The organism is Vibrio sp. 10N.247.310.98, from assembly GCF_041467395.1.
Classification (GTDB): Bacteria; Pseudomonadota; Gammaproteobacteria; order Enterobacterales; family Vibrionaceae; genus Vibrio; species Vibrio crassostreae_C.
Genome location: NZ_JBFSUL010000036.1, coordinates 1 through 48,077 on the forward strand (window position 1 = coordinate 1; position 48,077 = coordinate 48,077).

At 45.2% G+C, this 48,077-nt stretch carries 40 protein-coding genes and 3 pseudogenes; 26 read left to right on the forward strand and 17 right to left on the reverse strand.

Going from position 1 to position 48,077, the window contains the following annotated elements:
* Positions 1 to 230 precede the first annotated feature (230 nt).
* The 4 genes from folK (at position 231) to folM (ending at position 2,567) form a co-directional block, all read left to right on the forward strand.
* Positions 231 to 728, forward strand: coding sequence for a 2-amino-4-hydroxy-6-hydroxymethyldihydropteridine diphosphokinase (gene folK / locus AB6E78_RS14470; RefSeq protein ID WP_372112529.1), 498 nt, complete (start codon positions 231 to 233; stop codon positions 726 to 728).
* 97 nt (positions 729 to 825) lie between these two features.
* Positions 826 to 1,197 carry a dihydroneopterin triphosphate 2'-epimerase gene (gene folX, locus AB6E78_RS14475; protein WP_017067658.1) on the forward strand — a complete coding sequence of 124 codons (372 nt, stop codon included), beginning with the start codon at positions 826 to 828 and terminating at the stop codon, positions 1,195 to 1,197.
* An 18-nt stretch (positions 1,198 to 1,215) separates the two neighbouring features.
* Positions 1,216 to 1,854, forward strand: coding sequence for a GTP cyclohydrolase I FolE (gene folE, locus AB6E78_RS14480; RefSeq protein ID WP_048611743.1), 639 nt, complete (start codon positions 1,216 to 1,218; stop codon positions 1,852 to 1,854).
* Complete coding sequence (gene folM, locus AB6E78_RS14485) at positions 1,851 to 2,567, forward strand: dihydromonapterin reductase (RefSeq protein ID WP_017061643.1); 717 nt, start codon at positions 1,851 to 1,853, stop codon at positions 2,565 to 2,567. The genes folE and folM overlap by 4 nt, the downstream gene beginning before the upstream one ends.
* A gap of 104 nt (positions 2,568 to 2,671) precedes the next feature.
* Here folM and AB6E78_RS14490 read toward each other — a convergent pair.
* Positions 2,672 to 3,593: pseudogene (locus AB6E78_RS14490) on the reverse strand (helix-turn-helix domain-containing protein).
* Between the two features lie 200 nt (positions 3,594 to 3,793).
* Here AB6E78_RS14490 and AB6E78_RS14495 point away from each other — a divergent pair.
* The 3 genes from AB6E78_RS14495 to eat are packed head-to-tail and all read left to right on the forward strand — an operon-like array spanning position 3,794 to position 7,490.
* Entirely contained in the window at positions 3,794 to 5,206 is a 1,413-nt protein-coding gene (locus AB6E78_RS14495; protein ID WP_372112533.1) for an ethanolamine ammonia-lyase subunit EutB, read from the forward strand.
* The gene (gene eutC, locus AB6E78_RS14500) at positions 5,199 to 6,068 is read left to right on the forward strand and encodes an ethanolamine ammonia-lyase subunit EutC (protein WP_017067008.1); all 870 of its coding nucleotides are present in this window, start codon (positions 5,199 to 5,201) and stop codon (positions 6,066 to 6,068) included. Before AB6E78_RS14495 ends, eutC begins: the two co-directional genes overlap by 8 nt.
* 24 nt (positions 6,069 to 6,092) lie before the next feature.
* On the forward strand, positions 6,093 to 7,490 hold the full coding sequence (gene eat, locus AB6E78_RS14505; protein WP_017061647.1) for an ethanolamine permease: 1,398 nt from the start codon (positions 6,093 to 6,095) through the stop codon (positions 7,488 to 7,490).
* Between the two features lie 408 nt (positions 7,491 to 7,898).
* Here eat and mpaA read toward each other — a convergent pair whose 3' ends face one another.
* Positions 7,899 to 8,606, reverse strand: a complete 708-nt coding sequence (gene mpaA, locus AB6E78_RS14510) for a murein tripeptide amidase MpaA (RefSeq protein WP_372131090.1) — start codon at positions 8,604 to 8,606, stop codon at positions 7,899 to 7,901.
* Between the two features lie 325 nt (positions 8,607 to 8,931).
* Here mpaA and AB6E78_RS14515 point away from each other — a divergent pair, with 325 nt between their 5' ends.
* From AB6E78_RS14515 to AB6E78_RS14530, 4 genes and pseudogenes are all read left to right on the forward strand, one after another.
* On the forward strand, positions 8,932 to 10,557 hold the full coding sequence (locus AB6E78_RS14515) for an ABC transporter substrate-binding protein (RefSeq protein WP_372133868.1): 1,626 nt from the start codon (positions 8,932 to 8,934) through the stop codon (positions 10,555 to 10,557).
* A gap of 160 nt (positions 10,558 to 10,717) precedes the next feature.
* Positions 10,718 to 11,203 (forward strand): annotated as a pseudogene (locus tag AB6E78_RS14520) (LysR family transcriptional regulator); the annotation flags it as partial.
* A 10-nt stretch (positions 11,204 to 11,213) separates the two neighbouring features.
* Positions 11,214 to 11,437 (forward strand): annotated as a pseudogene (locus AB6E78_RS14525) (GGDEF domain-containing protein); the annotation flags it as partial.
* 208 nt (positions 11,438 to 11,645) lie between these two features.
* The gene (locus tag AB6E78_RS14530; protein WP_372111411.1) at positions 11,646 to 13,151 is read left to right on the forward strand and encodes a putative bifunctional diguanylate cyclase/phosphodiesterase; all 1,506 of its coding nucleotides are present in this window, start codon (positions 11,646 to 11,648) and stop codon (positions 13,149 to 13,151) included.
* Positions 13,152 to 13,308: 157 nt separating this feature from the next.
* On the opposite strand, the gene AB6E78_RS14535 is transcribed toward AB6E78_RS14530, so the two are convergent.
* The 4 genes from AB6E78_RS14535 to AB6E78_RS14550 form a co-directional block, all read right to left on the reverse strand.
* Positions 13,309 to 14,721 (reverse strand): fructose-specific PTS transporter subunit EIIC, encoded by a 1,413-nt coding sequence (locus AB6E78_RS14535; protein WP_372111413.1) that lies wholly within the window; start codon positions 14,719 to 14,721, stop codon positions 13,309 to 13,311.
* Positions 14,722 to 14,734: 13 nt separating this feature from the next.
* On the reverse strand, positions 14,735 to 15,175 hold the full coding sequence (locus AB6E78_RS14540) for a PTS sugar transporter subunit IIA (RefSeq protein WP_372111415.1): 441 nt from the start codon (positions 15,173 to 15,175) through the stop codon (positions 14,735 to 14,737).
* Positions 15,176 to 15,434: 259 nt separating this feature from the next.
* Entirely contained in the window at positions 15,435 to 16,652 is a 1,218-nt protein-coding gene (gene manA / locus AB6E78_RS14545) for a mannose-6-phosphate isomerase, class I (protein WP_102393943.1), read from the reverse strand.
* Between the two features lie 94 nt (positions 16,653 to 16,746).
* The gene (locus AB6E78_RS14550) at positions 16,747 to 18,651 is read right to left on the reverse strand and encodes a fructose-specific PTS transporter subunit EIIC (protein WP_372133867.1); all 1,905 of its coding nucleotides are present in this window, start codon (positions 18,649 to 18,651) and stop codon (positions 16,747 to 16,749) included.
* A 379-nt stretch (positions 18,652 to 19,030) separates the two neighbouring features.
* Between AB6E78_RS14550 and AB6E78_RS14555 the strand changes: the two genes are divergently transcribed.
* On the forward strand, positions 19,031 to 19,870 hold the full coding sequence (locus AB6E78_RS14555) for a helix-turn-helix transcriptional regulator (RefSeq protein ID WP_017061655.1): 840 nt from the start codon (positions 19,031 to 19,033) through the stop codon (positions 19,868 to 19,870).
* Between the two features lie 564 nt (positions 19,871 to 20,434).
* On the forward strand, positions 20,435 to 22,213 hold the full coding sequence (locus tag AB6E78_RS14560) for a sodium:solute symporter family transporter (protein ID WP_372133866.1): 1,779 nt from the start codon (positions 20,435 to 20,437) through the stop codon (positions 22,211 to 22,213).
* 155 nt (positions 22,214 to 22,368) lie between these two features.
* On the opposite strand, the gene AB6E78_RS14565 is transcribed toward AB6E78_RS14560, so the two are convergent.
* Positions 22,369 to 23,142 (reverse strand): PTS sugar transporter subunit IIA, encoded by a 774-nt coding sequence (locus tag AB6E78_RS14565; protein ID WP_372133869.1) that lies wholly within the window; start codon positions 23,140 to 23,142, stop codon positions 22,369 to 22,371.
* Positions 23,143 to 23,149: 7 nt separating this feature from the next.
* Positions 23,150 to 23,452: a PTS fructose transporter subunit IIB gene (locus AB6E78_RS14570; RefSeq protein ID WP_017070485.1), complete on the reverse strand. Its 303-nt coding sequence runs from the start codon at positions 23,450 to 23,452 to the stop codon at positions 23,150 to 23,152.
* Positions 23,453 to 23,790: 338 nt separating this feature from the next.
* On the opposite strand from AB6E78_RS14570, the gene AB6E78_RS14575 reads away from it, so the two are divergent.
* On the forward strand, positions 23,791 to 25,656 hold the full coding sequence (locus AB6E78_RS14575) for a fructose-specific PTS transporter subunit EIIC (protein WP_372133865.1): 1,866 nt from the start codon (positions 23,791 to 23,793) through the stop codon (positions 25,654 to 25,656).
* A gap of 120 nt (positions 25,657 to 25,776) precedes the next feature.
* On the opposite strand, the gene AB6E78_RS14580 is transcribed toward AB6E78_RS14575, so the two are convergent.
* A complete protein-coding gene (locus tag AB6E78_RS14580) occupies positions 25,777 to 26,361 on the reverse strand; it encodes a TetR/AcrR family transcriptional regulator (RefSeq protein WP_372133864.1) in 585 nt (194 codons plus the stop codon).
* Between the two features lie 139 nt (positions 26,362 to 26,500).
* Complete coding sequence (locus AB6E78_RS14585) at positions 26,501 to 26,674, reverse strand: hypothetical protein (RefSeq protein WP_017061661.1); 174 nt, start codon at positions 26,672 to 26,674, stop codon at positions 26,501 to 26,503.
* Positions 26,675 to 27,169: 495 nt separating this feature from the next.
* Between AB6E78_RS14585 and AB6E78_RS14590 the strand changes: the two genes are divergently transcribed.
* A complete protein-coding gene (locus AB6E78_RS14590) occupies positions 27,170 to 29,149 on the forward strand; it encodes a methyl-accepting chemotaxis protein (protein ID WP_372133863.1) in 1,980 nt (659 codons plus the stop codon).
* Between the two features lie 121 nt (positions 29,150 to 29,270).
* On the opposite strand, the gene AB6E78_RS14595 is transcribed toward AB6E78_RS14590, so the two are convergent.
* Entirely contained in the window at positions 29,271 to 30,434 is a 1,164-nt protein-coding gene (locus AB6E78_RS14595) for an amino acid permease (RefSeq protein WP_017061663.1), read from the reverse strand.
* A 490-nt stretch (positions 30,435 to 30,924) separates the two neighbouring features.
* Here AB6E78_RS14595 and AB6E78_RS14600 point away from each other — a divergent pair, with 490 nt between their 5' ends.
* The 3 genes from AB6E78_RS14600 (at position 30,925) to AB6E78_RS14610 (ending at position 33,515) form a co-directional block, all read left to right on the forward strand.
* Positions 30,925 to 32,160: a MerR family transcriptional regulator gene (locus tag AB6E78_RS14600; protein ID WP_372112845.1), complete on the forward strand. Its 1,236-nt coding sequence runs from the start codon at positions 30,925 to 30,927 to the stop codon at positions 32,158 to 32,160.
* On the forward strand, positions 32,161 to 32,730 hold the full coding sequence (locus tag AB6E78_RS14605; RefSeq protein ID WP_372112843.1) for a GNAT family N-acetyltransferase: 570 nt from the start codon (positions 32,161 to 32,163) through the stop codon (positions 32,728 to 32,730).
* A 236-nt stretch (positions 32,731 to 32,966) separates the two neighbouring features.
* On the forward strand, positions 32,967 to 33,515 hold the full coding sequence (locus AB6E78_RS14610; protein ID WP_333911867.1) for a carboxymuconolactone decarboxylase family protein: 549 nt from the start codon (positions 32,967 to 32,969) through the stop codon (positions 33,513 to 33,515).
* 114 nt (positions 33,516 to 33,629) lie between these two features.
* On the opposite strand, the gene AB6E78_RS14615 is transcribed toward AB6E78_RS14610, so the two are convergent.
* Complete coding sequence (locus AB6E78_RS14615; protein WP_372133862.1) at positions 33,630 to 35,057, reverse strand: PLP-dependent aminotransferase family protein; 1,428 nt, start codon at positions 35,055 to 35,057, stop codon at positions 33,630 to 33,632.
* A 124-nt stretch (positions 35,058 to 35,181) separates the two neighbouring features.
* Here AB6E78_RS14615 and AB6E78_RS14620 point away from each other — a divergent pair, with 124 nt between their 5' ends.
* Positions 35,182 to 36,081 carry a DMT family transporter gene (locus AB6E78_RS14620; RefSeq protein WP_372133861.1) on the forward strand — a complete coding sequence of 300 codons (900 nt, stop codon included), beginning with the start codon at positions 35,182 to 35,184 and terminating at the stop codon, positions 36,079 to 36,081.
* A 105-nt stretch (positions 36,082 to 36,186) separates the two neighbouring features.
* On the opposite strand, the gene AB6E78_RS14625 is transcribed toward AB6E78_RS14620, so the two are convergent.
* Complete coding sequence (locus AB6E78_RS14625) at positions 36,187 to 36,612, reverse strand: DUF3010 family protein (protein WP_017071370.1); 426 nt, start codon at positions 36,610 to 36,612, stop codon at positions 36,187 to 36,189.
* 259 nt (positions 36,613 to 36,871) lie between these two features.
* On the opposite strand from AB6E78_RS14625, the gene AB6E78_RS14630 reads away from it, so the two are divergent.
* Positions 36,872 to 38,509 (forward strand): methyl-accepting chemotaxis protein, encoded by a 1,638-nt coding sequence (locus AB6E78_RS14630; protein ID WP_372133860.1) that lies wholly within the window; start codon positions 36,872 to 36,874, stop codon positions 38,507 to 38,509.
* 175 nt (positions 38,510 to 38,684) lie between these two features.
* Here the strand turns inward: AB6E78_RS14630 and AB6E78_RS14635 are convergent, their stop codons facing one another.
* Positions 38,685 to 39,032 carry a DUF3316 domain-containing protein gene (locus tag AB6E78_RS14635; RefSeq protein WP_017069799.1) on the reverse strand — a complete coding sequence of 116 codons (348 nt, stop codon included), beginning with the start codon at positions 39,030 to 39,032 and terminating at the stop codon, positions 38,685 to 38,687.
* A 209-nt stretch (positions 39,033 to 39,241) separates the two neighbouring features.
* Between AB6E78_RS14635 and AB6E78_RS14640 the strand changes: the two genes are divergently transcribed.
* Positions 39,242 to 40,111 carry a LysR family transcriptional regulator gene (locus AB6E78_RS14640; protein ID WP_017064933.1) on the forward strand — a complete coding sequence of 290 codons (870 nt, stop codon included), beginning with the start codon at positions 39,242 to 39,244 and terminating at the stop codon, positions 40,109 to 40,111.
* A 114-nt stretch (positions 40,112 to 40,225) separates the two neighbouring features.
* On the opposite strand, the gene AB6E78_RS14645 is transcribed toward AB6E78_RS14640, so the two are convergent.
* Positions 40,226 to 41,887: a methyl-accepting chemotaxis protein gene (locus tag AB6E78_RS14645; protein ID WP_372133859.1), complete on the reverse strand. Its 1,662-nt coding sequence runs from the start codon at positions 41,885 to 41,887 to the stop codon at positions 40,226 to 40,228.
* 275 nt (positions 41,888 to 42,162) lie between these two features.
* On the opposite strand from AB6E78_RS14645, the gene AB6E78_RS14650 reads away from it, so the two are divergent.
* From AB6E78_RS14650 to dgcA, 5 genes are all read left to right on the forward strand, one after another.
* Positions 42,163 to 42,675 carry an RNA methyltransferase gene (locus tag AB6E78_RS14650; RefSeq protein ID WP_017061674.1) on the forward strand — a complete coding sequence of 171 codons (513 nt, stop codon included), beginning with the start codon at positions 42,163 to 42,165 and terminating at the stop codon, positions 42,673 to 42,675.
* Positions 42,676 to 42,762: 87 nt separating this feature from the next.
* Positions 42,763 to 43,599 carry an SGNH/GDSL hydrolase family protein gene (locus AB6E78_RS14655; protein ID WP_372112832.1) on the forward strand — a complete coding sequence of 279 codons (837 nt, stop codon included), beginning with the start codon at positions 42,763 to 42,765 and terminating at the stop codon, positions 43,597 to 43,599.
* Between the two features lie 95 nt (positions 43,600 to 43,694).
* Positions 43,695 to 44,585 (forward strand): LysR family transcriptional regulator, encoded by an 891-nt coding sequence (locus AB6E78_RS14660; protein ID WP_017066887.1) that lies wholly within the window; start codon positions 43,695 to 43,697, stop codon positions 44,583 to 44,585.
* Positions 44,586 to 44,676: 91 nt separating this feature from the next.
* A complete protein-coding gene (gene dgcN / locus AB6E78_RS14665) occupies positions 44,677 to 45,684 on the forward strand; it encodes an N-acetyltransferase DgcN (RefSeq protein WP_017061677.1) in 1,008 nt (335 codons plus the stop codon).
* A gap of 57 nt (positions 45,685 to 45,741) precedes the next feature.
* Entirely contained in the window at positions 45,742 to 46,728 is a 987-nt protein-coding gene (gene dgcA / locus AB6E78_RS14670) for an N-acetyl-D-Glu racemase DgcA (RefSeq protein ID WP_017066889.1), read from the forward strand.
* A 94-nt stretch (positions 46,729 to 46,822) separates the two neighbouring features.
* Here the strand turns inward: dgcA and AB6E78_RS14675 are convergent, their stop codons facing one another.
* The gene (locus AB6E78_RS14675) at positions 46,823 to 47,611 is read right to left on the reverse strand and encodes an HAD-IIB family hydrolase (protein ID WP_102393449.1); all 789 of its coding nucleotides are present in this window, start codon (positions 47,609 to 47,611) and stop codon (positions 46,823 to 46,825) included.
* 78 nt (positions 47,612 to 47,689) lie between these two features.
* Entirely contained in the window at positions 47,690 to 47,845 is a 156-nt protein-coding gene (locus tag AB6E78_RS14680; protein WP_017061679.1) for a DUF3012 domain-containing protein, read from the reverse strand.
* Positions 47,846 to 48,077 lie beyond the last annotated feature (232 nt).

Here is a 48,077-nt window from a genome sequence, read left to right on the forward strand (position 1 = left end):
AGACTGTGACAGAGTCCTTCGGTAATTAGACCGTCAACCTCCCTCGGTAATCACACTGAATTTTCGCCCGTGGCATTTTCTAGTTCAAAAGTCCTCCTTTCCGACTCAGAACCGAACTCTATATGAGTTGTCGGGAGATTTTCTTTTACCCTCCCTACATCAAACGGATCCATAGCTGATCTTCCTAGCGACTTACAACGTAAGAGGCCGATTAAAAGGGAGAAAAAATTATGGCCACCGTTTATGTCAGCATCGGAAGCAACATTAACCGCGAATATCACGTCACAGAATCTCTCAAAGCATTGAATAGCCGCTTTGCACCTCTACACATCTCTAATTTTTACGATTGTGAGCCTGTTGGTTTTGAAGGAGACAACTTCCTAAACCTAGTCGTTGGGTTTGAATGTGACCTTTCTATCGCTGAACTGGCTAAGGTTCTGCATCAAATCGAATTAGAGAATGACCGCAAGCGTGAAACTAAAGAATACGCTTCGCGCACGATGGATATCGATATCCTTCTTTACGGTAACGAAGTGGGCACTATCGATGGAGTAGAGCTGCCTCGAGGTGAAATCACCGAGTACGCTTTTGTGCTTCGACCGTTAGTTGATGTTGCCGCGCAAGAACTTCATCCCACTCTAGATATCTCTTTTCAGCATCTCTGGAACAACTTCGATCAGCTGAGTCAGAAAACCGAACTTATACCGTTCGAGGTCAGCTTCACTTAGTCCCTGTAACTGCTTTAAACAGAACGCTTGAGCTTTATTGATCTTTTCCTCTAATAGGCACGTAACTCACTCTACCTTCTAAGGATCGGAAACTGTTATGAATCACAATGCGATTATCACCATCACAAATCTCAGATTAAGAACCTTCATCGGCTTCAACGAAGAAGAAAAAACCAAGCAGCAAGACATCGTCATAAATGCGGAGATCCATTATCCCGCGAACAACCTTTGCCTCTCTGATGATGTGGAGAACGCACTTAACTACAAAAATATCTGCAAAAAAATTATTGAACATGTTGAATCTGGACGGTTTCTGCTTTTAGAAAAGTTAACCAGCGACGTACTCGGTATTTGTATCGACCATTCATGGGTCCGATACGCTCAGGTGAGAATTGACAAGCCTCATGCTCTACGTTTCGCCGATTCCGTCTCGCTCACCCTGAGCTATGAAGCAGAACTTGAAGATTAACTCATAAGGAGCGACTCAATGCTAACCACAGAAGCTGAAAAAGTAAGAGAAGCTTTGCTCGAAAAGGGGCTTGAAACCCCGATGACATCGAGCGAAATGAACCCCGACCAGAAGTACAACCGCATCAAAGGGCTTTTGACGGAAGTTGTCAGTACGCTCGGGCTGGATTTAACCGATGACAGTCTCGCTGAAACACCTCATCGCATTGCAAAGATGTACGTTCACGAGATATTTTCAGGGCTCGACTACAATAACTTCCCCAAAATTAGTGTTATCGACAACAAAATGTCAGTTGATGAAATGGTTAAGGTATCGGATATAGATTTAACTTCGACGTGCGAACATCACTTCATCACCATCGATGGTTTAGCACAAGTGGCTTATATCCCAGAATCCAAGATTCTTGGGCTATCTAAAATAAACCGTATTGTTCGATTCTTTGCTCAGCGTCCGCAGGTTCAAGAACGCCTTACTCAACAAATCCTGGTCGCGATACAGGCTCTGGTTGAAACAGAAAATGTGGCTGTGACGATTAAAGCAACTCACTACTGCGTTAAATCGAGAGGCGTTATGGACGCTAACTCTGAAACCACCACAACCGCGCTTGGTGGCAGTTTCAAAACTAACCCTCAAACTAGAGCTGAGTTTTTACGATGAGTGAAACGATTCTAATAACTGGAGTGGGGAAGCGTTTAGGATTCGCTCTGGCGCAGCAACTTATATCTGACGGATACAAAGTCGTTGGCACTTACCGAAGCGACTATCCCCAGCTGAAAATACTGCGCGACAGTGGAGCCGACTTGCAACAGGTAGATTTTTATCAACAAAGTAGCTTAGAGGGTTTTTTGCATTATGTTGGTCAAGAATATAAGGCGATTCGAGCCATCATCCATAACGCTTCCGACTGGCAACCGGAGAACAAAAAAAATCCCAGTGAAAACGCATTACAAATCATGAACCAGATGATGACGGTTCACGCTACCGTGCCTTATCTGGTTAACTTAACGCTCAAAGACCAATTAATGTCTGGCGATAAAACGTCGGACATCATCCACATCAGTGATTACGTTGCGGAAAAAGGCAGTAAAAAACACATCGCTTACGCGGCCAGTAAAGCTGCACTCAACAACCTGACGCTGTCGTTCTCAGCGATGTTGGCTCCCAAGGTGAAAGTCAATACTGTCTCTCCTGCCATGATAAAATTCAATGAACATGATGACGAGGCGTACAAAACCAAAGCTCTGAAAAAAGCACTGATTCCCGCAGAGGCAGGCTTTGAAGAAGTGATAGATGGCATTAAGTTTGTTTTGGCTAGTCACTATATGACAGGAAGGACTTTGCACCTTGATGGCGGCAGGCACTTGAAGTGAAGTTCATGCGTTGTGATCTTGAGGCAGGATAGTCAACTAATCTATTCGTCTTTCATATCGTCTAACTACATTTTTTTAAGTTGTCCCTCGACACTTTTTGGGTTTTAGACATTAGAACGTGTTTGCATGGGCGACTCACCAAACAACTGCTTGTAGCTTTGGCAAAAATATCCCAGATGAAAAAAACCAAAGTCAAAGGCGATTTCATTGATGCACCGTTGTTCGCTCGGATTTTGCAGAATGCGCCGTACCTGGTTGAGACGTACATTTTGTATAAATTGTTTTGGTGATATGCCACAACAGGACTCAAAGGTGTATTGCAGCGTACGGCGACTGACATAAACCGCATCGCACAGTTCAGACACGGTGACGGGTTTACGGTACTGCGAGTTATCTAGGTACTGCCTAATTCGACGCATGGTGTTCTCACGCTGTGAGGCATTGGTTTTTTGCATATTTTGATTAGACGATTGAGCGAACAATTCGACCAACATATCTTGAACAATGGATTGATGAGTTTGAAAAGACCAGCGAGATTGACTCGGGGGAGAGTAGTAAGCTCAAGTAAGCTTTTATTTGTTGGGTGTAGTGTTGAGAGCAACCAAGAAAGTGGCTCTTGCTGTTTAATGATTCAATCTCTAGCTGTTGCTGAATCATTTCAACCAGTGAAGGGCTTATGACTAACCCATAAATAGAAAAGGTTTCTGGCGTAAGTAGCTCAAAATCCGCCCCAGCCTCACGGATCAAAATACTATCAGGATTACCTTGTGCGTAATTGATGTGTAAAGGTCTATCGTTAGCACTGATCCCTAACCAAATCCCTTCATTAATACGACATTGCTGCTTGAGTTTTCGGTTGCTGTCTTCTCGAAATAGGTGCACGTGAGAAAATTTTCGTTCACGGATCTGACCTAGAAAACTTCCTTGACTCAGTTGGTCATATTCTTGCTGCCAGTTAAAGAGGCTGGCTGCCTGCTGATTTGCATCAAATGTGTTGAATGTGCACAAATTAGGTGCATAACGCATCAATTCTTCATCCTTTCTCATCATTCCATGACCTACCCATGTGACCCATATTAGTACAGTGTGTCTTTAAGTTTATGTTTATTAATGCTTTTTTATGTTTGCCGATTCTTGATATTCATTCGGTTCAAAAATCGCTTAATTACTCATATATACAAAAGGTTATTGAGCAAGAACTGAACCAGTTTATGAAGAGGGAATTTATGACAGCAGCTTATCGCCGACAACAAGGGCACCTGGTTTTTAACTTTGAGTCGTTAGCAGATCTGATGGCAAAGGCTACGCCAGAGCGTTCAGGGGATGTTTTGGCTGGTGTATCTGCGACTTCTGCTGCAGAGCGTGTTGTAGCTCAGATGACACTGGCAGACTTGCCCCTAAAGACGTTTTTAAATGAAGCGGTGATCCCTTATGAAAGTGATGAAGTTACTCGTTTAATCATTGATAGCCATGATAGAGAGGCGTTTAAAGCGATTGATCACCTTACAGTGGGAGACTTTCGGAACTGGCTGCTAAGTGATGAAGCCGATAGTCTCACGCTTGCAAAGCTGCGTCCTGGTTTAACTCCAGAAATGGTGGCTGCAGTGAGTAAGATCATGCGTAATCAGGATTTGATCCAAGTCGCCAAAAAATGTCGGGTAGTGACTGCGTTTCGTAACACCATTGGCTTGCCTAGTCGTTTATCCACCCGTTTACAGCCCAATCATCCAACCGATTCTCTCAATGGCATTGCCGCCAGTATTTTTGATGGTTTGATGTATGGCAATGGTGATGCTGTGATCGGCATTAATCCCGCAACAGATAATGTACCACAGGCAATTAAGTTGATGAATCTGATGGAAGAGGTCATTCAACACTACCAGATCCCGACCCAATCTTGCGTATTAACCCATGTTACAAACACGATTGAAGCGATTGAGATGGGCGCTCCGGTGGATCTCGTCTTTCAATCTATTGGTGGTACTCAAGGTACGAACGACACCTTTGGTATTAACCTTTCGATCCTTAAAGAAGCAAACGAAGCGGCGCTTTCGCTGAACCGAGGCACCGTTGGAAGTAACGTCATGTACTTTGAGACAGGGCAAGGAACATCTCTCTCTGCCAATGCTTTTCATGGTGTGGACCAACAAACTTGTGAGACACGGGCTTATGCCGTAGCGCGTCATTTTAATCCATTGTTGGTTAATACCGTGGTCGGCTTTATCGGCCCTGAATATCTCTTTGATGGAAAACAGATTATTCGAGCAGGGCTTGAGGACCATTTTTGTGGCAAATTGCTTGGCCTGCCGATGGGGTGTGATATCTGCTATACCAACCATGCCTATGCCGATCAAAATGATATGGATAACTTACTGACATTGCTCGGTGTCGCTGAGTGCTCGTTCATTATGGGGATTCCGGGTTCCGATGACATCATGCTCAATTATCAAACAACCTCGTTTCATGATGCACTTTATGCACGCAAGGTGTTGGGTTTAAAACCTGCGCCGGAGTTTGAGGAGTGGCTAACTCAGATGCAGATTTTTGATGATGTAAAAGATGTGCGCCTAAATGAACGACTCTCCGGCTCATTTTCTGGCGCTCTAGCACAACTTAATGGAGGCCCCGCACATGGGTAAGGTGGTCTCTATGGCAAAACATTCTGCTTCTAAGTTGGTAACTCAAAACCCTTGGCACGAGCTTAAAGGTTTTACATCGGCACGTATTGCACTGGGTCGAAGTGGAAATAGCGTTCCAACTAAAGAGTTGCTTTCATTTCAACTCGACCATGCACAGGCGATGGATGCCGTTCATTGTGCTTTAGATGTGGATTCATTGGTTGAGCTCATCGCTCAATCAAACTCGGTCATTCAACACACTTCTCAGGCACCAATTAAGGCGCACAGCAAAGCGACAGACAGATTCATGTATTTGCAAAGGCCGGATCTTGGTCGTGAGCTTGATGACGTCTGTTGGAATCAGTTGCAAGCCGTTCTTCATTCAGAGTCTCCCCCGTTTGATCTCGCGATAGTAGTGGCTGATGGCTTGTCTTCAATTGCCATTCAAAATCATGCAAATCCAGTCATTGAGCATCTGCTTTCTTTATTAGGGGAAGACGAAGTGCCGTGGCATGTTGCTCCTATTACTGTTGTGAGGCAGGGCCGAGTGGCAATAGGAGATGATGTTTGCGAGTGCTTACAAGCCAAGATGGTGGTGGTTTTGATTGGTGAACGCCCGGGACTGACCTCTCCAGATAGCATGGGTATGTACCTGACTTGGCAGGCAAGAAGAGGAGCAAAAGACTCTGATAGGAACTGCATTTCTAATATTCGCCCACAGGGGTTGGCTTATGAAGATGCGTGTAAGCGAGCGGTATACCTATTGAAGGAAGCTCGTCGGCTAGAGCTTTCTGGGGTCAACCTTAAAGACCGTTCGAGTATCGAGGAAGAAGGTGGTGAGCAGTTAGAAGACAAGCACACAGGCAATTTTTTAATTGGATAAAAGACAAAAATAGAGGGATTTACAATGTCAGAACATCAGGAATATTTGGCGCAAAGACAACTTAAAAGGGGTACTGCTGGGTGGATTTTGCTAGCAGGGTTAGGCGTTTCATACGTGATCTCTGGTGACTTTGCAGGCTGGAACTTTGGTATCGGTCAAGCTGGTTGGGGAGGCTTTCTTATTGCTGCAATTGCTATGGCGGTGATGTACTTTACCCTTGTCCTTTCTTTGGCGGAGATGTCTGCGGCTATTCCCGCAGCAGGAGGTGGCTATAGTTTTGCTCGACAAGCCATGGGACCAACGGGGGGATTTTTTACCGGCTTATCCGTCTTAATTGAGTATGCCCTTGCACCTGCCGCGATTGTCATTTTTATTGGCTCAGCGGTGAATGAACTAATGGGTATCGATGGTCCTCTTGTTTACGCGATCTTTTATGCCATCTTTATCGGTATTCATATGGCAGGGGTAGGAGAAGCTCTGAAAGTCATGATGGTCATCAGTGGGTTAGCCGTACTAGCAATTCTTATGACAGCAGGCGTATTGGTTAGTGAGTTTGATGCTAATAATCTGTTTGATATCGCTCCGGCAACCGCACAAGCCACAGAACTACTTCCTTTTGGTTGGTATGGTGTATGGGCGGCACTACCGTTTGCAATGTGGCTTTTTCTTGCGGTAGAAGGGGTTCCATTGGCTGCTGAAGAGGCGAAAAACCCGGCCAAGGATGTACCCAAAGGCATTATCGGCGCAATGTTATTCTTACTGGTCACCGCTACCTTAGTCGTTCTGCTGCTTGCGGGCGCTGTGGGTTCTGAAGCGATTGCGAATAGTGCCGTTCCTCTAGTCGATGCCTTGAAGTTGACCGGTAATCCAACCGTTGCAACGGCTGTTAATATACTAGGACTTGCAGGACTTATTGCTTCATTCTTCTCGATTATCTACGGTTATAGCCGCTTAGTGTTTGCATTGTCTCGTGCGGGTTACTTGCCTCAAAGCTTGTCGCTTACAAACAAAAACAAAGTGCCTGCTCGTGCTTTAGTGGTGCCGGGTGTGTTTGGTTTTGCTGTGTCATTGACCGGAGAAGGCGACCTGATCTTGGCGATGGCGGTAGTGGGGGCGACAGTGTCTTATGCATTAATGTCGCTTAGTCATATATTGTTGCGTATCAAGCAACCAGAGCTTCACCGTCCATACAAAACACCGGGTGGCATGCTGACTTCCGGCACTTCACTAGTGCTGTCGCTTATTGCAATGACGGGTGTTTATGCTTTTGACCCATCTGCATTCTTTATGACTATGGGACTCTTTGTGATTGGTGGTGCTTATTATGGCCTATATAGCCGTAATAAATTGGTCGCATCGACCGCTGAGGAAGAGTTTGAGATGCTGTCGGTTGCAGAGAAAGAGCTTGAGGCTACTAACTAGATTCAATTTCTAATGGTATTTAAGGCTCTAGTGCTTTGCTGGAGCCTTTATTACACTACTTGTAGTAACTTGCGTGTAAACCCCAATCGCCATCACCTCTAACGATAAATATTAATTTAGAAATAGTGCCGTTTTAGGATCATTTTCTTGGAACGTTTTTGTCCAGACACTTGTCATGATTTTTTATAACGAGTTAGATTCATAGCGACGAGCCCCGAAGTTCATTGATAGTGAAGTTTTCATCGCGCTAATCATGTCGATTGCCTTTCTCTAAAGATAAGTTGAAATGATGCAAAGGAAGAATTCGGCATAGATTATGAATGGGATTGATTCAGTAGACGGAATATATGATTCACTAGTAATTAGGATGAATTACTGTTCGTATGTGTATATGTAGCCTACTCCAGACTAATTTCCCTCACACCCCAACACTGCCACAAACGCATCCAAATACTTCTCTATAGTTAAATCCGCAGAAACGGGCGGTAGTTCTACAGTAATGCACGGTAGGTTTCTTTCCTGACACCATGTGCCGAATGAGCCTGGGGTTTCGTAATCCACGTCTTCAACGAGCGGTAGGTTGAATTGTTTGCTTAGCCAAGTGGCAAGCTCCGATTGGGTTGGGTCATCGACCATGGCGAGAGGTTCGTGGAAAGAGATGACGAATTTTGGCTTACGCTGTTCAATGAGTGTGATGAGGGACTGCACTTCAGGTTCGAGCTGGTTGGCTTGGCCGGTTTTCACTTTTACATCTCTGACTGGTGTGTGGGAGCTCCAGCGATAGACAGTGCCGTTTTCTGTCCAGTTTTGAGTTGGGAAGGCGCGGTTCAGATCGACTTGGTTGGCGTTGGCGCGAGTGCCTAATTGATTGCCATCTGGGTTCATCGACAGGATCACATCGTGTCTCAAGTTGGCGGCTGGCAAGCTTCTCAGCGCACAAGATAATCCTGCAATAGAAGCGGTTTCATCACCGTGTGTGCCTGCTAAAATCAGCCCGCGAGATTCGCTTTCTATTTGCGCGGGGAAGTAGAGCAAGGGTGCGCCCAACACCGATTTTCCATATGACAGCGGCTTTATCGAAAACGCAGCTCTTTCCGTTCTTGGAATTAAACTCACCTTAATCTCCTGATTGATCAAGTACTATCAAATAGTAAAACCAATCGTAGTAAATAACTGTTCACCCTAGCTTGTTAAAAATCTCGATAACGTCGTTAGATTTTTTGATTGTAGAATAACTACTTATCGAAACTATTTATTGAAAAGAGCAGCCTTGTTCTCTAGCTTTTTTCCTGCGCTATTTTTGAACACTTACTTACTGTGATTGGTATAACTACTATTTAGATGACCTCTATTAAATAAACCATAGCGTCAAAACTCGTCAACCGTCGCATTGTTAATTTTATTACTTTGCTTCAAAGATAGGCTAGGAGAGCAAAAAAACATGGATTTTAAAAAACATTCAACGGCTTTACTCATTTCATCTCTATTGACCCCTTTTATATCAGTAACTGCCGTTGCTGACACATTGCCTGCCGGAACTTCTCTGGCGAAAGAGCAACATCTGGTGCGTGCCAATGATGCAGAAGCTGCGACACTCGATCCGGCAAAGGCAGAAGGCTTGCCCGAAATGCACATTCTACGCGACCTATTTGAAGGTTTAGTGATTCAAGATCGCGATGGCAACATCACCCCAGGTGTCGCGGAGTCTTGGGAAACCGAAGACAACCAGACGTTTGTATTCCATCTGCGTAAAGACGCGCAGTGGTCGAATGGCGATCCGGTGACGGCCGATGATTTCGTGTATGCGATAAGACGCGCGGTAGACCCTAAAACGGCATCGCCAAATGTGTGGTACCTAAAGCTTACTCAAATCAACAATATCGCTGACGTAGCAGAAGGTAAGAAGCCAGTTGAAGAACTCGGTATTTCCGCTGTCGACAAGCACACGGTGAAGTTCGAACTTGATAGCAAAGTGCCATACTTTGTTGCGATGACGGGCCACACATCCATGATGCCAGTGCACAAAGCAACCCTAGAAAGTAGTGACAAGCCGTGGAGCGATCCTAAGCAATTTGTTGGTAATGGTGCATTCGTACTAGATGAGTGGGTGGTGAACGAGCGCATTGAGCTTAAGAAGAACCCGACGTACTGGGACAGTTCAGATACCCACTTAACCGAAGTAACTTATATTCCGTTTGAGAATCAGAATGCCTCGATTAACCGTTATGCGGTGGGCGAGGTCGATATTACTTCGGACGTGCCTACACACATGGCGCAGCAGCTTAAAAGCAAATATCAAGATGCGTTTACCACAGTGCCTCTGTTGTGTACTTACTACTACGCATTCAATACTACGCGACCACCTTTTGATGATGCGCGAGTACGTAAAGCTGTCTCTTATTCTATGATGCGTGACGTTATCACCAATGGTGTGACTCAGGTGGGCAACTTACCGGCTTATACCTTTGCTCATGAGTACACGGCTGGTTTTGATGCAACACAACCTGAATACAGCACGTGGACTCAGAAAGAACGCGATCAAAAGGCCAAAGAACTATTGCAAGAATCGGGCTACGATGCGTCTAACCCGTTGGATTTCAAACTGCTTTACAATACCAGTGAATCGAACAAGTCGATTGCAGTGGCGATTGCATCAATGCTGAAAGGCAACTTAGGCGCACAAGTTGAACTAGAAAACCAAGAGTGGAAGTCTTACTTGGTATCGCGTCGCCAAGGTGATTTTGATGTGATGCGCGCCTCTTGGTGTGGTGACTACAATGAAGCATCAACCTTCTTGAGCCTGTTGCGTTCTGGCTCTTCAGGTAACTTTGCTCGCTACAACAATGAAAAGTACGACGCAGCAATGGATAGCGCACTAGCCGCAACCAGCGAACAAGATCGCCAAGGTTTCTACGACCGGGCAGAACAGTTGCTGGCAGAAGACATGCCGATCGCGCCAATCTACTACTACATGCAGGCTCGTCTAGTGCGACCAAGTGTCGGTGGTTTTGCGAAGAACAATGTAGAAGGGCGTATCTACTCTAAAGATCTCTACATTGAAGAGTAATTGAGCTTCTTATATACCAATAAAATTCTGAAATAAAGAAAAGGGATGTTGATCATAAATATCTGATCAACGTCCCTTCGTCATTAATCTGTAACGGTAAGCGCAAAAAACTGAAACCTGATTGAAGTATTTTTCACTTTTATTTCAATCAGGTGAAGCCATGTTACCCCCTCTACGTGCCCTTGTTGCGTTCGAAGCTGTTGCCCGCCTCGGTTCTATTGGCGCTGCTGCGCGCGAGCTTTGTGTTACCCAAGCTGCGGTGAGTCAGCAGCTTAAAAGTTTAGAAACCTTTCTCGATACCACATTGTTTGAGCGCAGCTCCAAAGGCGTAAAGCTAACGTCAGCTGCTCAGCATTATCAACCGATTGTGGCAGGCTCACTTGCTCACCTTAAATTGCAGACTCAAATCTTGTTCGGGGAAAAAGAAACCGACGTGTTGAGCCTGCGCGTTAATCACACTTTTTGCCATAACTGGCTGTTACCTCGCCTGCCATCTTTTTATCAAAAATACCCTTTTATCAGGCTCGATATTCAGCTGGTGGACTGGCCATCAACCAATCCTTGTCAGAATGTCGATATCGAACTAACCAACGGCAAGGTCGAAAGCGAAGACACCCATAGTGAGCGACTGTTTCAGGAGCATAGGTAACTGGTGTGCAGCCCTTTCAGAGAAATTACGCTCAGCAATTCAGAAGATCAAACTTGAGCAACAACCAACTCTAACAATTAAGTCTAGTTTTGGTATTAGCTTGCTATCAGAAAAGGAAAAGTGGAAAGACTGTGCGATCGCGCGCTTTATCAAGCAAAGCTAAAAGGACGAAATACAATTGTGATTGAAGAGTCATACCCGGCATCAACAAAAGCGATCGGCAGCTCTTAGTTTGACTAAGAGCCAACATCCACACAAATTATTTTTGGCATGTTTAGCCCTAAAAGGCTTTCGTCGTGCAAAGTGATGACGAAAATCGGTAAATAAAAGTCAAAAATAAAAACGCGAGCGGTAGATTGCGATTTATGTTGGTGCTACGTTATGAGCAATTTATAACATATAAGTCATGACACATTAGACTGAGAGATAGCAGCTAACGATGAACAAGACAAAAAGATATCCGGCCAGCATAGTATTCAGCTACCTAATACTTTCATCTTTATGGGTTTTATTTTCTGATCTCGCGGTTGAATCATTATCAAATGACTTGCGTGAACATGCCTTAGCACAGACAGTCAAAGGTCTGGTATTTATCATTCTAACGTCTGCTCTGTTATGGGTAATGGTTCGGAAAAATAATCGCGATTTAGAGAGCGCCAACGATCTTGATAGTGTCACCGGGCTTCATAGCCCATCAGTTTTTTATCGATATTTAAATAAAAGACTGAAAAATTCTCAAGCCATTGACCATTATGTCCTCTTCTTATTAGACATTGATAACTTCAAATCTGTCGCTGACCAGATCGGATTCGAAAATACAAATTCATTTTTAAAAGACATTGCACGATCTATTGAACTTCCTATAGAGCATCAACCGCTTTCATCACGAGTGCATTCAGATGGTTTCGCGTGCTTGGTTAAACTCAACCATACGGAACATATTGAATCCTACATTGCCCTCGTACATCGTAGATTTAACCAGTGTGCTTATCGTTATAATATTAATGCCACTTGCTGTATTGGCGCTGCTCTATTCCCCTCGGATGGGAATAATGCCAAGCAACTCATGGCATCTGCTACCCACGCCTTAACTGAAGCAAAGAAAAGCAAGGACACGATTGAATTTCATGACCCAAAACTCACTGAGCTTGAACGTCAACGTCAAGAAATGGTGCAAGAATTACGTAAAGCGATTGATGACAAAGCGATTGATATTGTGTTTCAGCCTAAATTCAACATTGAAAGTAGACTCGTCGCAGGTGTGGAGGTGTTGTCTCGTTGGACGCATGAGCGCTATGGTGTCGTTTCACCGGATATCTTTGTCGCGCTAGCAGAAGAGAATCATTTTTGTCGTGATTTGACTACGTTAGTTCTAGAGAAGACTGCGTCACAACTTAGGGCTAATGGCTTGCTAGGGAATGAGCTTAATAGTGTCTCGGTCAATATTTCAGCGGTAGAGCTAAATAGCGTTGATGACATGAACCATCTGGATGAATATCTACGAAAGGATCCCGAGTTTGCTCGCTTACTTTGTCTTGAAATCACTGAAACCGCTATTTTGAAAGATATAGATCAGTGTGCGATCGCTGTTCAGAAGTTAAAAAAACAAGGGGTGTCCTTTTCGATAGATGATTTTGGTGTTGGCTACACGTCTTTTGGTATATTTAGCAAATTGGATGTAGATGAAATCAAAGTCGATCGTAGTTACATCAATGGGTTGGAAGATGATTATCGTTCTAGAGCCATAACGTCTGGTATTATTGATATAGCGCGAGGGTTTGGCATTAGTGTAGTGGCTGAAGGGGTTGAAAATGCTCAACAACTGTCAATTTTGAAAACGTTAAATTGCGAACAAGCCCAAGGTTATTATCTGGGCTACCCGATGCCATATAAACAGTTGAAAGAAAGTCTCACCTCTGAAATAGAACTATGTTCAACAACATAACTTAATACTTTTTCATCTAGGCGACAGAGATACAGATGACTTGTATCGAGAAGGATGCTGTTGGCCCAACTATAAGAAATCCCCATTCGTTGACTAGCCGAATGGGGATTTTAGTTACTAGGGGGTAGTAATTTTATCTTCTAACTTGTTTCAGGTTTTAGATAGCCACCATAGTCGCGGCTTTCTTCATTGCTTCCTTGGTTGAACACTCAATCACGTTCGCATTAGCAAAGCGGTGAGCGTCTTTCACTTGAATATCGTGAGCTAAGATAACCAGTCTTGAGTTCGCTACATCTAGGTCGCTGATGCGGTTCTGAATACCGTTTTGACCTTGAGTTTCTACCTTAATCTTAAGGCCTGCGGCTAAGCCTGCTTTCTCTAGTGCTTTCGCTGCCATGAAGGTGTGTGCAACACCAGAAGGGCAACATGTTACTGCGACGATGTCGTACTCGCCTTCGCCTGCTGCAGGAGCGGCTTGAGCTTGTACTGGCGCTTCAACCATGTCTTCTTCTGTTTCTACCGCTACCGGTTTCCAGAAGCCTACGATAACGGCTGTGGTTAGCGAGCCAAGCGCAATACCGACGACGTACATTGGAATGTTGCTTGATACTGGCGCAGTGATTAGGCCGCCCCACGGTGCGTGCAGTAGAACGTCTGTCATGAAGCCGAATACACAGCCCACGATACCACCGGCAACGATTGAAGGAAGTACGCGCATTGGGTCATTTGCTGCGAACGGGATAGCACCTTCAGAGATACCGATAGAACCCATGATTGCTGCCGCTTTACCTGCTTCTTGCTCTTGTTTAGAGAACTTGTTTTTGAATAGGAAAGTCGCCAGAGCCATACCTAGAGGTGGAGTACAAATCGCGATGCCAACGCCGCCCATTAGCCAAGGTTGTGTGTCTACTTGAGTTTGGGCAAATAGGGTCGCTACTTTGTTTATAGGGCCGCCCATATCAAACGCCGTCATACCGCCAAGGATTGTACCCAGAACCATCTTAGATGCGCCAGCCATTGAAGCTAGGAACTCGTTCATAGAAGACATGAACAGTTTGATTGGTTCACCGATGCCCCACAATACGATACCTGCAGAGATTAACGTGCCTAGAAGCGGGTAGATAAAGTACGCTCCTAGCGCCGTCATATTTGCAGAAAGTGGGATCTTCTTAAGTTGGAACACCACGCCACCGGCGATAAAGCCTGCCACGATACAACCAAGGAAGCCGCCGCCCATGTCAGCCATGATGCCAGAAGAGATCATCGCAGGTGCCAGTGCTGGTTTGTCTGCAATTGAGTAACCAATAAAGCCGCCAAGAATGATTGGGAAAAGAACAAGGCCCTTGATACCGATGTTAGAGATATCTGCTAGTAAGCCGTCTGCTGGAACCGCACCTTTGCCTGATGCCATGACCGCTAAAGCCAGCAGAACACCACCGGCTACGATAAAAGGCAGCATGTGTGAGGTTCCGAAAAGCAGGTGACCTTTCATGGTACTAAGGAGTTTTTTAAAGTCGCTACTACTGTTTTTATTATTAGTATTCGTAGCTTGAGTTGTTAGGGTGCTCATAATTTTCTATGCCTTATGAATTAATTAAAATATTAAGGATCTGTTGTTCGTCTTTTGCGTTATGGATATCTTGAATAAATTCATCGCTGAATTTTCCAAATAGTTCTTGTAATACATAAATATGATGGTCAGCACCGTTGTCTGGTGAAGCAATCATAAAAAATACGGTTGGATTAATGCCGTCTTCATCGCCATATTCGATGCCTTCGCACTTTACACCGACAGCGATTGCCGGCTCAGTTACAGCCTTGCTTTTTGAGTGTGGGTAAGCGATGCCGTCCATTGAGGTGATGCTTTGAGATTCACGAATTTCGATGTCTGACAAGAAGGCTTCTTTATTACTGATTCGGTTGTTCTCAAATAACATGCTTGCCAATTCTTCAAACAGTTCTTTTTTATTATCCGCTTGAAGGTTGTTATTAATTAAGTTGACGTTAGTTAGCTGTGTGATCATTTATTAACTCATTCACTATTGAAGTTCTTGAATTAAAATTAATGGATTAACCCGATTCGCGAAATAGCAAATAAAAGCCCTTCACTGTACATTTGTACCAAGCAAAATTAAGTGTGATTTGCATCATTCATCCAGTGTGAGATGGGGCATATTTGATGGTGTTTTTGATTATGTTTTTGACACGCCGAGCGGCCTCATCAGCAACAAAAATGCCCCGCATGAGCAGGGCAGTAAGACTTTGTACTGAGTTCTAAGGGAGCTAGCTGTAAGCACGCGCTACTCGGCCAACGCAGTCCAGTTTGTAGCTCTCAGCATAAGCGGGAATGAACACCGATTGGCCTTTCTCTATTACGCAGGTTTCACCACATTGATGGGTTAGCACCATGGATTCATCGAGTGGCAGTAGGATCTCGGCACCTTCGGTAGTGATCTTCCTCTGATGTGAGTTTTGCACGATAGAGAACTTAAAATCTTCGACTGGAATTTGATATTCCATCACATCACCTTGCTCAATCGGGCTGAGCAGTAATCTATCCGCAGGCTTTTCATTGAATTGAGTACAAGAGACTAATTCATTGATATCCATGTACTTAGGCGTCAACCCTGCGCGGAGTACATTGTCTGAATTCGCCATCACTTCTAAGCCCGTACCTTTAATGTAAGCGTGAGGTGTCTCGGCATCCAGATACATGGCTTGTCCGGGCTTTAAGGTGAGCACGTTCAATAGCAGCGGAGCAAACAGGCCGACATCCCCTGGATACTGCTGTTCTAATTCTGAAATCAACTGGAACACGGGTGCATCAGAAAGCTTGGCCTTCATCAGCAACATGGTCAGCGCCATGCCTTTTTGTTCACCTTGCAAAGACAATAAGCTCGCGAAGAAGCTGGCTAATCCATTGGGCGTTTGGTCGCCCGCGAGATCGTTAACCATCGAATGAAGCTCTGCAATGTCGAGATAATGGAAGTGTTCAAGGATCTCGTTGATCGACCTAAAGCCATTCATCGCGGTGTAGTCGGTTAGGGCATAAACCAGCTCCGGCTTGTGGTTGGGATCCTTGTAGTTGCGGTTGCCAGCCGTCATCGGAATGCCTTGCTGCTCTTCAAGAGCATAGCCAGATTCGGCTTGCTGCTTGTTCGGGTGAACTTGAACAGAGAGCGCTTTCTCAGCCGCTAATACCTTAAACAGATACGGAAGTTCACCAAAACGACTTGCGACTTTCTCACTTAGAAACAGGTTTAGGTTCTTGGAAATAAGGTTCGACAACGTGGTTTGCTGACCATTGTCAGTGACCATCGAACAACCATTAGGGTGAGCACCCATCCAGATCTCCGCTTGCGGCTCACCAGACTGGTTATCAGTACCAAACAGTTGGCTGAACGAAGAAGGGCTACCCCATGCGTAGTTCTGAATCACGTTAGTCATAGGGTAGAAAAAACGTTGGACGAACGAATCGTTCGCTAAAGAAAAATCAGACATCGAAATCACCATGAAGGGAAACATGGCTTGAGCTCTACTCGGCTTAATGAAATGCGAGACTAGAGTGGGCTCAAGCCATTGGAGTTGAAATGGCTTAAGCCGCTGCTGTTGCTAGCTTGGCTTTGCGTAGATTTTTAAGTGCGATACAAGTAACCGCAGTTACGCCTGCACCAGACGCCATGCACAACAGTGCTAGCAGTGGGTAGTTCATTGCGCCAAGTAGAGCGACCACTGGACCACCGTGAGCAACACTGTTGGTGATACCAAACGAGAACGCCATTACCGCAGCAGTCATTGAGCCAAGCACGTTGGCTGGGATAACTGACATTGGATCTTGAGCCGCGAATGGAATCGCACCTTCAGAGATACCCACCAAGCCCATCGCGCCTGCTGCTTTACCTGCTTCAATCTCAGAAGATTCGAATAGGTCGAACTTACGGCCAAGTCTGGTTGCGATAGCCATACCAAGGGGAGCGACAGGGATTGCACACGCCATTGCACCCATGAACTGAGTTTGACCGCTGGCAATCATGCCGACTGAGAATAGGAACGCCACCTTGTTGAACGGGCCGCCCATATCAAAGCCGGCCATGCCACCAAGGACAATACCAAGCAGAACCACGTTGCCTGTACTCATGCTGGTTAGCAGTGCAGTAAGAGCATCCATCAGCCCAGCGATAGGTGCGCCAATAACAAAAATGAACAAACCTGCGATGAACAAAGAGCCAGTGATCGGAGCGATCATGATAGGCACAAGCGGTTGAACGAATTTGTGGTAGTTAAACGAAGTAATCCATTTAACGAAGTAACCCACTAATAAACCCGCGATGATTGCGCCAATGAAGCCAGTACCTGCGTCAGCGCCATAGAAAGAACCGTTGTTTGCAATCCAGCCGCCAATTAAGCCAGGGGTTAGGGCAGGGCGGTCAGCAATCGCGTAAGCAATGTAGCCAGCCAAGATTGGGATCATCAGGGTGAAGGCCACCACACCCACCTCTAGGATTTGGTTCCACATGCTGCCAGCAGGAATTGCCATGCCAGATTCACTCGGCTCACCGCCAATGGCTAGTGCTAGGGCAATCAAAAGACCGCCCGTCACCACGAATGGGATCATGTGAGATACGCCATTCATCAAGTAACGGTAAAGGTCTGAACGTGCTTGCGAGGCTTTCTCTGCAACAGATTGGTTGGTCGGTGCTTGTTCTGCTTGGTAGCTTGGCGCGTTGAGTGCTTGCTTAATCAAGCCTTGCGCGTCTTTGATTGGCGCTTTTACGTTGGTGCTGATGACGCGTTTTCCGGCAAAGCGAGCCATGTCGACCTGTTTGTCACAAGCCACCACAATCGCATCTGCGCGTTCGATCTCTTCTCGAGTTGGGCTGTTCTTAACGCCAATAGAACCGTTGGTTTCGACCTTGATGTCGTAGCCAAGAGCCGCCGCGCCTTTTTCTAGTGCTTCGGCTGCTAAATATGTGTGTGCGACGCCAGCTGGGCAGCCTGTCACACCAATGATGAAGCCTTGCTTCTCAACATTGGTTTCTGTCTCAGCAGGTTCAGGTTTGGTAAGCAGTAGCTCTAATGCCGCTTGTTCAGATTGAGCATTCATGAAGTTTTCAATGAAACCTTCTTCAATCAATTTTGAAGAAAGCTCTGCCAGTACTTCGATGTGGTGATTATCGCCGCCATCAGGAGAGGCAATCATGAAGAACAGTTTTGATGGCTGGCCGTCATCGGCGCCGTACTCGATACCCTGTTGATGGACACCGATAACAACCGCGGGTTTGATGACCGCAGCGCTTTTCGCGTGTGGCAGAGCAATACCTTCTTCAAATCCGGTATTACCTTGTTCTTCACGAGCTTTAATGTCGGTAAGGAACTGTGCTTTGTCTGAAATTCGACCTTGTGCGTACAGCACCTCGATCAGCTCTTTAAATACGTCTTCTTTTGAATTAGCGCTAAGCGAAAGCTTAATCAAATTTTGGTTGATCAATGTCGTGATCATAATGAACCCCTACTCTGTTTTTATTTTGTTAGGGGTATTCTGGAATCTACGGCTTGCCTTCTGTAGTGAAGAAAAAATGCATTTACTGGATGATTGTTGCCTTATAAATGGAGTGTGATTTTGATCGGTTAGGAGTGCCTGTTTGGGGGAGTGTTGACAGCTTTTATGAGGTTATAACGCTTTTATTGATAAGGGCTTAGATTGATTTTTCTATCATGATAACAGTGTTCTAAATCTGGCCTTAGACTGGAGATTTATTTCCACTACTGGATTTTTGTAACCTAGATCTCAAATTGTGATTTTGCTCAATAGCGCTATGTTTCACTAAGGAGTATATCTATTCCCGTAGCCTTATTGCTGCTTATAAGAGTTCGAAACAATGATATTTCATGACCTAATCTCGTCGGTATTAAACGAGCGAGAACCGTTTCATAACATCTGGTTTGCGGGAGATTTTCACACGCCTTCAGCATTCAGTTATCAGGTGAACTTTCCGCGTTTAGAGCTGGTGCTCGACGGTGAGTATATTAATGAAATGGAGAGTCATGATCGCAAGATCACCAATGTTGTTGCGAAAGCAGGGGATGCGATTTTCATCCCGCCTAACTGTTGGAACAAGCCGAACTGGGATACTGATTGTTCGGTACTGAGTATGTTGTTTGGGCGTCGTCAGCTTGGTTTAAGCTTGGTGAGCAAGCGCAAAGGGGAAGAGAGCTTCTACGATATCCAAAAGCATAGTATTCAGACTCGCTCTGGCTTTGCGATTGATAATATTTTGGAGGCGCTCAGCTCGTTAGCGCGCGAGAGCAACAAGCAGCCGATGGATGAATTATTGCTGCAAGCGTTGCTTCAATACAGCAAGACGATGCTGGATGCGCCTGTCGAGAAGTCTCACAGCCGCGTACAGGATGTGTATCAAGGGATCTGTATCTATATCCAAGAGAATTTCCACCGCCAGATAACGCGAGACAGCATCGCTTTGCGCTTTAGTATTTCATCCAACCATTTGTCGCGAATGTTTCGTCAACAAGGCCACATGACGCTGGCTGAATACATTACACGTGTGCGAATCGACCGCGCCAAGTTCATGCTCAAGAAATACAATTTCAAGCTCAATGAAGTGTCGGTACGTTGTGGCTTTAAGGATGTGAATTACTTCTGCCGAGTATTCAAAAACCGCACCGGAAGAACCCCGACTGAATATCGTGGTTCAATCTAATATCCCTTCAAATTGCCATTTTTGACCAGAGCTTATACGACCGAAATTTGTATGACTAGATCACCACAGTGAGCTCTGTGTTGTGGTGATCAATTTGCTTTGTGTTTTCCTCTGCTGTTTATTTCTATACCTTATTTCCAAACCTATCTTTAGGCACGTTCTCTATTTATCCCGTTTCACTAAATAAACCCAATTAATAACATTAAGGCTTCGCTTTGCGAGTTGCTTATTGTTTTTCGTTGCCTATTTATTGAATTAAACGTGTGAGAGTTGATGTATTAACGCGATGCATTTAATGGATGATAAGTAAATTAAAAACCACTTATCGAGACGATAAAATCTTGTTGTTGTTGTCCGGCTTACTGATTTAAATGCTTTTAAGTTATTGATTTTAAATGCTTACTTCGCTTCGGCTTATTCTTTGTTTACTAACGTGTAATTCATGTCTCGAAATCAAATATTCAGGTTTATACGCCCCATCACAACCTTGACTTATAATACTACAAATTAAAAATTCTATAGATAATATGATCTTCAGATATTCATCATAAAGAAGACTTATACATGGAACTCAATACTCTGATCGTAGGAATTTATTTCCTTTTCCTTATAGCAATAGGTTGGATGTTTAGAACGTTCACCAATACAACCAGTGATTATTTCCGCGGGGGCGGTAACATGCTTTGGTGGATGGTTGGCGCGACTGCGTTTATGACACAGTTCAGTGCTTGGACCTTCACTGGCGCAGCGGGTAAAGCGTATGCCGATGGTATGGCTGTCGCGGTTATCTTCTTAGCGAACGCATTTGGTTACCTGATGAACTACCTGTACTTCGCTCCGAAATTCCGTCAACTGCGTGTGGTAACGCCAATTGACGCGATTCGTATGCGTTTTGGTAGCTTCAACGAACAAGTATTTACTTGGTCTGGCATGCCGAACAGTATTGTTTCTGCAGGTATCTGGCTGAACGGTTTGGCGATCATCGCATCGGGCATCTTTGGCTTCGACATGACGACAACCATCGTTCTGACTGGTCTTGTTGTACTTGTTATGTCGGTGACAGGCGGCTCTTGGGCGGTTATCGCGTCTGACTTCATGCAGATGGTTATTATCATGGCGGTAACCGTAACGTGTGCTGCAGTGGCTATCGTACAAGGTGGTGGCGTTACTGAAATCATCAACGATTTCCCTGTAGCAGAAGGCGCATCATTCGTTTCTGGTAACAATCTGAACTACGTAAGCATCTTCGGAATTTGGGCATTCTTCATCTTCTTCAAACAGTTCAGTATCACCAACAACATGTTGAACTCTTACCGTTACCTAGCGGCAAAAGACTCAAAGAACGCGAAGAAAGCGGCACTGTTGGCATGTATTCTGATGACCATCGGTCCAATCATTTGGTTCATGCCACCTTGGTTCGTTGCAGGACAAGGCGTTGACCTTGCAGCACATTACCCAGACGCAGGCTCTAAAGCAGGCGACTTCGCTTACCTTTACTTCGTAGAGCAATACATGCCAGCGGGTATGGTGGGGCTTCTAATCGCAGCGATGTTTGCGGCAACTATGTCTTCTATGGACTCAGGCTTAAACCGTAACTCTGGAATCTTTGTAATCAACTTCTATCAACCGATTCTTCGTCCAAACGCGACAGAGAAAGAGCTGATGATTGTGTCTAAGTTGATGTCTACCTTCTTCGGTCTAGCTATCATCCTTATCGCGCTGTTTATTAATTCGCTAAAAGGCTTGAGTTTGTTCGACACCATGATGTACGTGGGTGCACTTATTGGCTTCCCAATGACCATTCCAGCATTCTGTGGCTTCTTCCTTAAGAAGACTCCGGACTGGGCAGGTTGGGGTACGCTAGTGGTCGGTGCGATTGTGTCTTACATCGTTGGTTTCGTGATTACCGCTGAAATGCTACAAAACTTGTTCAACCTAGAGCCTCTAACAGGCCGCGAATGGTCTGACTTGAAAGTTGCAGTAGGTCTGATTGCGCACCTAGTGTTTACTGGCGGCTTCTTTGTTCTTTCGACATTGTTCTACAAACCACTAGAAGCGTCTCGTCAGAAAGATGTTGATACCTTCTTCAACAACCTTGCGACACCATTGGTTTCTGAATCAACAGCACAGAAGAAACTGGACAACAAACAACGTCACATGCTGGGCTCACTGATCGCAGTGTCTGGTGTGGCAGTGATGGCGATGTTTGCTCTACCGAACCCATTCTGGGGAAGAATGATGTTCGTACTGTGTGGCGGTATCGTATTCGTAGTTGGTTTGCTGTTGGTGAAAGCTGTAGACGACTCGGTTGAGGATGCGAAACAAGCGAAAAAAACAGCTTAAGTTAGCTAACCAGTTAAACAAGTAATTAAACATAAAACGGCTGAGCTCTAATGCTCAGCCGTTTTTTATTGTATGAGAAAATGAGCTTATAACGATTGGATAGGTGTCACAACGGGGGATTAATGGATGCTTTGAGTTTGACCAGAAGAGATGAATTAGATAAGGCGTGACGAGATGTACATCAACAAGGCTTGTAGGTCGACACTGCTTCGAGTCTTTTGCAGACGTTCATTGACCTGATCGTGAAGCAGGTTTCGAGTTAGGTTGGTCGCCGCGACAATGTGCTCACGCTGTGGCTTGGTTGGCAGAACAAGAGCAATGGCCACATGCACTTCGCCGATACGTGATGCCCAGTCAATTGGGTCGTCACTGACGATAACCGCAATCGAGAGATCTTGAGTCGATTCAAACATTACATGCGGCAGTGCAATACCCGGTGACACGCAGGTTGAAGAGCGTTCTTCTCGCTTAATAAATGCCAGAATCAATTCATCTGGGTCTTCTGGGTAAACAAGGTGAGCGAGCCCTTTCAAGCACTCAAATTTGGTCAGTTGGGTTTGCGCCTTAGCGTGGTGCCATTTGATATCACAAGGTGGGCATATTTGTGGCATTCGCTGAATTAGATCGCTAGAGAACTCATGGCTCACCTGTGAGCCAACCATGTCGTAATGCTCTGCAATGACATCTTTGAGAACGAAGCAGGCAAGCTCCGCATCAATACCAACCGCGGTTATCTGACACAAATCACCACGAAGTAGACCTACTTGTAGCATCGCGACGGATTTGGAGAGATCAGCGGTTCGATTTTGAGTGATGTTGATAATGCGGATGTTGCTTTTGAACTTCTTCGCTAAGCGAGTCAGCGGCTGTGCGACATGTGAGTTCGCGGCAGGATCGTTAACGAAGAAGGTGATCTGGTATTCGTTCATCAAAAGCTTAAGTTCGACAATGCTTAATAAAAACTTTATCGACACTCAACAACACCTCTTCCATTGGAACAAATACGGTTTTAGCTGGGTCAAATCGGCTTGGTTGTTCGATGTCGATATCAGATACGATCAACACTTTGTCTGCGAGGGTAATATCTTGGGCGGTCAGTAAGTTTTCAATACCCATAGCGCCTTGCGTCTCAACCTTGATTGAAACGTTGAACTTAGGGGCTGTTTTATTTAGAGCATCAGCTGCCATATAAGTATGCGCAATGCCTGTAGGGCACGCAGTTACCGCTACAATTCTCATTATTATTCTCGGCTTAATCTCGTCCCTGTTACGTTACATAAGCTACCTTTCAGAAGCTACCCGGCAAAAGCTATCTTGCATGGGAACTCCAGTATGGAAAGCTCGCATGGGAGAGGGACGATATTGTTATGGGTTCTGTGGATTTTATGGATTGGCGTTTTTTATTCCAAGGTGAAAGTCACACTCTGAGTTCTTGGTTACAATAATCCAGTTAATGCACCTTTCGTCCTATATATTGAGTGCCTTCACACCGTTAATCTTTTCATCTTATTAACCTTATTCCTAGGTTAACAGACACTAATTACTTCAGTCTGAAATCAGGCGAGGCAGAGCAGCATATGGATATCACCAACATTATCGAGCCCGAGATCATCTGCTTAGATTTACAAGCAGACTCAAAACAGGCGGTATTTGAAGAGCTTGTTGAACTGCTCGACCGTGCCGGTAAGCTCTCCAATAAACGTGAATTCCTTGACGACATCTGGAAGCGTGAAGCCATCGGTAATACTGGCTTTGATGATGGTATTGCGATTCCACATGCGAAAAGTACTGCCGTCGCTAAACCTGCTGTCGCAGTAGGCATTAGCCGAACGGGCATTGATTATGGTGCTGATGGCGGTGAACTCTCCGATGTGTTCTTTATGCTCGCTTCACCAGACAACAACGACGACCACCATATCGAAGTACTGGCTCAGATTTCGACCAGACTTATCGAGGATGGCTTTGTTACAAAATTAAAGGCGGTGGAGTCTGTCGAGGAAGCTCAAGAGCTGTTTCTCGAAGCCAATTCAGATTCCTTCGACAGCTACGCTTCTAGTCATCATGAAGTGTATGTCGAACCACTAAGCCCTTGGGCACAATCTCTTAATCGCCTCAAAGAACACTTATTATACGGCACCTCACACATGATTCCTTTCGTGGTTGCAGGTGGTGTGCTTTTGTCTTTGTCGGTGATGATGTCGGGTCATGGTGCAGTACCTGAAAGCGGTGTGTTAGCAGATATCGCACAGATGGGCATCGCGGGGTTAACCCTGTTTACAGCGGTGCTCGGTGGTTACATCGCGTATTCAATGGCCGACAAACCGGGTTTAGCGCCCGGTATGATTGGTTCTTGGGTTGCGGTGAATCAATACAATACCGGCTTTCTCGGTGCAATTGTGGTCGGTTTCTTCGCTGGTTTTGTGGTGAATCTACTTAAGAACATCAAACTGCCAGACAGCATGATCTCGCTGAGCTCTATCTTCATCTATCCATTAGTCGGCACCTTCGTGACCTGTGGTGCGGTGATGTGGGTGATTGGCTCTCCGATAGCTCAAGTAATGCTTGAGATGAACCAAATGCTCACGGGCATGGCAGGCTCCGGAAAAATGGTATTGGGCAGTATTTTAGGTGCAATGACGGCCTTTGATATGGGCGGCCCGATCAATAAAGTAGCAACGCTGTTTGCCCAAACTCAGGTGAATACTCAACCATGGTTGATGGGCGGTGTCGGGATAGCGATTTGTACGCCACCGCTAGGTATGGCATTGGCGACTTTCTTATCGCCAAAGAAATTCAAAACAGACGAACGTGAAGCAGGTAAAGCGGCGGGTATTATGGGTATGATTGGCATCAGTGAAGGCGCGATTCCTTTTGCTGCCGCCGATCCTGCGCGCGTTCTGCCTGCGGTTGTTGCTGGTGGCATTGTCGGTAACGTGGTTGGCTTTATGTTCCATGTAGTGAACCATGCACCATGGGGCGGCTGGATTGTGCTGCCAGTGGTAGATGGCAAGATTGGTTATATCGTCGGCACACTAGCAGGTGCTCTAACGACAGCCCTGATCGTAATTCTTCTGAAGAAGAACGTGGTCGAAGGTGAAGTGAATTCTAATCAGTTGACCTGTGGTTCGGTAACGGAAGAAGGGCAAGCAGATGTATTGGCGATCACTTCTTGTCCATCTGGTGTTGCCCACACTTTCTTAGCGGCGAAGTCTTTAGAAAAGGCGGCGCATCATCTTGGGGTTCGGATTAAAGTCGAAACCCAAGGTGCCAACGGAATAGGTAATCGCATTACCCAGAAAGACATTGAAAGGGCGAGGTTGGTGATCTTTGCTCACGATGTGGCGATTAAAGAAGTAGAGCGCTTTGCGAACGTTAAAATCTTAGATGTCAGCACTAAAGAAGCGATGCTCAATGCGCAGGCGTTGATCATGCGAAAGGTGTAACCCTTAAGCTTTAAAGTTAATCATCTATAAAGTTAACTAGACTCAAACTAAAAAGACTCCGTTCTAGCCTTTGGCTAATAGTGGAGTCTTTTTGTATGGCTTCTAAAACAAGTTGAGCTTTTAAAAAGGATGATACTTAAATACGTCTTCAACCATAGAGTTAAGCAAATCGATGTCGTCACAGGTTTTCGCGTAGGTACGCAAGCCTGCGATCTGAACTTGAACATGTCGAGCAAGCTGAACAGGTTCACGCTCTTTGCTTATTTCACCAAGCTCTTGTGCTTCGGTAATCAGCTTAGCGAACTCACCTTCCATGATCTTGAGAGATCTCTTCGCCTCTTCTAATAACTCTGCGTGCTCGTCAGTCAACTCAGCCACCGTCTTAGCCAACATACACATGCCATTTGGCGCACTTTTTTTAGATTCAACTACTGCACGTTTTACGAAGCTTTCAAGCGCTTTGATAGGCGATTCGGTTTCACTGCGAAAGCGGTTCAGGTTGAGAATACCAAGTTCGGTATAGCGAGCAAGCGTCTCTTTAAATAGACCCTCTTTGCTGCCGAACGTCGCGTAGATGCTGCCCGGACGCATATCAATCACGTCTTGCAGGTTGCGCATAGAAGTCGCATGAAAGCCCTTTTCCCAATACAGGTTCGTTGCTTTATCTACTACATCTTGTCTATCGAACTTAGCGGTCTTGGCCATAACATCTACTTCATTAATCTGAACATATGTTCAATATTTTATGCTGAACGTTCGTTCTAGTAAAGGTGTGTTTAGCTGCTTTGCGCAGGCTTAGAACATCAAAGAGTTAATAAAACATCCAGATCATCAGGAAATAATCTTAATCATCAATAACTTCTACGGTCTTGTGCTGAGCGCCGTAGTAGGTGCCTTCATCGATGGTGTACATCAATGTTGCTTCGCACTCTGGACAATCGAATTCCTCATTGGGTTCAATAGCCGCTTCTTCTACCCATTCCCAACCGATATGTTCTTCGCAAGCGGGACAATCCATACAATATCTCTCAGTTGTTGTCGCATATTTATTGCGAATCTCTACTTTGATAATTCGGCATTATACATATTTAGTTAACGAGGAATAGACAGTTAATCAGCGCAGAATAGGGAGTTGATTAGTTGTGAATCAATCGCTGGTGAGCGTTGAATCTATAGTTAGTTCTGAATATATCGTTTTCTCTGAGCACATAATTGGTGCAGGCCTACCCCTTTTGGGTAGTTAAAGTGTGTCAGATTTCAGTCGCTTACGTCAATAAAATGTTGTCGCATGTGTTTTGGGTATCGTTAGGTCGCTTAGCTAACAGTTTTATCGGTAAATCAATGAATTTTGTAAGGTTAAATGTTACCTTCATCGCACCGCGATCTGTGTGGCACGGTAATTGATGCACATTGATCAAGTTGAATAATTATACAGTCACAATTGAGGCGCATCTTATTAAGGGTGTGCGAGTTAGATGACTGAAAAGATTTGTTAGCTGCTAGGGAAATGATAATGAAATTAACCGATATGTCTTTTAAGCAAAAAATCATCGCTTTGCTTATTTTACCGATCTTGGGATTTCTATGGCTTAGCGTTTCTGCGATTTCAAAAGGCGTAGAAACCACCAGTGAATTGTCTTCATTAAACCAACTTACCCGTTTGTCGGTTGTGTACAGTGAACTTGTGCATGAGTTACAAAAAGAGCGTGGAATGACGGCTGGGTTTATCGGCTCACAGGGCACTAAGTTTGTCAGTGAACTACGTGCACAAAGAGCCAGTGCAGATAATAGACGTAATCTGAAAACCGAATACTGGCAATCTGCTGAAATCGATTTACCGCAGATCACTCGGCTGAACACTGAAATAAGCCAAAGCCTAAATCAAATTACTTCTATTCGAAATCGAGTGGATTCTCAATCGATTCCTCTGTCTGAAGCTTTGGGTTACTACACCAAACTGAATGCAAAGCTGCTGAGCGTATCGGCGTTAATTGCTGAGCTTAGCTCTGATGCTGCCATCACCACTGAAACCATCGCTTACTACAACTTTTTACAAGGTAAAGAGCGAGCGGGTATCGAGCGTGCTGTCCTAAATAATACCTTCTCTAAAAATGAATTTGGCCCAGGCATGTTGGTTAAATTCATCTCTTTGGTGACTGAGCAAAATACCTATTTCTCAAACTTTGAGGTATTGAGTAACCCAGCTAACGTTCGTTTCTTTGAACAGCAATTGAATGATCGTTCGGTGGCAGAAGTAGAAAAGCTTCGTGGTTTGGCTGAATCTAAGATGAGCGGTTTTGATGTTGATCCTGTGTACTGGTTCTCGCAATCTACCGCTCGTATTGTTCAGCTAAAGAAAACAGAAAACCACCTAGCAGAGTCGCTTATCGCACTGACAGAGAAAAAAATGTCAGAGGCGCAGTCTGCGATGATGATGAGTATTGGTCTGTTTGCTTTGATAACCTTGTTCGCGACCTTCGTGAGCTATAAGGCGATCAGCGACCTGACGATGAGAGTGAAAGACCTGACAGTGATGTTGTCTAAAGTTCGTAATGACAACGATCTAACGGTTCGTGCTAAGTACGTTGGTAACAGCGAACTTGGACAGATCTCTTCTGCACTCAACGAAACCCTAGAGAAGTTTTCAAACGTTATCGACAACCTGTCTCAGTCGAGTCTGACTTTAGCTTCAGCTGCTGAAGAAACCTCGCAAACTTGTCACTACAACTCGAACACGCTAGTTCAACAACAAGACCAAATAGGCTTAGTTGCGACTGCGACAGAAGAGTTATCAGCAACGGTAAATGAAGTGGCCGCTAAAACTCAGCAGACAGCAAGCTCCGCTAAACTGGTCGATGAGCAGTCGCAAGAAGGTTTGAGTACGGTTCAAAACTCTTACCACTCTATCGAAAAACTGGCTTCTGAAATTAATGACCTAGCGGAAAAAATCACGCATCTACACGAGAGCAGCAATAACATTAACAGTGTGATTGATGTGATTAAGTCGGTAGCAGAACAAACCAACCTACTGGCATTGAACGCGGCAATTGAAGCGGCACGAGCGGGTGAGCAAGGCCGTGGATTCGCGGTAGTGGCTGATGAAGTTCGCACGTTAGCACAGCGTACTCAGCAGTCGACAGCTGAAATTGAAGGTTTCATCAGCTCGTTACAGTCTGATGTGCAAACCGCGTTTAATGTGATTGATAACAGTCAGAAGATGTCGTCTAAAGCGGTTGAGGATTCAAAAGAGGTGGAACACACCTTACAAGGTATCTCAGCATCGGTGAGCGAGATCTTTAGCATGACTGAGCAGATCGCAACCGCTACCGAAGAGCAAGCGGTAGTGACTCAAGATATTGCTCAAAACGTCATGGCAGTAGAGCAGAAGTCGACAGAATCTACGACAGGTGCAACGCAAATAGCTGCAACAGCCAAAGAACAAGCTCAGTTAGCAGCTTCATTGAAAGATATTGCGAGTACGTTTAAGAGCTAACTAGCAAGCACTCCAATAAGAAGTAAAATGCCCGTTAGTCTCTACTTTTAATAGCAGGACTAACGGGCTATCTGTATCTGCTGTCTTCTAAATGGCAACAGATAGTTCATTCAATGGGGATCTACCCCATAAACCAAGACACGAAAATCAACGCACCAAAACCAAATGTCGCCATTAATGCCGTGTCGCCACCGGCTGCTGTGTAGCTGCCTTCGGTTTGTAGGTGAGGGAAGTCAGGTCTGCGAACCTTAACTACCATTGCGAGTGGGCCCCAGATAGCTAGGAACACCAGGACCATGCCTGCATAGTCCAGCATGCTTACAAACTGGCTAGCGAACAGCTCAGCTAATACCAAAGGTAAGATGAAGGTTAGCGCATAAGCCAACGCTTTGTTGTTGGTCACCGCATCTTTGTTTTGGTCGTAAAGCGCCATCGACACGCCGAGGAAAGAAGTCACCAAGGCCAGAGCAGAGAACAGAGCGATCACCACTTTCAACCAAGCAGATTGGCCGCTGAACGCAGAGATCAACTCAGAGATATTGTGGAACTGGCTTATCGCGTCTGTGCCAAGGTTGCCGATAATCGCGAATAACCAAGTTAGGTAGCAAATTAATGGAATCACTGAGCCTAGCAGAATCATATTGCGGATCTGCTTTTGAGTTGCTTCACGGTTGTAGATAACCAGTGACGGGATCACCACCATAGAGGCAAAGCTAGTAAAGATAACTGCGCTGTATTGCACCACGTCGTTGGCCGTGTATTGGCTGGTTTGAGTTAGGTAATCAAGGCGAATGTTGCTAAATAATGACGCGATAACGATAAACAGCATCACCACCATCAAGATGAATAGCCCGCGATTCAGTTTGTCGATATAAGACTTGCCCGAGACGACGATAGCACCCATCAATAGGCTGAAAATGGTATACGCAACGGATGCTGATACATCGACACCAACGTCGAGCAGTAGCTTATGAATGATGTCACCGACACCCAAGATATAAGCGATCAACATGCATACTAGCAACAGGTAAAAGAGTGCATTGATAAAGTGTTTACCTTTGCTGCCCAGAGTGAGGTAAGCAACACTGCTCATGCCACTGTTGTCTTTAGTTTTAGTGCATGCTTCTGCCAGGAGGAGTGCAGAGTATGTGGTGCCGATAAAGATAAGTAGCATCAGCACTGAGCTGATCATGAAGCCAAATTGGGCCAACACCATGGGAATAGCGAGCATGCCAGCCCCTAATGCAGTTCCTGACAGAATCAAAGAACTGCCGAATAATTTCATATTCAAGAAAAACAACCTCAAGCGATCCAATTAAATTTTGTTTGGATTGTAAATAATTGTTTCCAAGACTAACAAAATACTCAGTAAAGTTAGGGGTTAATTTCTAATAAATTTTGAATTTTTCTAAAAAATTTAAGCAGGAATTTCTGGTGTATATGTGTGGTTGATTTAAGTATTCACTCGGTGAGTTTATTTATCGTTTAGTTAACGTTCGTCCATTATTGAATGATTTAGAAATTGGCAAAATTCAGTTAAAAAGAAGTATGTTTATGAGCTAATTGTTTTCAATTCATCAAGTTTAATACTTCTCCTTTCCTGAATCCCGTTCAGGCAATGTCGATGACTAACCGTTCTATGGGTAAAAGACACGCTCAGATCGCTTTATCAATTTGAAGGTAAATAGGTAAAGAACGAGAAAAGTGTCGAAAATTCTGTTGACCTGACTACAACTTCATAGTTTACCTTTACTACTAAAATGAGGGAGAAGTGGATGTATCGCATATCTGAATTAGCGGAGCTCGTTGGCCTGAGCCGTTCAACGCTTTTGTACTATGGAAAGTTGGGTTTGATAGAAGCTCAACGCACCAATAATGGTTATCGAAGTTATTCCGAACGCGACTTGCAGCGTGTGAAATTGTTGCAGCAGTTACAAGCGGGTGGACTGACGTTGAAAGAGTGTCAGGCGTGTTTGGATGCCAAGGTTGACCGCTCCTTGTTACAAAACCGACTCGAACAATTGGACGAAGAGATCGCTCAGAAACAGCGTTCGAGAGATCTTTTATCGGCCTTGTTAGGCGAGAGTGGTTTGCAAGATTGGCATGAATCGATGGACAAGGTGGCGCCTGATGCGCATCTCGATTGGCTCATTAAGCAAGGCTTTGATGAGAAGCAAGCACTGCGACTGAAATGGCTTTCAAAAGACATGAACGATCATGACCAGTACATGGCGGATTTTGAGGTGATCTTTGAGGGTTTACAGCGTTTAGGGCCAGGAACAGCGGAAGATACTTTAGCGGCGTTGGTACACGTTTCGGTTTCTCCTAAACGTGTGCTTGAGATCGGTTGTGGTAAAGGTATTGCCACCTCTGTGTTAGCGAAAGCCTTAGTAGAACATCAAATGGATGTGCAAATAACGGCGGTAGATAATGATCAACCGAGTTTAGATGTTCTGACTCAGCAAGCACAGGTTCTTGGCTTAGAAAGCAACGTCAAAACCGTATACGCGAGCATGATGGATCTGCCGTTTGAAGCTAAGTCGTTTGACCTAATTTGGTCGGAAGGCAGCGCTTACATCATGGGTGTTGAAAAGGCGCTAAAGCAGTGGCGAAATTTACTCAGTGATGACGGCATATTGGTCGTTAATGATTTGGTGTGGAATACCGAACAACCTAACGAATCGAGCAAAGCGTTCTGGCAAAAAGAGTATCCAGACATGACGACGGTATCCGAGCGAATTAAACAGGCACAAGCTGCGGGTTATGAAGTCTTGGAGCACTTTGCACTGAGCGATGCTGGTTGGCTTGCGTATTACCAGCCCTTTCAAAAGCGAGTAGAAGCGCTTAAAGCAACGATGCCGAACTCAAAAGCGCTCGTAGATTGCGACAATGAAGTTAAACAATTTTTCGATAGCAACACATCAAAGAACGGCTTGGATCAACAGCCTTCGAAAGGTTCTGAACAACGTGATTTTGATTATCAGTTCTTTGTGCTCAAGAAATTAAAGTAAGTGAGTAACACCATGAAATTTAGACAATATAATTCAAGCGAAATCGAAACGATCACTCAAGTTTTCACTCAAACCTTTACGGATTCAGAAGGCGAGAACGAAGGTAAAACCGTGGGTATGCTTGCCAACGACCTTTTAACGACTACAGCCCCGACAGAGCTACTTTGCTTTGTCGCTGAAGACGATTCTAGTGAGTCGGATGTGGATAGCACGATTGTGGGTGCGATTATCTTTACGCCGCTTTCATTTGATGATGAAACCAAGGCATATTTGCTTTCGCCAGTGGCGGTGAGCACTCAGATGCAAAAGCGTGGTATTGGTCAGCGCCTGATTAACTTCGGTTTGCAGTTTCTAAAAGAGCAGGGTATTGAGCTTGCAGTGACGTACGGTGATCCTGACTACTATTCAAAAGTGGGCTTTGGGCAAATTACCGTTGAGCAGGTCCCAGCGCCCTTTGAATTGAGTTTCCCTCACGGTTGGTTGGCTCAATTGTTAACTGGTGGTGAAATCAAAGTAACAAGTGGCAAGTCGAGTTGTGTTAAAGGCTTGGCTCACGCAGAATATTGGTAGCCGCTTGCAAAAAATTGAGAAAAAGAGAAAGCCCATCAGGTGTTGCCTGTTGGGCTTTCTCGTTATGAACAAAAGATATCCGTCAGGCTTCAATGTACAGTTTGAACGAGTGTTCAAAATAACACTTGAACGATCGTTCTTGTTTGATCTATATTGTTTTCACACCAACGGAGAACATTCATTAATTGCTCCGTGATTGAATAACTTTAGAACCGAAAATTGATAGGGATAGAGCAATGAGCAACTTCAAAATTCACTCAGTAGAATCCGCGCCAGAGCAAAGCCAACCTATTCTTGAGGGCGCTAAAAAGCAGATGGGCAGAGTGCCGGGCTTGTTTGGTGTGTTGGCTGAATCTCCAAACACACTTAAGGCTTACACCCAGCTTCATCAGGCATTTAGTGACTCATCTTTCGATGCTGAAGAGCTAACGGTTGTTTGGCAAACCATCAACGTTGAACACGAATGTCACTACTGCGTTCCAGCGCACACAGGTATCGCACATTCAATGAAGGTTGATCCTGCAATCACCGAAGCACTGCGTAATCGCACGGCTCTACCCACTGAAAAATTGCAAGCACTGCATGATTTTACGCTGAGCATGGTGCGTAACCGCGGCAATGTGCCTGAAAGTGAAATGGCAGCATTCTTCGACGCGGGCTACGGTCAACAACAAGTGTTAGAAGTGATTCTTGGCCTGTCTCAGAAAGTGATCAGTAATTACGTAAACCACGTTGCTAAAACGCCAGTCGACAAAGTATTTGAACAGTTCGCTTGGCAAGGTTAATCGCATTTAACTAACCATCGTATTTAAGCAACTCAAGATATGATAATGATGAAAGCCCCGCTCAGTTGAGTGGGGCTTTGTTGTTTGGGTTGAATATGGAATTAACAAGGTTACCTAACGTACGTGCCTAGCGATTATCTTCGCTAGTGTCACAAGCCCTTCTTTCCACTCTTTGCTCTCTTCAATGTTGGCGACAGTGAAGCGCAGACAGTGTTTATATTGGTCGTTGGTGCCAAATACTGTTCCGGGTAAGATCCCCAATTTATGCTTCAAACAATCTTGATAGACCGCGTAGCTATCGACCGATTCAGGCAGTGTTATCCAGTTTAAAAAAGAGCCTTCCGGTTTTGATAGGTGGTATTGCCCGACAAGGTGTGGGTAGCTATCTAGTGCTTGTATTAACAGGCTTTGGAATTGCTTTTGATTGGTTTGGTAGAGCCGCTTCATCTTAGACAAATGACTGCGATATTTGCCGGTAGTGAGAAATTGACCCACAGCGGATTGCATCAGATTTGAGCTGCCCATGTTGTCGCATAAAAGGTACTTTTCGACCAAAGGTTGGTAGCGCCCAGACAGTAACCAACCGATTCGCAAGCGTGAGTCTAATGTTTTAGACAGTGAGTTGACGTAGATGACTCTATCTTGATCATCAAGCTCTTTGAGGCTCGCGATTGGTGTGTCGAATGCCAAGCTACCGAACACATCGTCTTCGATAATTGGCAAAGATCCGGTGATCTCCAGTAATGCTTTTCGATTCGCCAATGGCATCCGTGAACCGGTTGGATTAGTAAAGTTTGGCGTTAGCAGTAAGGTTTTCACTTCCCATTTGTCCAACGCACTCTGTAGTGATGGGATATCAATACCGTGGCTAACGCTGCTTGGGATTTCAAGGGCTTGCAAGCCAAGTGATTCAAGTAAAAGTAGATTACCGAAATAACAGGGCGACTCGACCGCCACGATGTCGCCGGGCTTGGTGAGCGCACGCAAAGCTAGACTGATCGCCTGTTGAGCACCATGAGTAATTGCAATCTCTTTCGATCCCGCAGGCACACCAAGATCATGAGTGATCTTTAACAATTGCTTTACTAATTGCTCGTCGCCGGGGGGTAATTGGTAATAACCGGGAAGCTGAGTTTGTAATCGACTGTGACGGCCAATCTCGGCATACAAGCTACGAATCGCAGGGTTGTTTATGTTCGGGTGCGCAGAACCTGCCAACAGTTTCAGGCGGCCTTTCGGGCGAGAGAGTACCGATTTGGTGACAGATAAGAGGTCCACTTTTTGAGGTTGGCTTGGTGTATCCCAGCAGGTGGTGTTCGGTGTCTTTACGCGATAGCCAGATTTAGGTACCGAGTAAACCCAACCCGTTGCTTCGAGTTCTTGATAGGCTCGAATTACGGTATTTTTGCTTACGCCAAGCTGTTCGCTTAACTGGCGGATCGAGGGAAGGCGATCGTCTGGATGAAAGAGCCCCTTATCGATCTGAGCCTTAATATGTTGTTCGGTAGCAAGGTATTTATTGCCGCTGAGTTCTGCTTCCACGTTTTTCTCCCTCGTTGCTCACTCTCAATCTGTAACCATTCAAAGTGTTATATCTGTATCTTTATTAGTTATCTGTACCCAACTAAGGTAACAGCATTGATGAAGAGTTGACCAGAGGTTTGTAATGCTGATTAAAATGATTCCGTTTGTGTTTGTAATATTGTGGTCGTCAGGTTTTGTCGGCGCACGTCTTGGTGTGGAATACGCGGAACCCGCAACATTACTTTCATTGAGGATGGTAGCCAACGTGGCGCTGTTCTTGGTTTTGATTGCAATCCTTAAGCGTCGTATTCCTCGTGGTCGCGCATTCTTCCACGCAAGTGTGGTTGGCATCTTGATTCATGGTTTCTACCTTGGTGGCACCTATCTGGCGATTGATATAGGTATGCCCGCCGGGTTGAGTTCTCTACTTGTTGGCTTACAACCGATTCTTACCGCATTGATTATGATCAGCTGTACTTCTCAGCGTTTTAATTTTGCACAGTGGTTGGGGTTAGCGCTTGGTTTTGCGGGTATTAGTTTGGTGTTGATGGGCAATATTGAATGGCAGTCAGACGACCAAAAAGGCTTGGCAACGTTATTGTGTTTGGTTTCTTTGGTGGGTATTACCTGCGGCACTTTGTATCAGAAGCGCTTCTGTCAGGGGACAGATATGGTCGGCGGTGCGATGGTGCAATATTTGGCTTCTGCCGCGTTGTTTCTGCCGTTCGCAATGCGTTACGAAACTATGCAAGTAAACTGGACGATAGAATTCACGTTGACTCTAATTTGGCTGGTGGTCGTTCTGTCTTGTGTTGCCATCCTATTGTTGCTTTACATGGTAGAGCACGGTGCATCTTCAAGTGTGGCCTCAGTGTTTTACTTAGTTCCACCGACGACAGCAATTCAAGCTTGGCTTATTTTCGGTGAGTCGTTCGACATCTATGGCGCAATGGGCTTTGCGTTGTCGGCAGCTGCAGTTTATTTGGTGGTGAGGAAGCCAGAATGGATTAAGGTTCGCAGACGAACAGTGTTACAGCGGTAGTTTGTATACCAAAACTCACTCTACTTAAAGTCGATGACTAGAAACCAAAAAGAGCCTGACAATGCAGGCTCTTTTTTTACTCATTTTTTCGCTAGCGATTGATGATTAGCGCTTCATCAAGCAAGCATATGCCGTAGTAAACGGTGCTTCTTGGTATTGCTTAAGGCCAGTTTCTTTGAATTTCATCATTAGAGGGTTGCGCTTGAGGCTCTCTTTGATGTCAGCAGGTGATACAACGGTTACGTCTAGGCCGTCGATCAGTTGAATTGCTGCTTCTAGTTTGAAACCAAAGCCACCGCCAGCAAATTTGCCTTTAGTCTGACGTTGGCGAATTACAACTTTTTCTACTTGGTAATCTTCCATTAACTTTGCAAAAGAGAATTGAAAGTCTTTCATATTCTGTGTGTCGTTTGCGTCGCTAATCGCAACCTTAGAAACTCGGCAATCAGGAATGTTAAATACGCCGTCTGACAGAGAAAGAAGACAGATGACTGCATCGTTACCTTTGATTTCAACACCACAAATTTTCATGTTCTTACCTACTTATTTTAGAGCCCTACATTATGGTGTTATTTCTAACACTTCTCCAGTATTTGCGCGTATCAGCAGCAAATAAGTCTAAATCAGAGAGTATTTTAGTCGCCGAAAGTTAACCTTTGATTGAAAAAGCATCACACGAATTTACGGTATCGTTTGCTATGAGATGAAGCTCACAAAAGCTTAGCGGGATTTTATATGTGTGCTGTATGTTGCGCGCGCATCCCTATTTGAAGTGTGGTTATTAATCCCAATGAATATCAATAATCTTTCGATTAAGAGTAAAATCGCGATCCCGCTGTTGGTGATTGTGATTGTTTTTTCTACCGTTACTGTGCTTAATGTCATTAGATCTAATGCTCAGGCTGCGATTAATAACGAGCTCAATAATGTGGTTCAGCCAGTGCTAGATAACCTAGAAGATGGCTACCGAGATATCTACCAAATTATCGCTTCGGCACAAGGTCTGTTGCTTGCGAAAGACCAAGCAGCGGTCGAGTACCAAAAGTTTGAATTTAAAGACAATGCTTACAAAGCGGTTCCTCGTTTTCAAAGTGTCGAAACCTTGTATCAAGCGGGCGTGTTGGACCCATCTTCACGTGGCGAGTTAGCAAAGCTTGTTAACGCGATGAGCAAGTGGGTGGCACTGCACGAGCCAATGTTCGCTGATCCAGCAAACGCAGACCAATACAATATTGATTACTCGCCAGCGCTTGACGCAGAGTTTGCGATCATTCGTACTCAACTGCGCGATATCCGAACTCTGATCGAATTGAAACAGAAAGAGCTTCGCCAGCAAGCCGATGACTCTATTGAATCGAGTAAGTTGATCATTGAAGTGGGTATGGCCGTTGCTGTTTTCGCTGCACTTTTCGCTATGTGGTTATCCAATCGGTTTATCGTTCAGCCAATCCAGAACGTAGAGAAAGCGATGAATGAGATCGCATCGGGTGACGGTAACTTGTCTCAACGTATGAAGGTCGAAGGTAATGACGAGATCGCTCGTTTGAGTTCTGCTTTCAACCAGTTTGTTGGCAAGATCCATGTCACCGTGGAGCAAGTTATTCTCACATCGAACGCAGTACGTGGCGAGATGGAAAACATCAAATCACTCACGCAAAGTGTTGCTGAATTCTCGTCTAATCAACAGCGAGAAAGTGAAGTGGTCGCGGCTGCAGTTCATGAAATGCAAGCAACCAGTGAAGTGGTGAGTGGTAACGCATTAGATGCGGCAATCGCAAGTAACGTTGCAAACCATGAAGTGGAATCGGCCGATACTACGCTTGGCTTAACTGTTACTTCGATTGAACGCCTTGCGCAAGATATCGAGAACGCGGGTGGTGTGGTTCAAGAACTAGATACAGACGTGAAGAACATCGCCTCAATCCTTGGCGTGATCAAAGGTATTGCAGAGCAAACCAACCTACTTGCTTTGAATGCGGCAATTGAAGCGGCACGAGCGGGTGAACAAGGCCGTGGCTTTGCGGTTGTGGCTGATGAAGTTCGAGCGCTTGCGAGTAAAACTCAAGACAGCACTGGCGAAATCCAATCAATGATTGAACGCTTAGAAGTGGGTGCTAAACACGCGGTTGGTGTGATGACTGAAAGCAAAGTGAGTGGCGAGAAAACCATTGTTCAAGCAGGAACTGCAGCATCTTCATTGAGTGAGATTCGTAACTCAATTGGCAAGATGAATGACATGAACACACAAATTGCTACGGCGGCTTCGCAACAGTCTCAAGTGTCTGAAGAAGTGAATAAGAATGTTCAACGCATCGCTGAAAGAACCATGCAAATGGTTGAGATGGCAAGCAGCGCAGAAAATGCATGTATGGCATTGGCTGAACAGTGTGAAGCGCTAGATAGCCTTGTGTCTCAGTTTGAAGTGTAATTTTCAAAATTAGACAGACGAATATGAGCTGATAATGGTTGCTCGTATTGAGTCCCATTAATCAGCGGTGAACGACAAAAAAGCCCGCACTCTATGAGTGCGGGCTTTCTTTTTGACTAGGTGATCAGTCTTTTGACTAGGTGATCAGTTTTTAGACCTGATCAATCACTCAGTGTTAGCTGCTAAGACCGTCTTTGTATGTGTAACGGTAGTCCACTTTTACGTTCGCTTGGTAGTGGATGTCGCCGTTCATGTTAGTGATCTTTTTCACTTCCATATTTGCATCATCAATCTTGAACGAATCGTATTTGGTTGTCTGTTGGAACTGTGGCAGTTCTCTTGAAAGCTCAAAAGGTGTTTTTGCGCTTAACTCATCCATAAGGTTGGTGCCTGCATCGTATGCTTCCGCTTCAGTAACAAATGTATCAGATTTTAGCGTTGTTTCTTGAATTGTTGTTTTAGTTGCTGCAAACGCAGTGGTGCTGAGTACAAGAGTTGATGCAAGTATGATTAACTTCTTCAAAGGGATACCTTACTTTGTTGTACCAGTGTTTTAGAGATTCTCACCCTAGCAATAGGGGGTGAGGTTAATGTTAGGACAAAAATATGGTTCTGTAAGGGAATGACTATAGGTGCCGAAGATTAATGCACAGCGCATATCAAGCAAGGTGACACTGATATCTAACTTCAATACACTGTATGGGTAACCAAAGTTCAGCATAAGGTAAAGGCATGGCCAATTGGGAAGGGGTAAGTGAGTTTGTTGCAGTGGCAGAGCGTGAAAGCTTTACTGGTGCGGCGCAGAAGCTCGCTACGTCGGTGGCTCAAATCAGTCGTAGAGTAGCAAACCTCGAAGAACGACTCGCAGTGAAACTGCTCAATCGAACGACTCGAAAGGTGTCTCTTACAGAGGCTGGGCAACTCTATTACCAACAATGTAAGTTGTTGGTCGAAGGTTTAGAAATTGCTGAGCTTGCGGTCACGCAGATGCAATCCACACCCAAAGGCTTACTGAAAGTCACCGCGCCTGTGACTTATGGTGAGCGCCAACTCGCCCCAATACTGCATCAATTCTTAAAGCTTCACCCGCAAGTAGAGCTTGAGCTGATGCTGACCAATCAAAAGCTCGATCTTATCGATTCGGGTGTTGATGTTGCGATTCGTCTTGGCCGCTTGGAAGATTCAAGCCTTGTGGCAAAGAGGCTGTCTCAACGCCAACTTTATGTATGTGCAAGCCCTGAATATATTGAACGTTATGGCGAGCCGCATACATTATCAGAATTAAATAATCACCAATGTTTAGTCGGTGGATTTGAACATTGGCGTTTCAAAGAAAATAGACGCCCTCGCTCAGTTCGTGTTAACGGACGCATTAAGTGCAACAGTGGTTTAGCCTTGTTAGACGCAGCTAAGCAGAGCATTGGCTTGGTGCAGTTGCCTGAATACTATGTGAGTGAAGACCTTGATTCTGGTGAGTTGGTTGAGGTGCTGTCCGATTATCGAGATGACAAAGAAGGGATCTGGGCGCTTTATCCTCAGAACCGCAACTTATCTTCAAAGGTTCGCCTGCTGGTGGACTTCCTTTCTGAGCAATTGGATTAGTGTATGGCTTAAAACCTCCACCGATAAAAACGGGCTTCAGAATAGAGATTCTGAAGCCCGACGTGTTTTAGGATTAATTATCGTTTGATTACGGCTTACTAGACCGAAAATGTATTAGACGGTGAAGCGATCCACCAAGTGATACAGCTCATTTGCACGACTGTTGAGGTTTTGGCTACCTGTACGGTTTTGATTCGCGAGTTCTGCCGATTGTGAGCTTTGGTCAGAAATCACCACGATGCGTTGAGATATTTCTTGGCCGACAATATTCTGCTGTTCAGTCGCTGTCGCAATAAGCGAGTTCATGTCCATGATGGTATCAATCGACGCTTGGATCTTCGCCAGTGCTTCGGCTGCGGCATTCGCTTCTTCCACGGTTTGCGCACTTCGGTTTTGACTTGAATCCATCGCTTTCACAGCAGCATCTGAGGCAGCTTTAAGTTGCTCAATCATCTTATGAATGTCGCCAGTGCTCTCTTGAGTACGGCTTGCTAGCTTACGTACCTCATCGGCTACTACAGCAAACCCACGCCCTTGTTCGCCCGCCCGCGCAGCTTCAATCGCGGCATTCAACGCAAGTAGGTTAGTTTGCTCGGCAATGTCTTGGATGACCGCCAATGAAGAGGAGATGTTTTGTACATCGCCTTCTAAACGAGACACCACGGTGTTCGCTTCTGATACTTCGCTCGCTAGGCCTGCCACCGAGTCTGCAGCTGCGTTTACGATCTGTTGCGCTTCTTTTGCATTGCCCTCTGCAAGTTTAGCGGAATCCGCCGCTTGGCTAGCGTTGCTCGAGATCTCTTGCGCCGTTGTGGTCATTTCAGTCATCGCCGTTGCAACTTGTTCTGTCTCTTCACGTTGCCCAGTAGCAATCTCGTCGACCTGCGCAGCGCGAGAAGACATGCTAGATGTCTCGGCTACGACTTGCTGACCGACATCGCTTACGCTGCGAATGATGGTTTGAAGGCTTGCCACGAAGGCGTTGAAGTTCTCGCTGAGCTTAGTGAACTCAGGCGCTTTAAATGTTTCCATTCGAGCGGTTAAATCGGCTTCGCCACTCGCGAATGCGCTGATTGAACGATCAAACTGCTCGAGTGGTCGCATGATGGTACGGTTGACGGCAACGGCAAACACAGCAACTACTAGGGCAATCAAACCACAGAATATAGCGATCGCCGTCAATGAGCTTTGTAACGCAGCATTTGAGCTCTCTTTCATCTCTGCGATGACCGCATCGATGTCGTCAGTATAGAAGCCTGTACCTAGCATCAAGTCCCACTGGGGAACGAATATCGAGTAGCTCAGTTTCGGTAGGGCTTCGGATTGACCAAGTTTTGGAAAGTAGTAGGTGGTGAATTCACCAAGCTTTGAGTTCTTGATCAAGTCACGAATCAGGTAGTTGCCTTTTTTGTCTTGCAGGTCGTAGTAGTTGTTACCAATACCATCGTTGTTTTGTCCAACAACCACTCGAACGCCTTTAGAGTCGTAGCCAAAGATGTAGCCAGATTCGCCATATTCGAGTGTTCTTAATGTTGGTAAGGCTTCTTCTAATGTTGCACCTCTATCCAAAAATGGGCTGATCGAAGAGTAGGCCATTTGTAGATACGCTTTGAGTTCCTTTTCTTTCATCGCCATCATATTGCTACGCGTCGATTCAACTTGCTGTGCGGTTAGCTCGGTGCTCTTCATATACGTCACGCTCATCATGCCAATTGCCATTAGTAGCAACGGAATGAAAGAGAGAATATAAAGGCGGTTTTTGATGGTTAGGGTCATGTCACGCTTCCTGTGTGATTGTCTCATGCAATTTTCAACACATTATTAATGTGGTTTCAAAATGTAAATGGGCTTGTTGTCTAATTGTTATCCTAGAGTGTTTTTGTTTTATAAATATGATGACGGTTAGGTTTTTGGGGTGAGAAGCCTTGCAACTAGAGGCTTAAGCGAGAAAAAGTGAGTTTGTATCGATGCTTTTGAATTCGACGCTGCTTTGTTAGAATGCGACGCTTTGTAGCACCCTGCTATGTCTATTCGTTAAGTGAGAAAGATTCATGAACAAAAGCCATGTGACTATTGGTTTAACTAACCCAAAGAGCCCGACAAACGTTGGTGCTGTTATGCGTGCGGCTGGTTGTTACCAAGTCGACGAAGTTAAATACACAGGGCAACGCTACGAAAAAGCCGCAAAATTCCACACCGATACTAAGAGTGCTGCGCGTACTATCCCGTTGACTGGTGTTGAGTCGTTTTTAGACAATCTTGATCCAGAAACGAAGATCGTTTGCGTAGAACTCGCAGAAGGTGCAACACCACTACCGCGTTTTAAACACCCAGAAAATGCCATTTATATCTTTGGCCCTGAAGACGGCTCTATTTCTCAAGATGTCGCCGACAGAGCCGATCATGTTGTGTACGTACCAACGGTTGGCTGCATGAACTTGGCTGCAACAGTTAACGTGCTGCTTTATGATCGCCTTGCTAAGTCAGATGAAATGGATGAGAGCAACGAGCTGATTAAGAAAAGCCGCGATAACCGTAATCACCTGCTGATCAAAGAAAAGTAATTCTCTGCTTCTAGTGTTATCTATCCCGTACGCAATCGGATATTATCTTGAGTTCATCATCAGATAATTGAAGGGTTAGATAACACCATGGAAGACAAGCAATTACTTGCCGCGCTACAGCAACACTCTGTCCTCGATCTCTATCAGTTATTCCAAGAAGTTGGTCAAAACTGCTCTTTGTATGCATTACTAGAGAGGTTATCTTCCCTTAAAGAACATCATCAACTGAGTACTCGTCTTAGCCCTTTTAAGCCTCATATCGAAGGATTGCTAGCTCAATTTGATAGCGCCACGCCAGATAGCGAGATCCTCAAGGCAGTCGCTCTTCAGTCTGAGATTCAGCAACGAGGCCACAGTATGAGTCGTTACATCATGACATCAGATAATCACCGCCATTTTTCTCCAAGTGCAGACTTAGTTATGTTTGGTGACTCGATCACCGAGTGGGCACCGTGGGCGGATATTTTCCGTGATATCTCGATGGTCAACCGTGGCTTAGCGGGTGACACCACAACTGGCATGTTGCGCCGTATTGATACCACGTTGAATGTGAAGCCAAAGCTGGTGTGTTTTATGGCAGGGATAAACGATTTAGCTCAGGGTTATGATGTCGACCATATCTACCAGAACTACATTGATATGCTTAAGGTGTGGCAAGAAAATGAGATTCGCATATTGGTGCAATCAACGCTTTATGTTGGCTCTAAACTGCAAGGTTTAAATCCGTCGGTTGAACTGCTCAATAGCAAGCTAAGCGAGTACTGTACACAGCAAGGCATTGCGTTCTTAGATGTGAATTCAGTATTGTCGCCTAATAAGCTGTTGTCGAACAAGTACTCGTGTGATGATCTGCATTTGAATGCGAAGGCTTATCAAACTTGGGCTGAGATACTTCAACCTACGATAGCTGAGCTACTAAAATAGACTCACGCAAAACGCTAGCTAGACCGATAAACAGCTTAGCTAATACAAGAAAAGCCAAACCCTAGATTTGTTTCGCGAACCATAAGGACATCAATGTGAACCTAAGACAATTGGAAGTCTTTTACGCCATTATGCAGACCGGAACCGTATCTGGAGCCGCGCGCAGCTTGCATGTGTCGCAACCAAACGTGACCCGTATTTTGGCGCACACGGAGCAACAACTTGGGTTTGGCTTATTCGAACGAGTTAAAGGGCGGTTGGTGCCAACGGTTGAGGCAAAAACCTTACTGCCAGAAGCGGAAAAGGTTTATCAGCAACTGGGTCAATTTCGTTCTTTGACCAATAAAGTCAAGCAAGGACATCAGCATTTACGCATTGGTGCGCCACCGATTCTGGCGACTAAATTGCTGACTCAGGTAATAGCCCAAATGTCTCGGGAACAAGAGCTCTCTTTTGAGTTGCTGACTGCAAACCGTGATGAGCTGTGTGCTGGGTTATTAAAGCATGAGCTTGATATTGCTATCGCGTTTGGCGATGAAGCACCGCCTGCGATATTAAGTGAAACGCTATTAACCGAATCACTAAAGGTTTTGGTTCCTTCCAATACGGTTGATCATTTCCCCGCGGAATTAACGTTAGATGATCTGATCAATTATCCGCTGCCAATCATCGGGCTCGATAGCCGCGATCCATTAGGCCTCCTGTTACATCAACGCCTTATTGCACGTGAGCAGCATTATCACCACCCGATATCTGTACGTGGGTATAGCGCCGCTGCGGAACTGGTCAAGCACCAAGCGGGGTTTGCGATTGTTGATCCGTGGACGGCAGAGCAATATCAAAATGACGATGCGGTCTGTGTGTTGCCGCTTCAACCAGACATCCAATTTTCGGTATCGATGCTTTGCGCAGAGCACACCCCTCAGTCGATTTCCGTTAAGCAATTTATCGCTTCATTGAAAATCCATACTCACCCTATAACTTAAGGTTATAGGCTCGCCATAAATAGGCATTCGGCAGCTTCGAAGTTCTTAATTAAAGTAAACCCATACAAGGGCTTATTAATTAGGAATACTCATGTCGATCGCTCAACCTTACCTTCTTTTTCTTGGGGATGTTACTGACCCACTCGCTGCAAAAACAGCTCGCGGTATTCATCAATGGCGACCAGAAATCTGCCTAGGTCAACTGCGTTTAACGGGTGATACCGTTTCACTGGGCTTAACGGATATGACCCTGCAAGAGGCGCAAGCGCAGGGCGCGAAGACGCTAGTGATTGGTACCGCAAATCCGGGTGGTGTTATTCCTGATTCTTGGCAGTCAACCATTATGGCCGCTGCAGAAATGGGATATGAGATTGCATCTGGCATGCACCAACGATTGAGTGAATTTTCACCGCTTGCTGACATGCAGCAACAAGGATTGACTAAGCTTCATGATGTACGCCATTTTGACGGTGTTCTTAATGTTGGTAACGGTAAGCTTCGTCAAGGTAAGCGCCTGCTTACTGTCGGAACTGATTGCTCAGTAGGCAAAATGTTCTCGGCATTAGCGATTGAAAAGTCGCTTAAACAAGCGGGAACATCCGCTCAGTTTAAAGCGACAGGGCAGACAGGTATTTTGATTGAAGGCAGCGGTATTTCGATTGATGCGGTGGTTGCGGATTTTATTTCTGGCGCAGTTGAAGCGATTAGCCCTGATTTTACCGACCACGATTGGGACATCATTGAAGGGCAAGGCTCTTTGTTCAACCCTTCGTTTGCAGGCGTGAGTTTGGGTCTTTTACATGGCGCACAAGCTGATGCCTTAGTGCTGTGTCATGAAGTTGGGCGACCACATATTCGTAACCTTCCTCATGCTAAATTACCAAGCATAGAACAGACGATTGAAGCCAACTTGCAAGCGGCGCGACTGACTAATCCAGACGCGAAGCTGGTGGGTATCTGCTTGAACACGTCGGCGATTAGCATTGAAGAGGCTGAGACATTGTGCCAAGAATGGACCACACTCTATCAAGTGCCAGTGACGGACCCAGTGCGCTTTGGTGTACAACACATTACTGATCATTTGCGACATTCACTTTAACGACTTCATCATTTCTACGTTTCCATTTGTTAAAGTGAACATCAACCGAGTGAAATTATGAAGATTACAGCTGAACCCATTATTATCGCGATGCAAACGCCTTTTCGCATCTCTCGTGGCAGTCGAACTGAGTGTCACGTTGTTCGTGTTTACATTGAACATGGTGGCAAACGAGCTCAGGGCGAATGCACGCCTTACCCACGATACGGCGAGTCATCGGAGTCTGTGTTAGCGCAAATCCAACAAGCGTCTAGCGCACTTGAAGCTATGTTTGAACGAGGCGTTACTGATCCGGCAGAGCTAAGAGATCATCTTCAGTCTTTATTGACCGGAGGGGCAGCGCGCAATGCGGTCGATTGTGCGCTTTGGGATTTTGAAGCTCAGCAGAACGACCAGACGTTTCCGAATAGCTTGTTTGAGTTGCCTGCTCAAATCGTGACTGCAATGACAGTCTCGATTGGCACGCCAGAAGCCATGGCGACTCAGGCTCGAGACTATGTCGCGAATGGTGCGAAACTTCTGAAAGTGAAGCTTGACGGCGAGCAGGTGGTAGAGCGTGTTCGCGCGGTACGAGAAGCTGCGGCAGATGTTCAAATTGTATTGGATGCGAATGAAGCGTGGACAGGATTGAATCTCGAAGAGTTGTTCAATCAACTGGTAGAATTTGATATTGCGATGATCGAGCAGCCGTTACCCCAACAGCACGATGCCTCATTGGCGCACATCAAGCACCCGATACCACTGTGTGCTGATGAAAGCTGTCATACCACTTCGCAACTTTCATCTTTGTTAGGCAAATATGAAATGGTCAACATCAAGCTCGATAAAACAGGTGGTTTGACCGAAGCATTGGTACTTGCTGAAGAAGCTCAAAGGCTAGGATTTACGCTGATGTCGGGTTGTATGCTCGGTACATCGCTGGCGATGCGTGCAGCTCTGCCTATCGCCGTTCAATCTGAAATCGTCGACCTCGATGGCCCAGTCTTACTTGGTCAAGATGTAGCACCATCACTGACTTATCGAGATGGGATGATTATTCTCTAAGTTCGTTGAGCCCGTTTAATCGATGGACATGACATGAATGAAATCGTATGAGTGAAAACTTGTGCGATTTTTGCTTCAAAGTCTGAGCGATTATCTAAATTACTTCACTTTTAAGCCTCAGCAGCGCATCCACAAATTCTGCAAACCCATAGCCACCAGGCTGCGACATGACCCTGCTTGGATGGTGCTCTAGCTTATCCCAATAATGTTGAATGTTTGCCACGCCAACGGTAAGTGGAAGTGATTCGAACATCTGCTGATCATTCATTGAATCGCCGACATAGCAGGCTTGATTGTGGATTTGCTCAAGCGATAAGCCTTTATTAGCCAGGAAACGGTGCACGGCGTTTTTCTTTGAGTGTTCGCCGTACCAAGCGTTGATATGAATCGAACTTGCCGTCGCGTGTGCGCCTAAAGCGTGTATTCTTTCGAGTACCGCTTGAACAGTTTCAGGATCAACAGGCTTACGGTTTTGGCCGATATCAATCGCGACCTCACACAAGCGGTAAGATTGATCCAAAGTTAGCGATAGGTCGGGGTAACTCAACAAGATCGCTTCAACTTCTTGTTTTAGCTTAGCTTGGTTCTTACGCACTTGTTCTAGCGGTGTTTCAGATGAGAGTTGTAATGCATCATCTTGCTTCTCTAGTAAGAAGGCGCCGTTTTCTCCAAGCACGGCATCGACAGGCCAGAGCTGCGCAATATGGTCACACCAACCAGCACAGGCTCCCGTTACAGCGACCACTTTGATTCCATTGTCTCTCAGCTTTTGTAACACAATCAGGGTTTCTGGAGGGAGTGAACCTTGCCAAGTGAGCGTGTCATCGACGTCGGTTAATACCCATTCGATGTGCTTCCAGTTGTTGTCTAGTTGGTGTTCCATTAAAACTCACTTATTCCATGGATTGTTTTACACAGAGCGTATTAATTCAGCCCAATGTAGAATTAGAAGCTAACGTGATTAGAAAATACAGTGTTTAGCAAAATCGCCCGCTTCATTAGCCGTCCAGTCACCTTTAGGCTTTTCTTTCATATCCGCACACCAAGCTTCACTGCCAACCTCGGTACAAGCCATTAATTGAGTAGCAAGGAAAAGTATCAACGCGATTTTCTTCATAATAAACATTCCGTTGTGGTCTAAATTTCTGCTTATAACTGTATCAAATACCACAAGTGATTGTTATAGCTGCTAAGAACTTAAGGGCGTTAATAATGATGTGGGGTTGAGCTGAATTCGAGGGACGGTAAAGAAGCGAAGGTTTGCTTGGCTTTAAGATCGAAAAAGCCAGCAATGTTGAACTGACCCCCAATAGTTGGACACCAATTATTGGGGGTCTTTTTATGTCCAA

Coding starts and splice junctions, on each gene's coding strand:
- AB6E78_RS14650 (WP_017061674.1), top strand. CDS start 42,163: ATGAACAAAAGCCATGTGACTATTGGTTTAACTAACCCAAAGAGCCCG.
- AB6E78_RS14580 (WP_372133864.1), bottom strand. CDS start 26,361: ATGGCCAAGACCGCTAAGTTCGATAGACAAGATGTAGTAGATAAAGCA.
- folX (WP_017067658.1), top strand. CDS start 826: ATGAATCACAATGCGATTATCACCATCACAAATCTCAGATTAAGAACC.
- AB6E78_RS14590 (WP_372133863.1), top strand. CDS start 27,170: ATGAAATTAACCGATATGTCTTTTAAGCAAAAAATCATCGCTTTGCTT.
- AB6E78_RS14675 (WP_102393449.1), bottom strand. CDS start 47,611: ATGGAACACCAACTAGACAACAACTGGAAGCACATCGAATGGGTATTA.
- manA (WP_102393943.1), bottom strand. CDS start 16,652: ATGTCTGATTTTTCTTTAGCGAACGATTCGTTCGTCCAACGTTTTTTC.
- folM (WP_017061643.1), top strand. CDS start 1,851: ATGAGTGAAACGATTCTAATAACTGGAGTGGGGAAGCGTTTAGGATTC.
- AB6E78_RS14585 (WP_017061661.1), bottom strand. CDS start 26,674: ATGGATTGTCCCGCTTGCGAAGAACATATCGGTTGGGAATGGGTAGAA.
- AB6E78_RS14680 (WP_017061679.1), bottom strand. CDS start 47,845: ATGAAGAAAATCGCGTTGATACTTTTCCTTGCTACTCAATTAATGGCT.
- AB6E78_RS14570 (WP_017070485.1), bottom strand. CDS start 23,452: ATGAGAATTGTAGCGGTAACTGCGTGCCCTACAGGCATTGCGCATACT.
- AB6E78_RS14595 (WP_017061663.1), bottom strand. CDS start 30,434: ATGAAATTATTCGGCAGTTCTTTGATTCTGTCAGGAACTGCATTAGGG.
- AB6E78_RS14560 (WP_372133866.1), top strand. CDS start 20,435: ATGGAACTCAATACTCTGATCGTAGGAATTTATTTCCTTTTCCTTATA.
- AB6E78_RS14600 (WP_372112845.1), top strand. CDS start 30,925: ATGTATCGCATATCTGAATTAGCGGAGCTCGTTGGCCTGAGCCGTTCA.
- AB6E78_RS14620 (WP_372133861.1), top strand. CDS start 35,182: ATGCTGATTAAAATGATTCCGTTTGTGTTTGTAATATTGTGGTCGTCA.
- AB6E78_RS14530 (WP_372111411.1), top strand. CDS start 11,646: ATGAACAAGACAAAAAGATATCCGGCCAGCATAGTATTCAGCTACCTA.
- AB6E78_RS14535 (WP_372111413.1), bottom strand. CDS start 14,721: ATGAGCACCCTAACAACTCAAGCTACGAATACTAATAATAAAAACAGT.
- AB6E78_RS14630 (WP_372133860.1), top strand. CDS start 36,872: ATGAATATCAATAATCTTTCGATTAAGAGTAAAATCGCGATCCCGCTG.
- AB6E78_RS14495 (WP_372112533.1), top strand. CDS start 3,794: ATGACAGCAGCTTATCGCCGACAACAAGGGCACCTGGTTTTTAACTTT.
- AB6E78_RS14640 (WP_017064933.1), top strand. CDS start 39,242: ATGGCCAATTGGGAAGGGGTAAGTGAGTTTGTTGCAGTGGCAGAGCGT.
- AB6E78_RS14610 (WP_333911867.1), top strand. CDS start 32,967: ATGAGCAACTTCAAAATTCACTCAGTAGAATCCGCGCCAGAGCAAAGC.
- AB6E78_RS14540 (WP_372111415.1), bottom strand. CDS start 15,175: ATGATCACACAGCTAACTAACGTCAACTTAATTAATAACAACCTTCAA.
- eutC (WP_017067008.1), top strand. CDS start 5,199: ATGGGTAAGGTGGTCTCTATGGCAAAACATTCTGCTTCTAAGTTGGTA.
- AB6E78_RS14515 (WP_372133868.1), top strand. CDS start 8,932: ATGGATTTTAAAAAACATTCAACGGCTTTACTCATTTCATCTCTATTG.
- AB6E78_RS14575 (WP_372133865.1), top strand. CDS start 23,791: ATGGATATCACCAACATTATCGAGCCCGAGATCATCTGCTTAGATTTA.
- AB6E78_RS14655 (WP_372112832.1), top strand. CDS start 42,763: ATGGAAGACAAGCAATTACTTGCCGCGCTACAGCAACACTCTGTCCTC.
- dgcA (WP_017066889.1), top strand. CDS start 45,742: ATGAAGATTACAGCTGAACCCATTATTATCGCGATGCAAACGCCTTTT.
- AB6E78_RS14565 (WP_372133869.1), bottom strand. CDS start 23,142: ATGAACGAATACCAGATCACCTTCTTCGTTAACGATCCTGCCGCGAAC.
- folK (WP_372112529.1), top strand. CDS start 231: ATGGCCACCGTTTATGTCAGCATCGGAAGCAACATTAACCGCGAATAT.
- dgcN (WP_017061677.1), top strand. CDS start 44,677: ATGTCGATCGCTCAACCTTACCTTCTTTTTCTTGGGGATGTTACTGAC.
- AB6E78_RS14550 (WP_372133867.1), bottom strand. CDS start 18,651: ATGATCACGACATTGATCAACCAAAATTTGATTAAGCTTTCGCTTAGC.
- eat (WP_017061647.1), top strand. CDS start 6,093: ATGTCAGAACATCAGGAATATTTGGCGCAAAGACAACTTAAAAGGGGT.
- AB6E78_RS14625 (WP_017071370.1), bottom strand. CDS start 36,612: ATGAAAATTTGTGGTGTTGAAATCAAAGGTAACGATGCAGTCATCTGT.
- AB6E78_RS14645 (WP_372133859.1), bottom strand. CDS start 41,887: ATGACCCTAACCATCAAAAACCGCCTTTATATTCTCTCTTTCATTCCG.
- folE (WP_048611743.1), top strand. CDS start 1,216: ATGCTAACCACAGAAGCTGAAAAAGTAAGAGAAGCTTTGCTCGAAAAG.
- AB6E78_RS14555 (WP_017061655.1), top strand. CDS start 19,031: ATGATATTTCATGACCTAATCTCGTCGGTATTAAACGAGCGAGAACCG.